This is a genomic window from Acidovorax sp. LjRoot74 (assembly GCF_964254355.1).
Taxonomy (GTDB): Bacteria; Pseudomonadota; Gammaproteobacteria; order Burkholderiales; family Burkholderiaceae_C; genus Acidovorax.
On sequence record NZ_CAXUTI020000001.1, the window covers coordinates 558,034 to 612,871 of the forward strand.

The following is a 54,838-nucleotide window of genomic DNA, read 5'->3' on the forward strand; positions in this document are numbered from 1 at the left end:
GTAGGCACGCGAGCCATTGAGCAGCACCCAGTGGCCCTGCGCCAGCGGCGCCAGTTGCGCATGTCTTACGCCGTAGCCCAGGCCATTGGCCTGCCAGTGCAGGGCAAAGGCGTGCTCATTGCAAAGCGCAGCAAATGCTTGGGGCGAAACGCCCTCATGCGCTTCCCCACCGGATGTGGCGGCACGGCTGATGGTGCGCTGCGCCCAGTGCACGGGGCAGGGCTGTGGCAGGTGCGCGCGCAGCCAGTCCAGCAGGCTGTCCTTACCCGCACCCGAGGGGCCCATGCAGTAGACCAGCCGACCGGTGGTCATGCGCCCATCTCCAGGTGGTCCAGCAGCACAAAGTCCGCGCCGGGCGTGGGCTCTGCGAACAAGGCGAGACTGTTGAACTTCAGGATGGGCAGGTCCGAGAAAAATTCCTGCGCAGCCTCGAACACCAGCGACTGCGTGGGTGCGTCCACCTGCGCCAGGCTGCCGGTGAGCGACATGTGAAAGCGAAACTCGTCCAGCACAAACGGGTAGCCCCATTGCTGCAGCAGCGCGTCCTGCCGGGCGGTGAGCCCCGCTGCACGGCGCCGGGCCAGGTCGGCGTCGGACAGGGGCGCGGCCAGGGGCTGCAGTGCCGTCACGCAGGTGGCGGCGGTCTCCTGGATCTGTGCATTGGCGGGGTGCAGCGCCGGGGGCACCAGCGCCAGAAAGTCGTCGATGCGCTGCACCTGCAGCGGCGGCAGCACAAAGGGTTGCAGCCCGCGCGCCACCTCCTGCACGGCCTGGTGCAGCGTGATCCAGTCGGTGCCGGGCGCCAGCGCAAACGGCGCCTTGAGCGTGGCGTGCCAGCCGTAGCGGCGGGGCGCTGCGGTCAGGCGGTGCAGTGCGTCTGGTGCCACACCGTCAATGGCGAGCTGCTGCAGCGGCTGCAGCAACGCAGCGCAGCGCCCCAGCCAGTGGCTGCCGGCCAGCCAGCCCAGGCTGCCCGGGTTGGGGGCGAAGTACACGGCATAGCGGTGGTGGGTGGGTGGCATGTCAGGTGTGTTCATCGTGGTCAATGGTCAGTTTCACGCGGTCGCCCGCAAACCAGGCGCGGGCCCATTCGATGGGCGTGCCTTCCAGATCCACGTTCAGGCTCTCTACCTGCAGCACGGGGCGTGACGTGGGCTGGCGCAGCTGGGCGGCTACTTCGACGCTGGGTAGCTCGGCGGTGATGCGGCTTTCGCGGCGCGTGTAGTCGGCCACGCCATGGGCGGTGAAGCCTGCAGTGATGGAGCCGGTCTCGCGCACCACGGCCGCCAGGTTTTCGAAGCGGGGCAGGGGAAAGTAGCGCTCGCTGATGTGCAGGGGCTGGCCTTCGGCGTCGCCCCGCACGCGCAACGCCAGCAGCGGGCTGCGCGCGGGCACTTGCAGCGCCTTGGCCAGCGCAGCTGTGGCGCGCGTGGTCTGCGCCTGCAGGACCACCAGGCTGCCGCGCAGCCCCGCCTGTGCCAGGCCCTGCTGGTGGCGCGTGCGCTTGCCCAGCACCAGGTCCACCGCAAAGTCTTCCACATAGGTGCCGCTGCCCTGCGTGATACGCACCAGCCCTTGGCTGCACAGGCTGGCGAGCGAGCGGCGGATGGTGTGGCGGTTCACGCCGAACTGCTCGGCCAGCGCGTGTTCCGAGGGCAGGCGCTGGCCCGGCGGGTAGACGCCGCTGCCAATGGCCTCGGCCAGCTCGGCGGCAATGCGCGTCCAGAAACTGTCGCGCGCGGGGCGCAACGGTGAGGCGTGCGGGCCCTGAAAAGGGGCCGGGAGAGAAGTGGTGCTGGCTGTCATGAAACCTACATGCGCGCTCTTTAAGCTGGCGCCAGTTGTTCAATTTGTCTATACAACTTTCAGGGTACCACTTCCATGTTTCAAGCCTTTGACAACCCGGGGCCGGACCGCCCCCTGGGCCGCGCGCAGTGGATGGCGCTGCTGGCCCGGGCACCGCTGGGGCTGCTCGAATCTGCCTTGCATGAGCATGCCACGCGCCCCGCGCGCTGGCTGCGTGCGCCCGAGACAGGTCTGATGATGGTGCAGGGCCGCGCCGGGGGCACGGGCGAGCGCTTCAACCTGGGCGAGGTCACCGTTACCCGCTGCGCCTTGCGCGTGGCCGACGCATCTAACGCTGCCGAGGCCACTGTGGGCGTGGCCTACGTGCTGGGCCGCTCGCACCGCCAGGTGCAGCTGGCGGCCTTGGCCGATGCGCTGCTGCAAGACCCTGTTCAGCAACCAGCGCTGGACGCACAACTGCTCGACCCCATCCGTGCCCACCTGCGCAACACCCAGGCCGAGCGCCAGGCGCGGGCTGCCAGCACCAAGGTGGACTTCTTTACCGTGGCGCGCGAGAGCGGCACCGACAACGACGAGGACACCGAATGAGCGCGACCCCGATGACCCCAGTGACCCCGTTGGCATCCCTGGGTGCCGGATTCTCGAACGAAGCCTTCGGCAGCCTGGCGGTGTTCCGCGCGGTGCTGCAGGCGCTGTCGCACCCCGGTCGCACGGTGGCCGTGGAACACGACGCGCAGACTTCCGCCGTAGGGCATGCCGCATCCGCCGCCGTGCTGCTGGCGCTGCTAGACAGCGACTGCACGCTGTGGCTTTCGCCGCGCCTGGCCGCCAGCGATGCGGGTGCGTGGCTGCGCTTTCACACGGGCTGCACCTTGGTGAGCGAGGCCGCTCAGGCTCGCTTTGTGTGGGTGGCGCAAGGCGACGTGGTACCGCCCCTCGACAGTCTCGCGCTGGGGTCCGACATCTACCCCGACCAGTCCGTGACCTGCGTGGTCGATGTCTTGCGCGCCACCGCCACCACGACAGGTTCCGAAGGTGCTTGGCACTTGCGCGGCCCCGGCATCCAGGAGGTGGCGGCCTTGCAGGTAGAGGGCCTGCCCGACGACTTCGAGGCCCAGTGGGCAGCCAACCAGGCAATGTTTCCGCGCGGTGTGGACCTGTTGTTGGCCACTGCGGACCACATCGTGGGCCTGCCACGCACCACGCGGGCGACGCGCAGCGCCGCAGCCCTTCAGGAGGCCTGAGCATGTACGTAGCCGTCAAAGGCGGAGAAGCCGCCATTCTCAACAGCTACCAGTTGCTGGCCCGCCAGCGCCGGGGCGATGCCTCGCAGCCCGAACTCTCGGTGCCGCAGATCCGCCAGCAGCTCAAGCTGGCCGTGGATCGGGTCATGACCGAGGGCTCGGTGTACGACCCCGAGCTCGCGGCCCTGGCCATCAAGCAGGCAGCGGGCGACCTGGTGGAAGCCATCTTTTTGCTGCGCGCCTACCGCGCCACGCTGCCTCGCCTGGGCACCACCTGCCCGCTGGACACCCACCGCATGGCGCTGGACCGGCGCATCTCCGCCACCTTCAAGGACCTGCCCGGTGGACAGGTGCTGGGCCCCACCTACGACTACACGCAGCGCTTGCTGGACTTCAAGCTGCTGACCGAAGGCTCGATTGCGCCGCCTGCCGCTGGGGCCGCCGCTGTGCCAACCGGCACCACACCCCGTGTGGTGGATTTGCTCAACCACGAGGGGCTGATCGAAACCCGCCCCGTGCCCCCGGGCGACCCCGCGCCCACGGACCTGACCCGCGAGCCATTGCGCTTCCCCGCCAACCGTGCCACGCGGCTGCAAAACCTGGCGCGTGGCGATGAGGGCTTCCTGCTCGCCATGGCGTACTCCACACAGCGCGGCTACTCGCACTCGCACCCGTTTGTGGGTGAGGTGCGCCTGGGCACGGTGGCCGTGGAGATCGTGCCAGAAGAGCTGGGCTTTGCCATCGACATCGGCGACATCGAGATCACCGAGTGCGAGATGGTGAACCAGTTCGCGGGCAGCAAGAGCCAGCCGCCGCAGTTCACGCGCGGCTACGGCCTGGCGTTCGGCCACAGCGAGCGCAAGGCCATGGCCATGAGCCTGGTGGACCGCGCCCTGCGTGCCGACGAGCTGGGCGAGCCGGTGGAGTCCCCAGCGCAGATGCAGGAGTTTGTGCTGGGCCACAGCGACAGCCTGGAGGCCTCGGGCTTCGTACAGCACTTGAAGCTGCCGCACTACGTGGACTTTCAGTCAGAACTGGAGCTGGTGCGCAAGATGCGCGCCGCTGCCGCCCAACCCACGACCCCCGCCGAGGAGGATGCCGCATGAACGCGCCCATGGAACCTGCCGTGATGGGCCTGCCTGCCGACGCCGCGCCGGTGGATGGCCACTTCAACTTTGCCTACCTGGACGAGCGCACCAAGCGCATGATCCGCCGCGCCATCCTCAAGGCGGTGGCGATCCCTGGCTACCAGGTACCCTTTGGCTCGCGCGAAATGCCACTGCCCTATGGCTGGGGCACGGGCGGCATCCAGGTCACCGCGTCCATCATCGGCCCAGAGGACTGCCTCAAGGTCATCGACCAGGGCTCGGACGACACAGTCAACGCCGTCAACATCCGCCGCTTCTTCGAACGCACCACGGCTGTGGCCACCACCACCCACACGCGCGAGGCCACGCTGATCCAGACGCGCCACCGCATCCCCGAAACACCGCTGGCCGAAGGCCAGGTCATCGTCTACCAGGTGCCGGTGCCCGAGCCCATGCAGCGCCTGGAGCCGCGCGAGACCGAAACGCGCACCCTGCACGGCCTGGCGGAGTACGGGCTCATGCACGTCAAGCTCTACGAAGACATTGCGCGCTACGGCCACATCGCCACCACCTACGACTACCCCGTGCTGGTCAATGGCCGCTATGTGATGGCACCGTCGCCCATCCCCAAGTTCGACAACCCCAAGATGCACATGAACCCCGCGCTGCAGCTGTTTGGCGCGGGCCGCGAAAAGCGCATCTACGCCGTGCCGCCCTACACGCCGGTGGAGAGCCTGGGTTTTGAGGACCACCCGTTCGAGGTGCAACGCTGGGACGCCGCCTGTGCTTTGTGCGGCGCCACCGACAGCTTTCTGGACGAGGTCATCACCGACGACCAGGGTGGGCGCATGCATGTGTGCTCCGACTCGGACTATTGTCAGGAGCGCCAGGCACAGCAGGCCGATGCAGCGCAGGTGGAAGGCGGCACGGCATGAGCGCCGTGCTGATTCGCGAAGCCCGGCAGGCTGACCTGGAGAGCGTGCTGGCGCTGTATGCCGCCATTGAAGAAAGCCCCGCCGACGTGCTGACGCTGGAAGAAGCCCAGGCCGTGTGGGCCCAGTTTGCGCGCTACCCCAGCTACCGCCTGTGGGTGGCCTGCGACCCCGCGCAGCATGGCGCGGTGGTGGGTACCTATGCGCTGCTCGTCATGCACAACCTGGCGCACCGGGGCGCGCCCTCGGCCATCGTCGAAGACGTGGTGGTGGCACAGCACCAGCAGGGCCGTGGCATTGGCCGCCAGATGATGGCCCATGCCATGCAGCAGGCGCGCGATGCGGGCTGCTACAAGCTCGTGCTCTCGTCCAACGCCCGCCGCAAGGGCGCGCATGCGTTTTATGAATCCCTGGGCTTTGCGCAGCATGGCCTGAGCTTTGTTGTCGAGAACCTCCCATGAACCACCCCGAACCTTCTGCGCCGCTGCTGAGCGTGCGCAACGTCAGCAAGCGCTATGGCGACCGCGTGGCGCTGCAAGGCGCATCCTTTGACCTGTGGCCCGGCGAGGTGCTGGCCGTGGTGGGCGAGTCGGGCTCCGGCAAGTCCACGCTGCTCAACGCCATCGCGGCGCGCAGCGCCCCGGATGAAGGCACCGTGCAGTTCCGCCAGCGCAGCGGCGAGCTGCAGGACATCTATGCCATGACCGAAGCGCAGCAGCGTCTGCTGGCCCGTACCGACTGGGGCTTTGTGCACCAGAACGCGGCGGATGGCCTGCGCATGGATGTATCGGCGGGCGCCAACGTGGGCGAGCGCCTGATGGGGCTGGGCGAGCGCCACTACGGCCGCCTGCGCGCCACGGCCATGGAATGGCTGCAGCGCGTGGAGATTGATGTCGCACGCATCGACGATGCACCGCGCACGTTTTCGGGCGGCATGCGCCAGCGCCTGCAGATTGCGCGCAACCTCGTCACGCAGCCCCGTTTGGTGTTCATGGACGAGCCCACCTCGGGCCTCGATGTGTCGGTGCAGGCGCGCCTATTGGACCTGCTGCGCCAGCTCACGCGGCAGATGCAACTGGCGGCCATTGTGGTGACGCACGACCTGGCCGTGGCGCGTCTGCTGGCGCACCGCATGGTGGTCATGCAGCGCGGCCGCGTGGTGGAGGCGGGCCTGACCGACCAGGTGCTCGACGACCCGCAACACCCCTACACCCAGCTCCTCGTTTCTTCGGTACTGCAGCCATGAACCAGCCTCCTTCCATTGCGCCCATCCTCCAGATGCAAGGGGTGGCCAAGCGTTTTACCCTGCACCACCAGAACGGAATCGAACTGCCCGTGCTCGCCCAGGTGGACCTGGCCGTGCAGCCGGGCGAGTGTGTAGTCCTTGATGGCTCCTCGGGCATGGGCAAGAGCACGCTGCTCAAGATGATCTACGCCAACTACCGCGCCAATGCGGGCCGCATCACCGTGCGCTCGGCCGATGGAACCATGGTGGATGTGACGCAGGCCACCCCGCGCGCGCTGGTGCAGCTGCGGCGCGACACCGTGGGCTATGTGAGCCAGTTCCTGCGGGTCATCCCGCGCGTGTCGGCCCTGGATGTGGTAGCCGAGCCGCTGGCCGAAGACGCGGGCGACGACCCTTCGGGCATCGAGGCTGCGCGCGAGGCAGCCCGCCAGTGGCTGACCCGCCTGCGCATCCCCGAGCGGCTGTGGCACCTGCCGCCCGCCACGTTCTCGGGCGGGGAGCAGCAGCGCATCAACATCGCCCGCAACATGATCAAGCCCAAGCCGCTGTTGCTGCTGGACGAGCCCACCGCATCGCTCGACGCGGCCAACACTGAGACCGTGATCACCATGATCCGCGAGGCCGTGGCGCGCGGCGCGGCCCTGGTGGGCATCTTTCACGACGCGCAGGTGGGTGCCGCCGTGGCTACGCGCCGCGTGAACGTGGGTGACTTTCGGGGGGCATCGGCATGACTGCGACCGTGTTCAAGAACGCCCGCATGGTGCTGCCGGGCGAAGTGGTGCAGGGCAGCCTGCAGGTGGAGGGCGGGCGCATCGCGTCGCTGGACAGCGGAGCCACTGCGGCACTACAAGGCATCGACCTGGGGGGCGACTACCTGCTGCCCGGGCTGGTCGAAATCCACACCGACAATTTCGAGCGCCACCTCATGCCGCGCCCCAAGGTGCAATGGGCCGAGATGCCTGCGCTGCTGGCGCACGACGCCGAGATTGCGGCGGCCGGCATCACCACGGTGCTCGATGCGCTGGGCGTGGGAGAGGCCGACGTGGACAGCCTGCGCGGCAGTGCCTGGAACCGTGTGCTCGACACCATCGACACCTGCACCGAACGCAACCTGCTGCGCGCCGATCACCACCTGCATGTGCGTTGCGAGCTGCCTGCGCCCAACACCATTGATCTGTTCGAGCCCTTCCACGGCCACCCGCGCCTGTCGCTGATCTCGCTGATGGACCACACCCCGGGCCAGCGCCAGTGGGAGAACATCGAGCAGGCGCGTACCTACTACACCGGCAAGAAGGGCTGGAGCGCCGAGAAGTTCGAGCGCCAAGTGGCGCACGCCGCCACGCTGCAGGCGCAGTACGCCGAGCCGCACCGCGCGTACTTCGTGGACTATTGCCGTACGCACCGTATCTCGCTGGCCAGCCACGACGACACCACGGTGGCGCACGTGGAGCAGGCCCATGCTGAAGGGGCTGCGATGTCGGAGTTCCCGACCACGCTGGCCGCAGCCCAGGCTGCGCACGAGCGCGGGCTGCTTACCGTGATGGGTGGGCCCAATGTGGTGCGCGGAGGCTCGCACTCGGGCAATGTGGCGGCGGTCGATCTGGCACGCCGGGGTCTGCTGGACATCCTCTCTTCAGACTACGTGCCCGGCAGCCTGCTGAGCGCGGTGATGCGGTTGGTGCAGGACGACATCCTGCCCCTGCCGCAGGCCGTGGCCACCGTCACCCGCAACCCCGCCAAGGCTGCGGGCATGGCGGACCGGGGTGCGCTCGCGCCTGGCCTGCGCGCCGACCTGGTGCAGGTGCACATGGCCGAGCTGCCCGATGGCGGCCGCCAGGCCGTGGTGCGTGGGGTGTGGCGCGAAGGCAGGCGCGTTTTGTAGTCGAGAGTGTGCTTCGACGCTGACATCCAAACTTCTCCCAACTGTCAAAGCACTGTCACGCCCACCAACCACACTCCGGTTGTCTAGACGACTTATTCCGTTTCCAAATCATCCGTGTCGTTGTTGCTTCGCCTTGCCGTGCTACAGCACTGTCTGCGGCTTTGCGCCTAGACACGAATGACTTGGAAACGGAATTAACCCCCAAAGGAGGCTGCCATGACTGCCGCACTGCACATCCACCAACTGAACAAGCATTTCGCCAACGGCAAACACGCCCTGCGCGACATCAACCTCACCGTGCAGCGCGGCGAGATGGTGGCGCTGATTGGTGCCTCGGGATCGGGCAAGTCCACCCTGCTGCGCCATGTGGCGGGCCTGGTGGTGGCCGATGCGTCCAGCGATTCGCTGATCGAGGTGGATGGCCGCTGCGTACAGCAGGCGGGGCGTATTCACAGCGACATTCGCAAGGTGCGTTCGCAGGTGGGCTTTGTGTTTCAGCAGTTCAACCTGGTGGACCGCTTGCCCGTGCTGATGAACGTGCTGGTAGGTCTGCTGCACCGCACGCCCTGGTGGCGTGGCTGGCTGCGCATGTTCAAGCCGCAGGAGCGTGCGCTGGCGCTCGAAGCGCTGCACCGCGTGGGCATTGCCGAGTGCCATGCGCAGCGCGCGTCCACCCTGTCGGGCGGCCAGCAGCAGCGCGCGGCCATTGCCCGTACGCTGGTGCAGGGCGCGAAGGTGGTGCTGGCCGACGAGCCCATCGCCTCGCTCGACCCCGAGTCCTCCCGCAAGGTCATGGACATCCTGGCCCGCATCAACCGCGAAGACCGTTGCACCGTCATCGTCTCGCTGCACCAGGTGGATGTGGCCATCAAATATTGCCCGCGCGTGGTGGCCTTGCACCATGGGCAGGTGGTCTACGACGGCCCCTCGGCCGCACTGACGCCCGCGTTGCTGCGGGGCCTGTATGGCGTACAGGCGGATGAAATCCTGTCGGATGCATCGGGGGCCCACCCTGCACCGGCGCATGCACCCATGCCTGCGCCGCAGTGGTCACCCGCCATGGTTCAGGCCGCCTGAGCAGCCTTTCGGTTCTCTTCATTTCCTTTCTCTGGAGCTTTCAACATGTTCAAAAAACTGTGTGCTGCCCTGACACTCGGGCTGGGATTGACCACGGGCGCGTTGGCCCAGGACATCAATTTCGGCATGATCTCGACCGAGGCCTCTCAGAACCTCAAGGCCGACTGGCAACCGCTGCTGGACGACATGGCCAAGCAGACGGGACTGAAGATCAACGCCTTCTTTGCGTCCGACTACGCGGGCCTGATCGAAGCCATGCGCTTCAACAAGATGCAGGTGGCCTGGCTGGGCAACAAGTCGGCCATGGAAGCCGTGGACCGCGCCAATGGCGAAGTCTTCGCGCAGATGGTCAATGCCGACGGTACCCAGGGCTACTACTCGCACCTCATCGTGCACAAAGACAGCCCCCTGGCCAGCCTCGACGACGTGCTCAAGAACGGCAAGTCGCTGAGCTTTGGCAATGGCTACCCCAACTCCACCTCGGGCTTCCTGGTGCCCGGCTACTACGCTTTTGCGCAGAACAAGATCGACGCGAAGACGCACTTCAAGATCACGCGCAGTGCCAACCACGAGACCAATGCGCTGGCCGTGGCCAACAAGCAGGTGGATGTGGCCACCAACAACAGCGAGAACCTGGAGAAGATCAAGGAACGCCAGCCCGAGAAGTTCAAGGACATCAAGATCGTCTGGACCTCGCCGCTGATCGCCCTGGACCCCCTGGTCATGCGCAAGGACCTGCCCGAGGCCACCAAGACCAAGATCCGCGACTTCTTCTACAACTACGCCAAGACCGATGCGCGCGAGAAGGAGATTGTGATGAAGATCTCCAAGCTGTCGGGCTTCAAGCCCTCGACCAACGCCCAGCTCACGCCCATTCGCCAGCTCGACCTGTTCGGCAAGCGCAACAAGATCGAGGCCGACGCGACGCTGGCCGATGCCGACAAGAAGACCCGCCTGGCCGAGATCGACCAGCAGCTGGCGTCCCTGAAGTAAGTCGGCAGCCAAGCAGCGCGTCCAGCCAGCCACCACCATGTCTTCTGCACTGACCCCATCGCTCGCAAACCTGGCGAGCACTGCAGCGCCCAAGCGCAGCCTCGCCTGGTATCTTTCCTGGGGCATCCTGCTCGTGGTGCTGGCCGCTTCGTGGAAGGGCGCCGACATGCGCCCGCTCGATCTCGTCCGCGACTCGGGCAACATGGCCCAGTACGCGGCCGAGTTCTTTCCGCCCAATTTCTCGCAGTGGCCGATCTACGTGCAGGAGATGCTGGTCACGCTGCAGATAGCCCTGTGGGGCACGGCGCTCGCGGTGGTCACGGCCATTCCGCTGGCGCTGCTGGCTTCGTCCAACATTGCGCCTTGGTGGGTAAACCAGCCGGTGCGCCGCGTGCTCGACGCATGTCGCGCCATCAACGAGATGGTGTTCGCCATGCTCTTCGTTGTGGCCGTAGGTCTGGGCCCTTTTGCCGGCGTGCTGGCACTGTGGATCCACACCACCGGCACGCTGGCCAAGCTGTTCTCCGAGGCGGTCGAGGCCATCGACCCTCAGCCCGTGGAGGGCATCCGCTCCACCGGCGCGAGTGCGCTGCACGAGATCATCTATGGCGTGATCCCGCAGGTGATGCCGCTGTGGATCTCGTACACGCTGTACCGCTTTGAGGCCAACGTGCGCTCGGCCTCGGTCGTGGGTATGGTCGGGGCAGGCGGCATTGGCGTGGTGCTGTGGGAAATCATTCGCGGCTTTCAATACGCCGAGACCTGCGCGGTGATGCTCATCATCGTGGTGACGGTGAGCGTGATTGACCTGGTCTCTGCGCGTATTCGCAAAGCCTTGGTCTGACAAGGAAAGACGATGGCATTGAGCCTGGAAGACATTGCCCACCTGCTAGCCACCAGGGGCGTGAATCAATATGGCCGCGAGGCGGTCAGCCAGCTGGAGCATGCCTTGCAGTGCGCGCAGTGGGCCGAAAAGTCGGGCGAGACCCCCTCGACGGTCGCAGCGGCTTTGCTGCACGACCTGGGCCATTTGCTGGCGCCCGGGGGCGACACGGCCGAGCAGGACGACCTGCACCAGTACATGGCCATCCCGTTCCTGCGGGGCCTGCTGCCCGACGCGGTGCTGGAGCCCATCCGCCTGCATGTGGATGCCAAACGCTACCTATGCACCATGGAGCCGGGGTATTGGGAAACGCTCTCGCCTGCATCGCAGCACAGCCTGGTTCTGCAGGGAGGGCCTTTCACGCCCAAAGAGGCGATGCAGTTTGCGGCCCAGCCCTTTGCGCAAGAGGCCATCCGCCTGCGCCGCTATGACGACCATGCCAAGGTGCCGGGCCTGGTCACGCCGCCGCTGGGCTACTACATGGCGCTGGTGCAGCGCCTGGCGCAGGTTCCGGCGGTTGGTGCCGCTGAGGCTGACCGTGCTCCGGTAGCCGCGTAAACAGCGGCGCGGCGGGGCCAGGGTGGCAGCCTCGCGTCAGCTGCCCTTGCCGCCATTGATCCACCCCAGGTCCAGCGGCCGGTCCTCGAACTCGGTGTTCAGGACCACGGTGCTCGTGGTGCGCGCCACGCCGGGAATCGCCTTGATCTGGTAGAGCACGTCCTCCAGCCCGCGCGCGTGCGTGGTGCGGATCTTGGCCAGGAAGTCGTGCTCGCCAGCCACGCTGTGCAACTCTTCCACCTGGGGGATAGCGCGCAGGCGCGGCGCAATGTCGCGGCAGTGCGCGCCGCCATCGTTGCGGATCGCCACAAACGCGGTGAAGTTCAGCCCGACGCGCTCCGGGTCCACGCTGATCGAGAAGCGGCGGATCACCCCCTTGTCCAGCAGCTTCTTCACGCGCTCGTGCACGGCGGCGGTGGACAGTCCCACCTCGGCGCCTACATCGGCGTACGAACGTCGGCCATCTGCGCCCAGTGCCGAAATAATTCTGGCGTCCATGTCATCTGTCTGAATATTTGCTTGCATAGCCGCTCAATTTTGGTAAAAATTCCGAAAACCTCGCGGTCTCCATAAATTATTCGGTCAGGTGAAGAATATGCTGGCAATTTTCAACGCGCAAGCCCAATCACAGCGCAGCTGGGCGGTGGCCCTGGCGCTGCTGCTGGTCTACATCGTCTGGGGCACCACCTATTTTGCGATTGGCATTGCGGTGCAAACCATGCCGCCCCTGCTCATGAACGCCATCCGCTTCCTGTGTGCGGGTGGTGTGATGCTGCTCATTGCACTGTGGCAAGGCCATGCATTGCCGACGTGGGTGCAATGGCGCAACTCGGCGGTGGTGGGGGGCTGCATGGTGTTCCTGGCCATGAACCTGATGGGCTTTGCGCAAAAGCTGGGCATTGGCTCGGGTCTGATGGCCACGGTGGTCACCACCATGCCCATGTGGCTGGCCCTGTGGTCGCGCTGGGGCGGCGAGCGTGTGCCATTCACCAGCTGGATCGGACTGGCACTGGGCGTGGCAGGCGCGCTGCTGCTGGCGCTGGAGGGCGACTTTTCTGCCACCTGGCTCGGCGCGCTGCTGGCCTTTGGTGCACCGCTGTGCTGGAGCATCGGCTCGTATGCATCGCGCAAGCTGTCGCTGCCCGCGCCCGCCATGGCCTCGGCCGCGCAGTGGTTTGCGGGGGGCGCCATGGGGCTGGTGGTGGCGCTGTGGTTCGAGCCTTTGAGCGCCTTGGGCCAGGTCAGCGCCAAGTCGTGGGCGGCGTGGGTGTATCTGCTGGTGTTTGGCACCTTGGTCGCGCTCAACGCGTACCTGTGGCTGCTGCAGAACACCTCAGCGGCGCTGGCGGGGAGTTACTCGTTTGTGAACCCTGCGGTGGCCCTGCTGGTGGGGGTGGCCCTGGGTGGGGAACTGCTCACGGGGTGGGTGTATGCGGCATTGCCGTTGATTGCTGCGGCGCTGGCGTTCATCCTGTACGGCAAAACACTGCAGGGGTGGTGGGTGGCGCGGCGAACGGCGGGGCTGGGCGTGCGGGCCGGGTAGTTGGGGCCGCGTGCTCTGCCCCAACGAGGTTCTCGGAATATTTAATCAAAAATGATAGCGCTCAGCGCAAGGTGGTCAGGCGCAAGGCAGTGATTTCCTTCTGATTCTCGTTGCGCAGATACTGCTCACTCCGCATCCGGCACCACTGCCGTCGCCTCGATCTCCACCTTCGCCCGTTCTTCCATCAACCCCGCCACCTGCACGCAGGCCATGGCCGGGAAGTTCTTGCCCAGCACCTCGCGGTAGACCGCGCCCAGTTCCTTCAGGCGGCTGTTGTACTCGTTGCGGTCGGTCACGTACCAAGTCAGCCGCACCAGGTGTTCGGGGCCTGCGCCGCCAGCCTCCAGCACCGCGCGCACGTTCAGCAGCGTTTGCTTGGTCTGGGCGATGAAATCGTCGCTCTCGAACTGCTGCTGCGCGTTCCAGCCGATCTGGCCGCCGGTAAAGACCATCGTGCCGCGTGCGGCCACGCCGTTGGCGTAGCCCTTGGGGGTGACCCAGCCTTCGGGCTGCAAAAGGGTGTTTTTCATCGTCATGTCGTTGTTTTTGTAGGGGAGGGCGATGGCGAGGCGCCCGCACCCTGGCGCAGCTTGAAGCGCTGCAGCTTGCCGGTTTCGGTGCGGGGCAGTGCCGCTACAAACTCCACTACGCGTGGGTATTTGAACGGGGCGATGGTGGCCTTCACATGGTCCTGCAGGGTCTTGACCATGGCGGCGTCGCCGGTGTGGCCGGGCTTCAAGACGCAGATGGCCTTGACCACCATGCCGCGCTCTTCGTCGGGCACGCCGATCACGCCGCACTCGGCCACGGCGGGGTGGCGCAGCAGGGCGTCTTCCACCTCGGGGCCGCCCACGTTGTAGCCGGCGGTGATGATCATGTCGTCATCGCGCGCCTGGTAGAAGAAGTAGCCGTCCGCGTCCTGCGTGAACGCGTCGCCGGGGTAGTTCCAGCCGCCCTTCACGTACGTGGCCTGGCGCGGGTCGTCGAGGTACTTGCAGCCCGTGGGGCCGATCACGGCCAGTTTGCCCACGGTGCCGCGCGGCACCTCGTGGCCGTCGTCGTCCACCACCTTGGCGGTGTAGCCGGGCACGACCTTGCCCACCGCCCCCGCGCGGCTCTCGCCGCCCGCTGACGAGATGAAGATGTGAAACATCTCGGTGGCGCCGATGCCGTCCGTCATGTCCAGGCCGGTGGCGTCCCGCCAGAGCTGGCGCGTGGCGTCGGGCAGGCCTTCGCCCGCACTCACGCTGGTGCGCAGCTGCGGCAGGCCGATCTGCTTGGCGAACGGCGCCATCTGCCGGTAGAACGTGGGTGCGGTGTAGCAGATGGTCACGCCCGCTTCGCGCATCAGGCGCACCATGGTTTCGGGCGTGTAGGGCTGATCGGGGAAGTACACGCTGGCGCCCGCCCACATCGGGAACACGAGCAAACCCCCAAGGCCAAAGGTGAACGCCAGCGGCGGCGAGCCCGCCACGATGTCGTCGGGCGTGGCGCGCAGCACATGGCGCGGCCAGGCCTCGCAAGCGGCCAGCACGTCGCGGTGGGTGTGCACCGCCGCCTTGGGGGCGCCCGTAGTACCCGACGTGAAGGCCATCAGCGCGATGTCGTCCGCCGACGTGGGGCTGGGCGGCGTGGTGCCGGGCTTGGCCTGCGCGCGCTGGAGCAGGTCGGCCGCATCCGGCGCGGTGTGGAAGGGCACGATGGTGGCCAGCACCGGGTGCCGGGTCTGCGCCGTCTGCAGCTCCGCCAGCAGGCGGCCGTCGCACAGCGCCAGCTTGGGCTGGGCGCGGTCGATGATGCTGCCCAGCTCCACCGCGCGCAGCAGCGGCATGGTGGCGACCGCCACCAGCCCGGCGTAGACCGTGCCCAGCCAGGCCAGCGCCATCTCCACCGTGTTGCCGCCGCGCAGCAGCACGCGGTTGCCGGGCACGAGACCGTGGTCCTGCGTCAGCACCTCGGCAATGCGCGCGGCCTCGGTGCGCGCGTCGCGGTAGGTATACGTGCGGTGCGGGCCGCGCAATAGGGGACGGTCGCTGTGGCCCGCGCGCTCGGCCTGATCGAAGAGGGCCTGCACCAGGTTCGCCTGGTTGGCGATCTGCAGCTCGGGCAGGTCGTAGCGCAGGGTGGGCCAGGCCTCGGGCGGCGGCAGGCGGTCGTGCACAAAGTGGTCGGGCTGTGCGGAGGGTTTGGAAGAGGCTTTCATGGCATCACTCCTGCAGAACGGCCTTGCCGATGATGAGCTGCTGCACCTCGGTCGCGCCTTCGTAAATGCGCAGCGAGCGGATGTCGCGGTACAGCGACTCGACCTTGCTGCCCACCTCCACGCCGCGCCCGCCGTGCAGCTGCAGCGCCATGTCGATCACGCGCTGGGCGTTTTCGGTCGCAGTCATCTTGGCCATCGCCGCCTCGGCCGTGACGCGCGCCTGGCCGGTGTCGCGCAGCCAGGCCGCGCGGTAGGTCAGCAGCGCGGCGCTGTCCACCAGTGCTGCCATCTCGCCGATCTTGGCCTGCGTGAGCTGGAAGTCTGCGAGCGTCTGCCCAAACATGCGGCGCTGGCGGGCGTGGTGCACCGCCTCGGCCAGCGCGCGGCGCGCCATGCCCAGGGCGGCGGCGGCGACCGACGCGCGGAAGATGTCCAGCGTGCGCATGGCCAGCTTGAAGCCGCCGTTCTCCTCGCCCAGCAGTGCCGTGGCGGGCACGGTGCAGTTGCTGAAATGCAGCGTGGCCAGAGGATGGGGCGCCATCACGTGGATGTGGTGCGAGGTGTCCAGCCCTGATGTGTTCGCATCGACGATGAAGGCGCTGATGCCGCGTGTGCCGCCGCTGGGGTCGGTCTTGGCGAACACGCAGTAGAAGTCGGCAATGCCACCGTTGCTGATCCAGGTCTTGGTACCTGTCAGGGAATATGAGCCTTTTTGGCCGCTACCGCCTGATGGATAAGCGCTACTAGCTATTGTTTGCATAGCGCCCACATCCGAACCCGCCTCAGGCTCGCTCAGCGCAAACGCCGCAATCAGCTCGCCGCGCGCCACGCCCTGCAGGTAGTGCGCCTGCTGCGCGGGGCTGCCCGCCAGTGTGATCGCACCGCTGCCCAGGCCCTGCATCGCAAACGCAAAGTCCGCCAGCGGCGAGTGGTAGGCCAGCGTCTCGCGCAGCAGCACCAGCGCGCGCGAGTCGAGCGCGGGCAGCGCACCGCCGTGGGCTGCAGGCACGCAGTAGCGCAGCCAGCCGCCCGCGCCCAGGCGTTTCACCCAGTCGCGGCAAGCGGCGCGGTCGTCGGTTTCATCGACTTCTTGCACGGCCGCCCAGGGCACCAGGCCCTCGGCCAGCGCGCGGTGGGCGTCGTCAAAAAAGGGCAGGGCGAGGTGCGCCGTGGAAGGTGGGCAAGGGGCGGGGGGCGTGGCGACGTGCATGTTCTTAGTCCCCCTGGAACACCGGTTTCTGCTTGGCTGCAAACGCCTCGTAGGCGCGCCGGAAGTCTTCGGTCTGCATGCAGATGGCCTGGGCCTGGGCCTCGGCCTCGATGGCCTGCTCGATGGTCATGCTCCACTCCTGGCTGAGCATGGTCTTGGTCATGCCATGGGCGAAGGTGGGGCCATCGGCCAGTGCACGCGCCGTGGCCTGCACGTTGGCCAGCAGGTCGGCGCTTTCATACAGGTCGTTGAAGAAGCCCCAGGCCAGGCCTTCGTGCGCGGTCATGGCGCGGCCGGTGAACAGCAGCTCGCTGGCGCGGCCCTGGCCGATCATGCGGGGCAGCAGCGCGCAGGCGCCCATGTCGGCCCCGGCCAGGCCCACGCGGGTGAACAAGAAGGCGGTCTTGGTGGCCTCGGTGCCGTAGCGCATGTCGCAGGCCAGCGCCATCATCGCGCCCGCACCGGCGCAGATGCCGTCGATGGCGCCCAGCACGGGCTGCGGGCATGCGCGCATGGCTTTCACCAAGTCACCCGTCATGCGCGTGAACTCCAGTAGCTCGGGCATGGTCATGGTGGTCAGCGGGCCGATGATCTCGTGTACATCGCCACCCGAGCAGAAGTTGCCGCCCGCGCCGGTGACGACGATGGCCTTCACGTCGGTGGCGAACCGCAGCGCGTAGAAGAAGTCGCGCAGCTCGGCATAGCTCTGGAAGGTCAGCGGGTTCTTGCGGTCCGGCCGGTTGAGCGCGACGGTGCCCACGCCATCGGCAAAGCTCCAGGCAAAGTGCTCAGCGACGTAGCTGGCCTGCGGGTTGAACTGTTCGCGCATGGGGTTGCTCGCCCCGATGTAGTGCTTCATTCGGTTGTCTCCAAAGAGTTGTTTTGTGTGTGTTCTTTGACCTTGCCCAGCAGGCGGTACAAGGTGGCGATGTCGCGCTCGCCCAGCGTGGCGAAGGCCTCGACGATCCACTGCTCGTGCTGGCGTGCCATGGTGTTGAACTGCTCGCGGCCTTGGGGCGTGAGGCGCACCAGGTACGCACGGCGGTCGCCTTCCACGTCCATGCGCTCCACCAGCCCTTCGGCCACCAACTGGTCGGTGATGCCGGTGATGTTGCCGCTCGTCACCATCATGCGGCGCGAGAGTTCTTTCATCTTCATGCCGTCGGGCGCGCGTTCGAGCTGCGCCATCAAATCGAAGCGCGGCAGCGTGGTGTCGAACTGCGCGCGCAGGTGGCTGCGCACCTGCTTTTCGATGAGCTGGGTGCAGGTGAGCAGGCGCAGCCACAGGCGCAGGGCCTCGGGGTGTTCGCTGGGGGCTGCGCCGTGCAGGCGGGCTTCGAGGTCCATGGTGCTTTACTCGATGGCTGCGGGTTTGCTGGATTCCTGCGCCGGGGCGGCCAGCGCGGCCATCTGCTTTTGCTTGGCGATCTCTCGCAGCATCTGGTCGCGGCCGCTGTGGTATTGCACAGGCCAGTCGGTGTGCGCTGCGGCCACTTGGCTCAATTGTGCGGAGGCGTGCAGCGTCCAGGCCGGATCGGCCAGATGGGGGCGGGCGATGGCGCACAGGTCCGCGCGCCCGGCCGCGACGATGCTGTTGGCGTGGTCGGCCTCGGTGATGGCACCCACGGCCATGGTGGCAATGCCCACTTCGTTGCGGATGCGGTCGGCAAACGGCGTCTGGTACATGCGGCCGTACACCGGGCGGGAGTTGCGCGTGGTCTGGCCGGACGACACATCGATCAGGTCCGCGCCCGCCGCCTTGAAAAGCCGTGCGATGGCAATCGCGTCGTCGGCCGTGTTGCCCTGGCCGTCTGGCAGCCAGTCGTGGGCCGAGATGCGCACGCTCAGCGGCTTGTCGGCGGGCCATACGGCGCGCAGCGCGGTGAACACTTCGAGCGGGTAGCGGCAGCGGTTGTCCAGGCTGCCGCCGTATTCGTCCGTGCGCTGGTTGGTGGCGGGGCTGATGAAGCTGGCCAGCAGGTAGCCGTGCGCGCAGTGCAGCTCCAGCCAGTCAAAGCCGCAGGCCACGGCGCGGCGGGCGCTGTCCACAAATGCGGCGGTCACGCGGTCCATATCGGCACGGTCCATGGCCGCAGGGGTCTGGTTCTGCGCGCCGTAGGCGATGGGGCTGGCAGCCAGCAGCGGCCAGTTACCCGTCTCCAGCGGTTCGTCCGTACCCTCCCAGCCGACGCGCGTGGAGCCCTTGGGCCCGCTGTGGCCCAGCTGCAGACCGACCTTGGCCGTGCTGCTGGCGTGCACGAAGTTGACGATGCGCGCGAAGGCGGCTTGCTGCGCATCGTTCCACAGGCCGGGGCAGGCGGGGGTGATGCGGCCCTCGGGCGTGGGGCTTGTCATCTCCACCATCACCAGGGCGGCGCCGCCCAGCGCGCGGGCGCCGAGGTGCACGAGGTGGAAGTCCTGTGGCACGCCTTCGACCGCGCTGTAGGTGGCCATGGGCGAGACGACGATGCGGTTCTTGAGCGTGAGGCCTTTCAGTGTGAAAGGCGTGAGCATGGGCGGTACGGCCGCCTTGCCGCCCGCCAGCCAGGCCTCATAGCCTTCGAGCCACGCCGCATCGCGAAGCCGCAGGTTCTCGTGGCTGATGCGCTGGCTGCGCGTGAGCAGCGAATACGCGAACTGCTCGATGGGCATGCCTGTATAGTGGCCCACGTTTTCGAACCACTCGGTGGAATTGCGTGCGGCGTTCTGGATCTTGAGCACCTCCACACTGCGGCGTGCCTCGTAGTGCTGCAGCACCTCGTCGATGGGCAGGCCGGTGGCGAATTCGTTGGCGAGATCGATGGCGTCTTCGAGCGCCAGCTTGGTGCCGCTGCCGATGGAGAAATGGGCCGTATGCGCGGCATCGCCCATCAGCACGATAGGCACCTGCTTGCCGCCAATCGCTTCGCGGTGCACCCAGGTGTTGCAGATCACACGCGGAAAGCGGATCCAGTTGGCCGAGCCGCGCAGGTGCGTGGCGTTGCTGATGAGCGCGTTGCCGTCCAGGTACTTGGCGAACAGCTTCTCGCAGAAGGCGATCGCCTCGGGCTGCTCCATCTGGTCCAGGCCGTGGGCTTTCCACACGGCCTCGGGCGTCTCGACGATGAAGGTGGAGGTGTCGGCGTCGAACTGGTAGGCGTGCGCCTGGAACCAGCCATGCTCGGTCTGTTCGAACGCGAAGGTGAAAGCGTCGAACTTCTTCTTGGTGCCCAGCCACACGAAGCGGCACTGGCGCAGGTCGATGTCGGGCTGGTAGGTGGCTGCGTAGCGGGTGCGGATGCGGCTGTTGAGACCGTCGCTGGCGATCACCAGTTCAGCACCGTACTGCGCGGCGAGCGCCTGGTCGTCGGCCACGTCGGTCTCGAACACCAGCTCCACGCCGACCGCCAGGCACCGGTCCTGCAGGATGTTGAGCAGCCGCTTGCGCCCGATGCCGCAAAAGCCGTGGCCGGTGGAGCGCACGCTGCGCCCCTTGAAGAACACTTCGATGTCGTCCCAGTGGTTGAACGCATCGCCGATGAGCGCTGCCGTGGGCGCGTCCGCGGCCTGCAGGTTGGCCAGCGTCTGGTCGGACAGCACCACGCCCCAGCCGAAGGTGTCGAATGGCCGGTTGCGTTCGACCACCGTGACGCGGTGCGCGGGGTTCTGCTGCTTCATCAGCAGGGCGAAATAGAGACCGGCGGGCCCGCCGCCAATGCAGAGGATGTTCATGTAAAAATAGTTTAGACCTAAACAAAATACTGTCAATGGGGGGTTCCCGTGCGGGGCTTTGGGCGCCATCCCCGGCCCGCCCGGCGCACAATCTGCCCATGGGGCGTGCCGTCGCGTGCCCTGCTGTGTTGACCTGACCCGAGAAGGCTTTTCAATCCCATGCTTTACAAATTCAAGTCCCGTGCCGCCGCCGATCTGATCATGCTGGAGCCCCAGGGGCGGCAGATCGTGACCATCATGGGCAAGACCCCAGGGGCGAGCGGCATCGTGACGGCGGCGCAGATCCCAGGTGCCATTGCCGCGCTGGAAGCTGCGGTGGCCGCCGAAGAAGCCCGACCACCGGTGAACGACGCAGACGATGAGGCAACAGAGCAGGAGCGCGCCGAGGCCGTGCGCCTGCGCCAGCGCGTGGCGCCCCTCATCGAGATGCTGCGCCGCAGCGCCGCCGAGCAGGTGGACGTGGTCTGGGGCGTGTAGCCGTGGCCTCGGTCTTGCCACCGCTTGCCGTGGTGCAGGCGCAGCTGGAGGCCTACAACGCCAAGGACATCGACGCGCTGCTGGCCACCTATGCCCCCGATGCCGAGCAGTATGTGCTGCACGGAGAGCGCCTGGCCCAGGGCCACGCGCAGATGCGCGAGCGGTTTCTGACCCGGTTTGCCGAGCCCGGCCTGCATGCGCGCCTGCTGTCGCGCACCGTGGTGGGCGCCATGGTGGTGGATTGCGAGCTGATCACCCGCAACTTCCCCGAGGGCCTGGGCACGCTGGAAATGTTGTGTGTCTATGAGGTGGTGGATGGGCACATCCAGCGGGCGTCGTTTGCCACGGGTGCAAAGCGCCTGGGGCCGCCATCACCTGCAGACTGAGGGGGATGGGGCTGCGGCCCCGCCAGCGCTTGGGCGCTGGCCAAAACAGGCAGCGGGCCTCAGTCCACCTTGGCGCCCGAGGTTTTCACCACCTGCGCCCATTTCCTGTGTTCGTTGTCGATGTGCTTGGCAAAGTCAGCCGGGGTGTTGCCGCCGGGGATAGCGCCCTGGGCCAGCAGCCGCTCCTTCATCGCTGGTGTGGCCAGGGACTTGGCAACCTCTTGCTGGATGCGGTTCACGATGTCAGAGGGCGTGCCTGCCGGGGCCAGCAGGCCGAACCAGGAGCTGGCCTCGTAGCCCTTGAGTGTGGGCCCGCCCGCTTGCTCGACCGTGGGCACATCTGGCAAGGCACCTGAGCGCTCGGCGCTGGTCACGGCCAGCGCAACCAGCTTGCCCGCCTTGATCTGTGCCATGGACGAGGGCAGGTTGTCGAACATCACGTCCGCATTGCCCGCCACCATGTCCATCAGGGCCGGGCCCGAGCCCCGGTAGGGAAGGTGCAGCATGAAGGTGCCCGTCATGCTCTTGAACAGCTCGCCCGCCAGGTGGATCGACGTGCCGTTGCCGCTCGACGCCATGTTCATCTTGCCGGGGCTGGCCTTGGCCACGCGGATGAAGTCCTGCACGTTGTGAATGCCCTGGGCCTTGGCCTTGTCGGTGTTCATCACCATCACGTTGGGCACGGCGGCCACCAGGGTGATGGGCACAAAGTCCTTGATGGGGTCGTAGGGCAGCTTGGCGTACAGCGCGCGGTTGATGCCGTGGGTGCCCACGGTGCCCATGAGCAGCGTGTAGCCGTCGCCGGGCGACTTGGCCACCATCTCGGCGCCCACGTTGCCACCGGCGCCTGCGCGGTTGTCCACGATGAACTGCTGGCCAAACGCTTTGGACAGCTCAGGCGCCATAGCGCGCGCGAGGATGTCGGTGGTGCCACCGGGCGCAAACGGCACGACGATGCGCACGGGCTTGGTGGGCCAGCCTGCGCCCGCTGGCGCTGCCGCCTGGGCATGGGCCGTGCCCGGGGCCAACAATGCACCGGCTGCGGCCACGGCCAGTGCGCCCAGCGCACTCAGGGTGAAGGCCAGTGCCATGGCCTTGCGGCGGCTGCGTGCCTGGGCGCGGGCCTGGATCTGCGCGCTGGAGCGCGCGGGGATGCGGAAGTCATGCGGTTGTGCCATGGAAGCCATTCCTCGTTGAAACCAATAGAAGCTTGCGCCGCCGCCTGGGCTTGTTCGGCGCGTCTGCCCTCTGTTCTACGCGGGTGTGTGCGGCCCGGGCAGATGGGATTACCCGAAGGTGGCACGGTTCTCCCGACGTGCCGCTGTGTGCGGGGCCGTCGAGTTGCCGCCAGGGGATCCGGAAAAGCAAAAAAGCCACCGGGCCGGGCGGCGCGGTGGCTTGGTGGTGGGGTGATGCAATGCCGCACCGCCCTTCCTGGCAGCGATGCTGCCGGATCAGTCGGCGTAGGTGCCTGCGGCCTTGATAACGGCACCCCATTTGTCGATTTCGGCGGCCACAAACTTCTTGTGCTCGGCGCCGTCCACGCGCTTGTCGGTCACCACCACGGCGCCCAGGGCTTCCTGCTTCTTGATGAACTCGGGGTCCTTCAGCGCAGTCTTGAGGGCTTCATTGATCTTCTTGGTGACATCGGCAGGCGTGCCCTTGGGCGCGTACAGGCCGTGCCAGATGCTCACGTTGAAGTCCTTCAGGCCCGACTCTGCCAGCGTGGGCAGGTCCTTCAGGGCGGGCGTGGTCAGGCGCTTGGACGTGGTCACGGCGTAGGCCTTGACCTTCTTGCCTTCAATCTGCGAGGTGGTGTTGGTGGTCTGGTCGCACAGCAGGTCGATCTGGCCGCCGATCAGGTCGGTGATGGCGGGGGCGGTGCCCTTGTAAGGCACGGCGGTCATGTCCACCTGCATGGCGCTCTGGAACATCAGGCCGCACAGGTGCGACGCGGCGCCCAAGCCAGCGTTGCCCAGGTTGATCTTGCCCTTGTTCTGCTGGATCCAGGCCGTCAGCTCCTTGAAGTTGTTGGCGGGCATGCTGGGGCGCGCGATCAGCGTCATGGGCACTTCGTTGACCATGCCCAGGTATTCAAAGTCGTTGGGCACGCTGAACGACAGCTTGCGGTACAGCGCGGGCATGGTGGACATGCCGATGTGGTTGAGCAGCAGCGTGTAGCCGTCGGGGGTGGCGCGGGCCACGCGGGCGGCGCCGATGGAGCTGCCTGCACCGGCGGTGTTGTCTACCACCACAGTGGCGCCCAGGGGCTTGCGCAGGGCTTCGGCCAGGTCACGGGCCACGCGGTCGGTGGGGCCGCCAGCGGCGAAGGGCACCACGATGGTGACGGTCTTGTCCTTGGCGGGGAACTCTTGGGCACCGGCGCCAAAGGCGGCAGCTGCGGCGGCAGCGATCAGTGCGAGTTTCAGCATCTTTTTCATGGTCTCTCCTGTAAATGACGGGCCATGATAGCGAGGGGTATTTACGGAAACATTGCGGATAGTACGTAGCACACTGGCGACATGGTTTTTAAGCGCAATGGGCCTGTTGCGCCTACCTGTATTGCCTTGTTTGCTATCAATAACGTAGCGATTGTTAGGGTAAACACTGCGGTTCCCCGGTGCGCCAAATGGGCATGTCTTGCGCTGGCGCAAGCCCGCCTTCCCCGGCGCGTAAACCCACAGCGGGCCCTTGAAACCGGCGCCCACCAACACCAGAGCCACCGTGGAACTGGCCTGGCCAGGCCACAGGCGACTCAGGGGGTTACCGATAGCTCCGTGCGTCCTCAATCACTTTGCCGTCGTTGGGCAGCGTGCCCGGCGCCACCATCTGCACATCGCCACGCAGCTTGGTCACTTCGCGGATGGCGTCGCCGAGCTGGTGGGCCAGGCCTTCGGCGGTCTCGGTGGTCTCGACCTGCAGCACCATCTGGTCGTTGGCCATCTCGCCGCTGACCACCAGCCGGGCGCGCAGCACCTGCGGAAAGCGCCTGGCAATGGTGGCGATCTGCCCGGGGTGCACAAACATGCCGCGCACCTTGGTGGTCTGGTCGGCCCGTCCCATCCAGCCCTTGATGCGGGTGTTGGTGCGGCCCGTGGGGCAGGGGCCTGGCAGCACGGCCGACAGGTCGCCCGTGCCAAAGCGGATGAGCGGGTAGTCGGGGTTGAGCGTGGTCACCACCAGCTCGCCCACCTCGCCCTCGGGCACCGGGTCGCCGGTGCCGGGTCGCACGATCTCGACGATCACGCCTTCGTCCAGCACCAGGCCCTCGCGCGCTGAGGTTTCGTAGGCAATCAGGCCCAGGTCGGCCGTGGCGTAGCACTGGTAGCCCGCGATGCCGCGCTCTGCAAACCAGTCACGCAGGCTGGGCGGAAAGGCCTCGCCCGACACCAGGGCCTTGGTGACGGTGGGCAGGGGCACGCCCAGCTCAGCGGCCTTTTCGACAATGATTTTCAGAAAGCTGGGCGTGCCGATGTAGCCCGCCGGTTTCAGCTCGGACATAGCCTGCACCTGCTGCTCGGTCTGGCCCGTGCCGCCGGGGAACACGGTGCAGCCCAGCGCGTGGGCGCCGGTTTCCATCATTGAGCCTGCGGGCACAAAGTGGTAGCTGAAGCTGTTGTGGATCAGCTCGCCGCTGCGAAAGCCCGCCGCGTGGATGGCGCGCGCCATGCGCCAGTAGTCGGGCCGCGTGCCCTCGGGCTCGTAGATGGTGCCGGGGCTGGCAAACACGCGCGTCATGCCGGGGCCAAAGCCCAGCGCGCTGAAGCCGCCAAACACATTGGTGGCGCGGCCTGCCTGCTGGCGCTCCAGAAGTTCGTACTTGCGGGTGACGGGCAACTGCGCCAGCGCGGCGCGGCTGGTGACGGCCGATGCGTCCACCCCGGCCAGGATGCCGGCAAATGCGGGGGATGCCTTCTGGGCATGTGCCACCTGGGCGGGCAGCGCGGCCAGCAGGGCGGCCTCGCGCTCGGACGGATTGCGGGTTTCCAGGGCGTCGTAAAACGTGCTCATGCCATGGGTTCCTATGCGGTGGTTATGAATGAAATAAGCCCTTTGCGCCTGTCCATCAAACGCGAGTAGCTATCAAAATAGGAGTGATCTTGTATTTGTAGGTATCTGGGTAGCGCTATCGCCAAAACCGCCACAGCCCCGTCTCAGCGCACCCGTGGAACTGGCTCTGCCAGGCCACCGGGTGCGTCCCCCTGAGGGGGAAGGCGCGCCAGCGCCTCAGGGGGCACCTCAAGCCAACCAGCGCTTGCGCCGCTTGTAGCTCTTCACATCCTTGAAGCTCTTGCGCTCGCCGCCGCCCACGCCCAGGTAGAACTCCTTCACGTCCTCGTTGTTGGCCAGGTCGCTGGCGGCGCCGTCCATCACCACGCGGCCGCTTTCCATGATGTAGCCGTAGTCCGAATACTTCAGCGCCATGTTGGTGTTCTGCTCGGCCAGCAAGAAGGTGACCTTTTCCTTGGTGTTCAGGTCCTTCACGATGTTGAACACTTCTTCCACGATCTGTGGCGCCAGGCCCATGGAGGGTTCATCGAGCAGCACCATGCTCGGGTTGGCCATGAGCGCGCGGCCAATGGCGCACATCTGCTGCTCGCCGCCCGATGTGTAGGCGGCCTGCGAGGTGCGGCGCGTCTTGAGGCGTGGGAAGTAGTTGTAGACCTTCTCCAGATTGGCCGCGATCTCGGCCTTGCTGGTGCGGGTGTAGCTGCCCGTCATCAGGTTCTCTTCGATGGTCAGGTGGGCAAAGCAATGCCGCCCCTCCATCACCTGCACCACGCCGCGCTGCACCAGGTCGGCGGGCGAGAGATTCTCGATGCGTTCGCCGCGCAGCTCGATGCTGCCCTTGGTCACCTCGCCCCGCTCGCCCTGCAGCAGGTTGGAGATGGCGCGCAAGGTCGTCGTCTTGCCCGCCCCGTTGCCCCCCAGGATGGCCACGATGCTGCCCTCGCGCACCTGCAGCGAGACGCCCTTGAGCACCAGGATCACGTGGTTGTAGATGACTTCGATGCCGTTGACGTTGAGAACGATGTTGCTGTTGGAGTCCATGGTCTTCCTTCGCTGTGCCAATCGGAAGGGCTGCAGTACATCGCAATCCTTTCGATTGGCGGCTGCTACAAAGGCAGCCGCTAACTCACTGGCCCTGGAGACTGTCGCGGCCCAGACCAGTGCCACTGCGCAAGGGCCGCCCCGCCGCGCTGGTGGCGTCCCCCTTCCCGAATCGCGCAGCGATTCGAGAGAAGGGGGAAGGCGCGTCAGCGCCTCAGGGGGATGGTCCGAATCAAGACTGGCAATCCGCTGCGTCGCGGCGCGTCATCTTCTTGTCGGCCAGGTACTTGTCCGCACCGGCCTTGACCATGGGCTTCAGGATCTGCTCATCGGCCTGGTACCAGTCGGACGAGAAGTTCCACTTGCCGCCGTCCCAGGTGTGCACGCGCGCCCAGGTGGAGCCCATGTGGTCGGCGCAGCTGGTGGACAGCGGACGCATCACGCCGCCAAAGCCCAGCGCGTCCAGCTTCTTCTGGTCCAGGGCCAGGTTTTCCATGCCCCAGCGCACTTGTTCGCCGGTCATGACCTTGCCCTTGCCAAAACGCTCCTGTGCGCGGCGCACCGACTCGACGGCCAGCATCTGGATGATCACGCCGCGCGTGTACAGCACCGAGCCCACTTCGTCCTTGGGACCCGTGCCCTGGCCCTTGTCGTGCACGTTCTTCAGGATGTCCTGGATCACCTTGGGCTGCTGGCCCGAGGTGTTCAGTGCCAGCGCGTTGTAGCCCTTGGCGCCTTCGCCCACGTCGCGCACATCGGGTTCGGCACCGGCCCACCACACACCGTACATCTTGTCGCGGGGGTAGCCCGTGGCCTGGGCTTCCTTCAGCGCGGTGGAGTTCATCACGCCCCAGCCCCACAGCAGCACGTAGTCGGGGCGGCTTTGGCGTACTTGCAGCCAGGTGGCCTTTTGTTCCACGCCGGGCGCGGTCACGGGCAGCATCTGCAGCTCAAAGCCGTGCATCTTGGCGCGCTCCTGCAGCAGCGGGATGGGCTCCTTGCCGAACGGGCTGTCGTGGTACACCAGCGCGATCTTCTTGCCCTTGAGCTTGTCCAGGCCGCCATTGGCCTTGCCGATGTGCTGGATCAGGATGTCGGCACCGGTCCAGTAGCTGCCCATGAAGGGGAAGTTCCACTTGAACGCCTGGCCGTCCTGCGCCACCGACAGGCCATAGCCCAGCGTCATCAGCGGGATCTTGTCCACGGGGGCCTTCTCGGTCAGCGCAAAGGTGATGCCGGTGGCCTGGGGGTCGAACAGCGAGACACCGGGGCGGCTCTTCAGGCGTTCGTAGCATTCCACGCCCCGGTCGGTGGCGTAGCCCGTTTCGCATTCTTCAAAGGTCAGCTTCACACCATTGATGCCGCCGTCGCGGGCGTTGATCATCTTGATGTAGTCCTGCTTGCCGTTGGCCCATGGCACACCGTTGGGTGCGTACGGACCCGTGCGGTACGACAGCAGCGGGAAGAACTGCTCCTTGGCTTGTGCGAAGGCGTTCGTCGCGACGGACGAGGCACCGGCAGCAACCACCGCAGCGGCGATCACGATTTTCGAAAGCTTCATGGATGTCTCCTTTGAATGAATGTGTTGAAGCACGGGGAAAACAGGACGGATGGACAGTTAACGCGGCAATGCGACGGTGGCGAATCGGGAATTGCGAGTAAGGGGTTTCCTGCAGCGCCGCCCGGTCAATGGGGGAAGGGCCACAGGCGCAGCTTCTGCTTGGCGGTGGACCAGAGCTTGGCCAAGCCATGGGGCTCGACGATCAGGAACCACACGATCAGCGCGCCGAAGATCATCAGCTCGGCGTGCGACACGCCCGCCGTGGACACCTCGACGCCAAAGATCCCCATGAAGGCCGGCAGGAACTGGTTGAGCACGATGGGCAGCACCACGATGAAGGCCGCGCCGAAGAAGCCGCCCATGATCGAGCCCAGCCCGCCGATGATCACCATGAACAGCAGGCGGAACGAAATCTCCACCGAGAAGGCCGCAGGCTCCCACGCGCCCAGGTGCACAAAGGCCCACAGTGCACCGGCCATGCCCACGATGAAGGAGCTGACGGCAAACGCGCTGAGCTTGGCGTACATCGGGCGGATGCCGATCACGGCGGCGGCCACGTCCATGTCGCGGATGGCCATCCACTCGCGGCCAATGGCGCCGCGCACCAGGTTCTTGGCCAGCAGGGCCACGATGACCAGCAACGCCAGGCAGAACAGGTATTTGCTGGTGGCGCTTTCGATGGGCATGCCCAGCACCTGCAGGTTGTTGACCGACACCGAGCCCGAGTCGGAGTTGTTGGTGAACCACTTGATGCGCAGGAACATCCAGTCGCTGAAGAACTGCGCAGCCAGCGTGGCCACCGCCAGGTACAGCCCCTTGACGCGCAGGCTGGGCAGCCCGAACAGGATGCCGAAGAACGTGGCGCACAACCCGCCCAGGATCAAAGCCGGAATCAGCGGCATGCCCGGAAAGCGCACGAAGAAGTTGTAGGCCCCGTAGGCCCCCACGGCCATGAAGGCGCCCGAGCCCAGCGAGATCTGCCCGCAATAGCCCACCAGGATGTTCACCCCCAGTGCCGCCAACGCCATGATGACGAACGGAATCAGGATGGCGCGGAAGATGTAGTCGCTGGCCAGCATGGGCACGGCGATGAAGGCGATGGCCAGGATGATGCCGATGGCAAGGCGGTCCTGCGCAATCGGGAAGATCTGCTGGTCGGCGCGGTAGCTCGTCTTGAACTGGCCGTTTTCGCGGTAGAGCATGGAAGTCTCCTGTTGTTCTTATGGGTTACACGCGATCGATGATCTTCTCCCCGAACAAACCTTGCGGTCTGAACAAGAGAAAAACCAACGCCAGCACATACGCAAACCAGATCTCTATGCCCCCACCCACGAACGGGCCCAGGTACACCTCGGAGAGCTTTTCACCCACGCCGATGATCAGCCCGCCGATGATGGCGCCGGGCACCGAGGTGAGGCCGCCCAGAATCACCACGGGCAGGGCGCGCAGCGCCACGGTGGTCAGCGAGAACTGCACGCCCAGCTTGCTGCCCCAGATCATCCCGGCCACCAGGGCCACGACACCCGCCACGCACCACACGATCACCCAGATGCGGTTGAGCGGGATGCCGATGGATTGCGCTGCCTGGTGGTCGTCGGCCACGGCGCGCAGGGCGCGGCCGGTGGAGGTCTTCTGGAAGAACACCGACAACAGGGCCACCAGTGCGGCGGCGATGGCGGCGGCGATCACGTCTTCCTTGTTGATCAGGATGCCGCCCTGGAACATGGACTCCAGCGCGAAGATGGGCTCCTTGGGCATGCCCACGTCGATCTTGTAGATATCGCTGCCAAACAGCGTCTGGCCCAGGCCTTCCATGAAGTAGGTGATGCCCAGCGTGGCCATGAGCAGCGTGGCGCCCTCCTGGTTCACGAGGTGGCGCAGCACCAGTTTTTCAATCAGCCAGGCCACCACGAACATGATGGCGCCTGCAATCACAAAGGCCGCCAGGTTGGCCACGATGGGGCTGCTGATGCCCGTCCACTTGGGGATCCACTCGGCAAAGCGGGCCATCGCCAGCGCTGCGAACAGCACCATCGCGCCCTGCGCAAAGTTGAACACGCCCGAGGCCTTGTAGATCAGCACAAAGCCCAGTGCCACCAGTGAATACAGCATGCCGGCCATGAGGCCGCCGATCAGTGTTTCGAGAAAGAATGCCATGTTGTCGTCTCCTGATCAGTGCGAGGTGCCGAGGTAGGCACTGATCACGTCTTCGTTGCTGCGCACTTCGTCGGGGCTGCCGTCGCCGATCTTCTTGCCGTAGTCCAGCACCACCACGCGGTCGCTGATGTCCATCACCACGCCCATGTCATGCTCGATGAGCACGATGGTCGTGCCGAACTCGTCATTCACGTCCAGGATGAAGCGGCACATGTCCTGCTTCTCTTCCACGTTCATGCCAGCCATCGGCTCGTCGAGCAGCAGCACCTGCGGCTCCATGGCCAATGCGCGGCCCAGGTCCACCCGCTTTTGCAGGCCGTAGGGCAGCTGGCCCACGGGGGTCTTGCGGTAGGCCTGGATTTCGAGGAAGTCGATGATGTGCTCGACGTATTCGCGGTGGCGGATCTCCTCGCGCTCGGCCGGGCCGATGCGCAGCGCCTGCATCAGCAGGTTGCTTTTGATCTTGAGGTTGCGGCCGGTCATGATGTTGTCGATCACGCTCATGCCCTTGAACAGCGCCAGGTTCTGGAACGTGCGGGCCACTCCCATCTCGGCCACCTGGCGCGAGTTCATGTGGTCAAAGGTCTTGCCCCGGAAGGTGATGGAGCCTTCGGACGGCGTGTACACGCCGTTGATGCAGTTGAGCATGGAGCTCTTGCCTGCGCCGTTGGGGCCGATGATGGCGCGGATCTCGTGCTCTTTCACATTGAAAGAGATATCGGTGAGTGCCTTCACCCCGCCAAACCGGAGGCTGATGTTCTTGACGTCGAGGATGACGTCGCCGATCTTCTTGGTGGTCATGGTGGGGGGCTTCTCCAGCGGGTAGAGCGCGGGCTTCATGCGGCTGCCTTCACGGGCGCGTAGGTCTTGGTGTCCGACAGCTTCAGGGTGGCGCTCACGCTGCCCGTGCGGCCGTCTTCGAACTTCACCTGGGTTTCGATGTACTGCTCGGTGCGGCCCGCATACAGCGCGTCCACCAGCACGCCGTACTTGTCGGCGATGAAACCCCGGCGGACCTTGTTGGTGCGGGTGAGTTCGCCGTCGTCGGCGTCCAGTTCCTTGTGTAGCACCAGGAAGCGGCTGACCTGGCTGCCCGCGAGCATGGTGTCGGTGGCCAGGTCGGCGTTCACCTTCTCGATGCACTCGCGGATCAGCTCATACACCTCGGGCTTTTGCGCCAGGTCGGTGTAGCCCGCGTAGGGCAGGTTGCGGCGCTCGGCCCAGTTGCCCACAGCGTCGAAGTCGATGTTGACCATCACGCAGACCTTTTCGCGCTTGTCGCCCAGGGCCACGACTTCCTTGATGTGCGGGAAGAACTTGAGTTTGTTCTCCACGTACTTGGGCGCAAACATGGCGCCGTCGTTGGCGCCGCCCAGGATGCGGCCCACGTCCTTGACGCGGTCGATGATCTTGAGGTGGCCGTGCGCGTCCAGAAAGCCCGCATCACTGGTGTGGTACCAGCCATCGGCCGTCAGCACCTCGGCCGTGGCAGCCGGGTTCTTGTAATACTCTTTGAGCAGCCCGGCCGACTTGACCAGGATCTCGCCGTTGTCGGCCACCTTGATCTGCACGCCGCGAATCGGCACGCCCACCGTGTCGGCGCGGGCCTGGTTGTCGGGCTGCAGGCAGACGAACACGGCGGTCTCGGTGGAGCCGTACAGCTGCTTGAGGTTGATGCCGATGGAGCGGTAGAAGGTGAACAGGTCGGGGCCGATGGCCTCGCCCGCCGTGTAGGCCACGCGCACGCGGCTGAACCCCAGGTTGTTGCGCAGCGGGCCGTACACCAGCAGGTTGCCCAGCGCGTACTTGATGCGGTCCAGTGTGCCCACAGGCTCGCCGTCCATCAGGGCCGGGCCCACGCGCTTGGCCACTGCCATGCAGGCCTCGAACATCTTGCGCTTGATGGCACCTGCGTCTTCCATGCGGATCATCACGCTGGTGAGCAGGCCTTCAAAAATGCGCGGCGGCGCAAAGTAGTAGGTGGGGCCCACTTCCTTGAGGTCGATGGTCACGGTGCTGGCCGACTCGGGGCAGTTGACCACGTACCCGCAGGCCAGCCACTGCGCGTAGCTGAAGATGTTCTGCCCGATCCAGGCGGGTGGCAGGTAGGCCAGCACTTCTTCGCTGCTGGTGAGCTTGTCGAACTCTGCCCCCGCGCTGGCGCGGTCCAGCAGCGTGCTGTGCGTGTGCACCACGCCCTTGGGGTTGCCCGTAGTGCCCGAGGTGAAGAACATCGCGGCCACGTCGCCGGGTTGGGCCTTGGCCACTTCGGCCTTGAACCACTGCGGGTGCTTGGCGACATAGGCGGCACCAGCCTCGATCAGCGAATCCAGCGATGCCAGGCCCTGCTCCTGGTAGTTGCGCAGGCCCCGCGGGTCATCAAAGAAGATGTTGGAGATCTGCGGGCATTGCTCGCGGATTTCGAGCATCTTGTCCACCTGCTCCTGGTCTTCCACCAGGCAAAAGCGCACCTCGGCGTTGTTGAGCGGGAAGATGCATTCGGCCGCCACCGCGTCCTGGTACAGCGGCACGGGGATGGCGCCCAGCGACTGGGCGGCCAGCATGGTGGCGTACAGGCGGGGGCGGTTGGCGCCAATCACCACCATGTGCTCGCCGCGCTGCAATCCGGCCTGGTGCAGCCCGGCAGCCACCTGCTCCACCAGGCGCACCAGGTCGGCCCAGCTGTGGGTTTGCCAGATGCCATATTCTTTTTCGCGCAGGGCCGGGGCCGTGGGGCGCTCGGCGGCGTGCTTGAGCAGCAGTTGCGGGAACGTGGTCAACATTGCAGCTTCCTGAAAGTGAGAAGGTGTCGGCCCGGTGACAGCCGGGGGCGCAGGCTTGTGTTTGCGCGATGGGGGAATGCTAGGACCCACTTTGACGCCGTCTTGTCTTGCCGACGACAATTTAGGGGTAACTCCTTGGTGGGTAAAACCCTGCCTGCGGGCGGGCGGTATCCTCCGGGGCATGTACGCCCCGTTTTTCGGTCTCCAGCATCCCCCGTTTTCCATCGCCCCGGACCCCCGCTACCTGTTCATGAGCGAGCGCCACCGCGAGGCCCTGGCGCACCTGCTGTACGGGCTGGATGCAGGCGGCGGTTTTGTGCTGCTGACGGGCGAGGTCGGCGCGGGCAAGACCACGGTGTGCCGCTGCTTTCTGGAGCAGATCCCGGCGCACTGCAACGTGGCCTACATCTTCAACCCCAAGCTCACCGTGCGGGAGCTGCTGCGCTCCATCTGCGACGAATTCGGCGTGCCGCACCAGCCCATGGTGCCGGGCGGTGTGGAGACGGTGAAGGACTACATCGACCCGCTCAATGCCTCGCTGCTGGCTGCGCATGGGGCCGGGCGCAACACCGTGCTGATCATCGACGAGGCGCAGAACCTCTCGGCCAATGTGCTGGAGCAACTGCGCCTGCTCACCAACCTGGAGACCAGCGAGCGCAAGCTGCTGCAGATCATCCTCATCGGCCAGCCCGAGCTGCGCACCATGGTGGCCAGCCCCGCGCTGGAGCAGCTCGCGCAGCGCGTGATTGCGCGTTTTCACCTCGATGCGCTGAGCGTGCGCGAGACCCAGCAATACATCGCCCACCGCCTGGCCGTGGCGGGCCTGCAGGGGCCGATGCCTTTCAGCCAGCGCGCCATGGCACGCGTGCATGCGCTGTCGCGCGGCGTGCCCCGGCGCATCAACCTGCTGTGCGACCGGGCGCTGCTGGGCGCCTACGCTGCCGGGGTGCGCGAGGTGAGCGCCTCCATCGTCAACCGGGCCGCGCGCGAGGTGTTCGATGCCCCGGCATCGGCCGCAGCGGCACGCCAGGCGCGCCCCTTGCTGCCCCGCTGGGCCGTGGCGGGCCTGGGCGCTGTGGCGGGTGCTGCCCTGGTGGCGGCTGGGGGTTGGGCGCTGGGGGGCTGGCCTCTGCTGGCGGCCCGCAGCGCGGGCGCCCCGGTGGCGGCCACGGCACCCCTATCGCCTGCCAGCTTGGCCGGGGTAGCGGGTGCGCGTGCACAGCCCCCGATGGCAGCAGCCAGCGCCGCCTCGGCGCCTGGCATGGCGACGGCCGCTGCATCGGCCGCGTCTGCCCCGTTGGCAGCGCCGGTGGGGGCAGCGCCCCTGTCCGACCTGCAGCAGTTCCTGGCGGCGTTGCCCGCGAGTGATGGCCCGGCCTGGCAGGCCCTGGCCACCCGCTGGGGCGCCAGCGTGCCCGAGGGCACCGACGCCTGCGCCACGCTGCCGCGCGAGGGGCTGCGCTGCTACCGCAACCGTCGCGCTGGCCTGAATCTGGTGCGCCAGATTGACCGGCCAGTGCTGCTCACGCTGTTCCCCTCGGACGATGGCGACAGCGCCGTGTCGGCCGTGCTGCGCAGCCTGGACGGCGACACCGCCACGCTCGAAGGCGCGGGCCGCACGCTGCAGGTGCCGGTGGCCGAGCTGGCCCAGGTGTGGCGCGGCGACATCGCCACCCTGTGGCGCGCCCCGATCGGCATGCCCGACAAGGGCGACATTGCCGAGAGCACGGCCGGAGCCGCCTGGCTCGACAAACAACTGGCCACGCCCGTCGCCGGTGGCCCGGGCGCAAGCGCGCGCACACGGGCCGCCACACCTGCGGCGCGCCAGGCGCGTATCCAGCGCTTTCAGCTGGCCCAGGGCGTCACGCCCGACGGACGCGCCGGTCCGCTGACCCTCATGCTGCTCAACCGCGTCAACGGCGTGAGCGAACCCCGCTTGCGCACAGGAGCCTGATCCCCATGTCCTACATCCTTGATGCGCTGCGGCGCGCGGAAGCCGAACGGGGGCGGGGCGGAGTGCCCGGGCTGCATTCACAAGCGGTGCCGGTGCCCGGCGCGGCGCCTGTGGCCGAGCGGCCCACCGCGTCGCCCTGGCTCATGGCCAGCACCGGTGTGGCGGTGGCTGCCGTGGCCGTGGCGGGCACCTGGTGGGTGATGCAGCGCCCGGCCCCGGCGCCCGCCGTGGTGGTGGCCGCTGCCCCAGCGCCCACCCCTGCACCGGTGCCTGCAGCGCCCCAGCCCGCTCCGGCGGCCCCAGCCGCACCCTCAACCCCCGCGCCCGCGCCCGCAGCGGTGCCAGCCCCCGCACCTGCGGCGGTGGCCCCTGCACCCGAACCCCGCGCAGCCGAAAAACGCAGCGCAGCCCCTTCGCCGCGCGAGAAAGCAGCGCCGCCCGCGCCTGCCCCCCGGGGCGCCGAGCCGTCTGCGCGCTCTCGGTCCGAGCCCTCCCGTGACCCTGCGCGGGACTTTGCTCGTGACGCCGCCCCGGCGCGGTTGCCCGAACCGGCGGCCGCTGCACCCGCGCCCGCCACGGCCACCGGCACAGTGTTCGCCCAGGGCGACCTGCCCGAGGCCGTGCGCGCACAGCTGCCGTCACTCAAGATTTCGGGCGTCACCTACTCGGGCAACCCGGCGTACCGCATGGCCATCGTCAACGGCCAGGTGCTGCACGAGGGCGACCCGGCTGGCCCGGGGCTGTTGCTGGAGAAGATCGAGCCCGGGCGCACCATCTGGTCGTTCAAGGGCTACCGCTACGGACTGGCCTCCCAGTAGCCCGCTGGGGCTTTGGTGGGGTCAGGATTTTGAAGAAAAAACGGCCTCTCCGCCCGCTGGGTAAGTCTTTTAAGCTATTTATTTGATAGCATTCGTTTCGTGCGCCGTGCAGCCACTGCGCCCGCGCTCGCCAGGTCAGCGGATAAAGCGCCCATCGCGTCCCACCAGCGTCAGTTCCACAAAACGCGAGGCATTGCGCTCCGGGGCGCTGGCGTTGATCTCGAAGCCGCCCAGGTCCCATTTCTTGAGGTTCCAGGTCGCGTCGATGAAGGCCGCGCGGGTGGGGTTGCGGCCTGCGCGCTGCAGGGCCTCGGCAAACACGCGGGCGTTGATGTAACCCTCCAGCGCCAGGTGCGAGGGCTCGGCTGTTGCGCCCGAGGCCTTCCAGGCCGTCTGGAACTCGCGCACCACGGGCATCACCACGTTGGAGGGCAGGGGCACCACCTGCGAGATCGCCATGCCCGTGGCATCTGCACCCAGCGCCTTCACGGTGGCCGATGTGCCCATGACCGACAGCGCATACAGCGTCACACCGCGCTGGATGGTGCGGAAGGCCTTGACGAATTCCAGTGTGGGTTTGCCTGCGAGGCCGATCACGATGGCCTCCAGGTTGCCGCCCGCCAGCTTGGTGGCGGCGCTGCCTGCGTCCGAGGCGTTGTTCTCGACCGTCACGGCAAGCGCCTGCGGCAGCTTGAGTCGGTCCATGGACTGCTTGGCCGCGTTGAACACCTCTTTGCCGAAGGCGTTGTTCTGGTAGACGATGCCGATGCGCTGGATGCCAATGGTGGACAGGTGCTGCACCAGCTTCTCGGCCTCGTCGGCATAGCTGGCGCGGATGTTGAACACACTGCGCGCCTTGGTGCGGCTGAGCTGGGCGCCGGTGAAGGGCGCAAAAAACGGAATACCGCTGTCGATCACCTTGGGCAGCATGGCGTCGATCATGGGCGTGCCCATGCAGTTGAACAGCGCAAAGGTGGACGGGTCGGCCAGGAACTGCTCCACATTCGCCAGCGCTTTGGGCACGTCGTAGCCATCGTCCAGTGTGGTCAGTTCAATCGCCTTGCCGTGGATGCCGCCGCGCGCATTGATGGCGGCAAACGCCGCCTTGGCGCCCTGGTGCATGGCCGAGCCCAGGTCGCCCAGCGGGCCGGTGAGGGCGGTGGACTGCGCAATCTTGAGCGCGCCATCCTGCGCATGGGCGCGGCCCGCCAGTCCCGCCCAGGGCAGTGCGGCCATGGCGGCCAGGGCCTGGCGTCGCCCCAGGCCACGGACTGGGGTGGCATGCAGGGGCTCTGCGGCGGGCGCTCCGGTGGATCGGTGTTGGTTCATGCTTATGTCTCCTCAATGGACCCGGCCGAGACCTTGGGCAGGTTCCAGGGCGCGGGGAGGCGCCATCATCCGGTGGAGATTGGCATTTTTTTGTCTTTCTGACGACAATTCAGATCAGGATTTCCCGTACCCATCCCCACCTTCATCCCAATGGCCTGCCTCCATGGACTCCCGCACCAACCAGGACCTGTCGCTGCACCAGCGGCGCCGCCCCCCCACCGCCGATGAACTGGACGGTATCCCCTGGCTGGACCAGCTCCAGCCCGCCGAGCGCGAACGCGCCGTGGCCTCGCTGCTGGTGGGCGATGCCAATGCGGGCGACTACGTGTGCCGCATCGGCCGGCCGGTGACCTACTGGTTCGGCGTGGTCGAGGGCCTGCTCAAGATGAGCAGCGACAACGCCCAGGGCCAGACCATGACCTTCACCGGCGTGCCGCCCGGCGGCTGGTTTGGCGAGGGCACGGCGCTCAAGCGCGAGCCCTACCGCTACAACATCCAGGCGCTGCGCAAGAGCGTGGTGGCGGGCCTGCCGATCGACACCTTCCACTGGCTGCTGGACCATTCCATCGGCTTCAACCGCTTCGTGATGAACCAGCTCAACGAGCGCCTGGGCCAGTTCATCGCCGCGCGCGAGATCGACCGGCTGAACAACCCCGATGTGCGTGTGGCGCGCAGCCTGGCGTCGCTGTTCAACCCCGTGCTGTACCCGGGTGTGGGCGAGGTGCTGCGCATCACGCAGCAGGAACTGGCCTACCTGGTGGGGCTGTCGCGCCAGCGCGTGAACGAGGCGCTTGCTGCGCTGGAGGGGCAGGGCGCGATCCGCATCGAATACGGCGGCCTGCGGGTGTTGGACCTGGCGGCGCTGCGCTCCAGCATCTTCCAGCTTAAAGGGGGCTGACCCCTGCGGCGCTCAGCGCGGCAACGACGGCAGCTTGCTGCGGGGCTTCAGGGCCGGTGCGCGCGGTGGTGCGCTGCGCAAGGCCGGGGCGGGCATGGGGGCGGGGGCGGCCACCGGGGCGCCGGTGCCCCAGCTGTCCTCGCTTCCGCCATCGTTGCGCGAGAGGCGGAAGGTGCCCACCATCTGCGTGAGGCGGCCTGCCTGGTCCTTGAGGCTGTCGGCGGCGGCCGCGCCTTCTTCCACCAGCGCGGCGTTCTGCTGCGTCATTTCTTCCAGCGCGCCCACCGACTGGCTCACATGCCCGATGCGCTGGCTCTGCTCCTGCGTGGCGGCGGTGATCTCGCCCATGATGTCGGACACGCGGCGCACCGACAGCACCAGCTCCTCGATGGTCTTGCCCGCGTGGTTCACCAGGGTGCTGCCCTCCTGCACCTGATCGACGCTGGCGCCGATCAGCGCCTTGATCTCGCGCGCGGCCTGGGCCGAGCGGCCGGCGAGGTTGCGCACCTCACCTGCCACCACCGCAAAACCCCGGCCCTGCTCGCCTGCGCGGGCGGCCTCGACGGCGGCGTTGAGCGCGAGGATGTTGGTCTGGAAGGCGATGCCGTCGATCACGCTGATGATGTCTGCGATCTTGCGCGAGCTGGCACTGATGGTGTCCATGGTGCTCACCACCTGCGATACCACCTCGCCGCCGCGTGTGGCGGCGTCGGATGCAGTGGATGCGAGCTGGTTGGCCTGGCGGGCCGAGTCGGCGCTTTGCGACACCGTGCCGGTCAGGTCCACCAGCGAGCTGGCAGCGCTTTGCAGGTTGTGCGAAGTCTGCTCGGTGCGCTGGCTCAGGTCCAGATTGCCCGAGGCGACCTCGGAGCTGGCCACCAGGATGGAGTCGGCCGTCTGGCCGATCTCGCCCACCAGGGTGCGCAGGCGCTCCTGCATGGCGGCAATGGCTTCGAGCAGGCGCCCGGTTTCGTCTTGGATGCGCACCTCGACCTGCGAGGTGAGGTCGCCGCGCGCGATGCGCTCGGCCACCACCACCGCACGGCCGATGGGCGCCGTGATGCTGGTGGTGATGCGCCACGCAATCAGCGCACCCAGCCCAATGGCCAGCGCCACCAGCAGGCCGCCTACCAGGCGGGCGTGGCCCTGGGTCTGTGCGCTAGAGGCTGTGGCCTCGGCGTTCAGGGCGTTCTGCAACTCGATCAGCTCGCGCAGCTTGGCGCGCCAGGCGGTCTCGCCCGGGGCCACGCGGGTCATCAGCGCCAGCGTGGCGCTCACGGTGTCACCGTCGTCGGCGGCCTTGATGGCATTGGCGAGTTCGGGGCGCGCCTTGCGGCCCAGCTCCTGCACCTCGGCCAGCAGCTTGGTCTCTGCCGGGGTGGCGCTGTCGGGGAGCAGCAGCGCGGCCAGGGCGGTCTCCTGGGTGGCGTATTCCTTGAGGGTCTTGCCCACGGCTTCGATCTGCGCGTGGGCCTGCTTGGGGTCGATGTCGTTGAGCATGGCGGCCGAGCGGCTCTGGATGCCGATGGCACTCACGCTCTCCAGCATGCCGTTGACCAGCTTGGCCTTGTTGGCCCCGACGCCGGTGATCTGGTGCATCTGTTCGTTGACCTGGCTGACCGACAGCTGGCCCAGGGCCGCCACTGCAATGATAAGCACCAGCATGCAGCCAAAGCCCAGGCTGAGCCGGCTGGAGATCGACAAGGATTTGAGGGAGGCGGCGGCAGGCATGGAGGTCCTTGTGTCTCGGTGGGCGGCAGGAGGAAATCAGGTCGGTGCGAACAAAACCGGTGTGGCCGGACCGAAGCAATATCGGTGCCCACAGGGGCCTGGCAGGGCGGGCCGCACGTTCGACGCAGTGTAGGCAGAAATCTCCAAATGTGTCATGAGCGTTGCGGATGGGGGCATGCCCGAATTGCATGGCCTCGCTTGTTACAAATGTGCGGCACTGTTTTTGCGGGGCGGCTGCACCAAAGTGCAACAGGGCGTGGGGGCGTATTCTGATAAAAAATGGCGGTTTCCGCGCATTGGTATTGAATTGGTAGCTATTGTTTTTGATGTTATTGAAGAGCACCCCGGGTTTGCCCCGGGGGGGCGACGGCCCGGGGGCGATCAGGTATAAACCTGTAACAGTTGCGAGGTCTTTCATGCATCCCACTTTTTGCTCTTTGGCGTTGCGGGCCGTTCCGGCGGCCGTGGTTGTGGCATTGCTCGCGGGGTGCGCGGCCCCGCCCGCCGACCCCGGCCTGCGCGAGGCGGTGGTCGCCGTGACAAGCGCGCACGAACTCATCACCTTCCATGCGGGCCAGCCCGATCGCATCCTGGAGCGGCGTCCGGTCACCGGCCTGCCAGCGGGCGACCGGCTGGTGGGCATCGACTTCCGGGTGGCCAAGGGCGTGCTGTATGCGCTGTCGCAGGCGGGGCGGCTGTACACGCTCGACATCCCCACGGGGGCGCTGCGCCCGGTGGGGGCAGCGCCTGCGGTGCTGCCCCTGACCGGCACCGTGTTTGGCTTTGACTTCAATCCGGCGGCCGACCGCATCCGTGTGGTCTCCAACACCGGCCAGAACCTGCGCCTGCACCCCGACACCGGCGCCGCCGTGGATGGCGACCCGGCCGTGGACGGCGTGCAGCCCGACCCCGCCTTGCGCTACGCCTGGAGCGATGTGAACGCCCGCCGCAAACCCGACATTGCGGGCGCCGCCTACACCTACAACCCGAACGACAGCAAGATCACCACCAACTACGCCATCGACCGCGCGCTGGGCGTGCTGGTCATGCAGGGCTCGCGCGAAGGCACCACGCCTGTGGTCTCGCCCAACACCGGGCAGCTGCGCACCGTGGGGTCGCTGGGCCTGGGGCCGCTGACCGATGTGGCGTTTGACATTGCCGACGTGGGCAACACGGCCCTGATCGCGGTGCGCACGGCGGCCGACAGCCAGACCCGCCTGCACCAGGTGAACCTGGCCACCGGCGCCACCCGACCCTTGGGCACGGTGGGCGAGGGCACGCCGCTGCTGGGCATGGCGATCGAGCCATGACCCCTGGCGGCACGCCCTTTCTGCGCCGCGCCGGCCGCCTGCTGCTGTGTGCGTGGGGGCTGGCGGGCTGGGGCCTGGCGGCACAGGCGGGCTCCGTGCAGGTGGAAGTGGCCGACGCGGCGGGTAAGCCGCTAGCCGATGCCGTGGTGTTTCTGGACTCGGCCGACGCGCGCAAGCAGGCCAAGCCGCTGGCGGGCATGGAGATGGCGCAGGAGAAGCGGCAATTCGTGCCCGGCGTGCTGGTGGTGACCACCGGCACCGAGGTGCGCTTCCCCAACCGCGACACGGTGCGGCACCATGTGTATTCGTTCTCGCCCACCAAGAAGTTCGAACTCAAGCTCTACACCGGCACACCCTCCAACCCTGTGCTGTTCGACAAGGCTGGCGTGGTCACGCTGGGCTGCAACATCCATGACCAGATGGTGGGCTGGATCCTGGTGCTGGACACCCCGTACTACGCGCGCAGCGCGGCGGCCACGGGCAAGGCCCAGATCGATAACGTGCCGACCGGCGCCTACACGCTGCGCATCTGGCACACCCGCCTGCCCGTGGGGGCCCCCGCGCAGGAGCAGGCGCTGACAGTGCCCGCCACCGGCACTGCCACGGCCTCGGTGCGTTTGATGGGGTTGCAGCCTTGATGCGGCTGCGCCTGGCCCGGCGCAGCCTGATCCTGCGGCTGGTGGGACTGTCGCTGCTGCTGCTGCTCATCGTGCAGGCGGCTGGTTTCACCGTGGTGCGGGCCTCTATCGACCGCAATGCGCGGGCGCAGATTGCGCGGGCGCTGGACCTGGACGAAAACATCTGGCGCCGCCTGCTGGAGCAGAACGCCGAGCAGCTGCGCCAGGGCTCGGCGCTGCTGGCGGCCGACTACGGCTTTCGCTCGGCGGTCAACTCGGGGGACGAGGACACCATCCAGTCGGTGCTGGAAAACCACGGCAGTCGCATTGGCGCGGCCGTGACGGCCCTGCTGGGCACCGACCTGGAGTTGCGCGCCGTCAGCCTCACCGACGGCATGGATCAGTTCCCCGCCACGCTGCGGCAGGTGGTGCCGCGGCTGGCCAGCCAGCCCCAGGGCAGCCAGACCGTGGTGATGGACGGCGTGCCCTACCAGTTTGTGATGGTGCCCATGCGCGCGCCTGTGGTGATTGGTTGGGTGCTGATGGGTTTTCGCATCGACCAGTCGCGTGCCGATGAGGTTCGGCAGCTGCTGGCGGTGCATGTGGCGCTGGTGGTGAAGGGCGCCGACGGGGTGGTGAAAGTGCCCGTGGCCACGCTGTCCCCCGATGCCCGGGCCCAGTTGCTGCGCGAAGGCGCTGCTGTGGGCGAGCTGCAGACGGACGAGGGCACGCTGCTGGTGCGCGCCAGCAAGCTCGACAGCGTGGGCGGCGAGGTGCATTCGCTGCTGCTGCGGTCGGTGGACGAGGTGGTGGCCCCCTACCGCCAGCTGCAGGTGCTGCTGGCCATCATCACCGTGGCGGGCGTGCTGCTGTTTGCCGCAGGCACCGGGCTGGTGGCGCAGCGGCTGACCACGCCCCTGCGCTCGCTGCTGGCCGCCACACAGCGCCTGTCGCGCGGCGAATACGACACGCCGCTGGAGCACACCGGCCGTATGGACGAGATCGGCAACCTCGCGCGCTCGTTCGACCACATGCGCGTGGACATCGCGGCGCAGCAGACCGAAATTCGCCGCCTGGCCTACTGGGACCGCCTGACCGGGCTACCCAACCGGGAGCGTTTCCGCGAGGCGGTGGTGCGGGCCCTGGCGGGCCACCCCGAACATCCGGGCCGTGCAGGGCATGCCACCACACCCCAGCCCATGGCGGTGCTCACCCTCGACCTGGACCGCTTCAAGCATGTGAACGATGTGCTGGGCTATGCCTTTGGCGACCGCCTGCTGCAGGCTGTGGCTGGGCGACTGAGCCAGCTGGTGCGCTCCCCTGACGACATGGTGGCGCGCCTGGGGGGCAACACATTCGCCATCCTGCTGCTGAACGCAGATGCAGCCGCCGCGCACGAGATCGCCCAGCGCATCAACCGTTCGTTCGAGGAGCCGCTGGCCTTCGAGGACCAGACGGTGGACCTGAGCGCCGGCATCGGGTTTGCCTGCTGGCCGGGCGATGCGGACGATGCCGACACCCTGCTCAGCCGCTCGGAGATCGCCATGTATGCGGCCAAGCGCAAGCTCAGCGGCGCGCTGCAGTACGACGCCGCGTTCGACTCGACCAGCGCGCAGACCCTGTCGCTACTGACCGAGCTGCGCCATGCGGTGGAACACCATGAGCTGCGCCTGTACCTGCAGCCCAAGGTGCCGCTGCATGGCCAGACGGGCCTGGCGGCCGAGGCGCTGGTGCGCTGGCAGCACCCGCAGCGCGGGCTGGTGCCGCCCATGCAATTCATTCCGTTTGCCGAGCAGACGGGGTTTGTGCGCCAGCTCACGCTGTGGATGTTTGAGGAGGTGGCGCGGCTCTTGGCCGACCCGCGTACGCAGGGCCTGCCGCTCAGGGTCTCGGTCAACCTCTCGACCCGCGACCTGCTCGACCCGGAGCTGAGCAACCGGCTGGCCGACATCCTGGCGCGCCACCGGGTGGCTGCCAGCGCCTTCTGCCTGGAGATCACCGAAAGCGCGATCATGGACGACCCCCAGCGTGCAGAGGCCATGCTCAACCGGTTGTCGGAGCAGGGCTTCAAGCTGTCCATCGACGACTTTGGGACGGGCTACTCATCGCTGGCCTACCTTAAGCGCCTGCCGGTGGATGAGCTCAAGATCGACAAATCGTTTGTGATGGGCATGGAGACGGGCGAGGACGACGCGATGATCGTGCGCTCGACCATCGACCTGGCGCACAACCTGGGGCTCACCGTGGTGGCCGAGGGGGTGGAGACCGCTGGCATCCTGGAGCAGCTGCGCACCCTGGCGTGCGACGAGGCGCAGGGTTACCACATCACCCGGCCTCTGCCGGTCGATGATTTTCTGGCCTGGCAGGCGCGGCAAGGGGTGGGGTAGGCGACCGTTTTGGGGTTGCAGCAATGCCGCCTGTGCCGGGCCCGCTGAATTTCATTTGGGCCCCGGGCGGCCCGCAGGCGAAAATACGCGCAATGTCTTCTTCTGCTTCTCGCCCGCCTGCGGGCCCTGCCGCCCCGGCCACCGATGCCGGTGGCCCTTCTTCGCCTGCCGCGCCGCGCCCCGTGCTGCGCCGCCCCACGCTGGCGGCCAAGCCCGCGCCCGCCCGGCCTGCGCCGCCGCCCCGGGCGCCCCGGCCTGCGCGGTCGCCCGCCCCGTCCACCTACCGCGTCGCATCGGGCGCGTTTGTGGCGCCTGTGCGCCAGGTGCCTGCGCCCGCCACGGGCATGGTGGGCGGCCTGCCCACCTCGCGCCTGAACAAGCGCATGGCCGAGCTGGGCCTGTGTTCGCGGCGCGAGGCCGACGACTGGGTGGAGCAGGGCTGGGTCAAGGTCAACGGCGTGGTGGCCACCATGGGCCAGCAGGTCACGGCGGCCGACCGCATCGAGGTGGACAAGATCGCCCAGGGCTTCCAGGAGCAGCGCGTCACCATCCTGCTGAACAAGCCCATCGGCTATGTGAGCGGCCAGGCCGAAGACGGCCACACGCCAGCCGTGGCACTGATCAACCCCCGCACCCACTGGCGCGATGACCCCAGCCGCAACCGCTTCTCGCCGCCGCAGCTGCGGGGCCTGGCGCCTTGCGGGCGGCTCGATATCGACTCGGTGGGCCTCTTGGTGCTGACCCAGGACGGCCGCGTGGCCCGGCAGATCATTGGCGAGGACTCCGTGATGGAGAAGGAGTACCTGGTGCGCGTGGTCTACCAGGCTCCGGGCCAGGCAGCGCCACGCCATCCCAGCGAGCGCTCCGCGCCGCTGCAGGAAATCGATGAGCGTGACCCGGTCAGCACCAATGTGCAGGCGGTGTTTCCCAAAGAGCTGCTGGAGCGCCTGCGCCATGGCCTGAGCCTGGACGGCGAGCCGCTCAAGCCGGCCAAGGTCGATTGGCAAAACCCCGAGCAGCTGCGTTTTGTGCTGACCGAGGGCAAGAAGCGCCAGATCCGCCGCATGTGCGAACTGGTGGGGCTCAAGGTGGTGGGCCTCAAGCGCATCCGAATCGGCCGTGTGACCCTGGGCAACCTGCCCGTGGGGCAGTGGCGCTACCTGTCGCCCAACGAGCGCTTCTGAGAGCTGCCAGGCTCCGTACCACCCCTCTTTTTCTGGATCGGAGCCTTTCTCATGCCTTCTTCGCGGCCACCGCGCACGCGCAACAGCGCCCCGGCTTCTGGAACCAACCCGGTGCGGCAGCTGCGGGCTTCGGACCTGCGGGGCGTGGCCCGCCTGGCCACGCAGGCCACCACCAGCATCAGCCGCGTGGCAGAGGGCGTGCACCAGTCGGTGCGTGGCACGCTGGGCCTGCCGGGTGGGGCTGAGCCGGGCCGTGCCGGGGGGCTGACCGGTTTGGTGTACCAGAGCATCCGGGGGGTGACCCGGCTGGTGGACGCGGGCCTGCAGGCCGGACTGGCACGGCTGGAGCCCTTTTTTACCGCCAGCACGCCCTGCACCGAGGTGCTGTGGGAGCGCGAAGCGGTCATTGCCGCCCTCAATGGCGTGATGGGCGACCGGCTGCAGCAGGACAACAACCCGCTGTGCACGCAGATGGGCTGGTACCAGCAAGGCCTGCCACTGGATGTGCAGGCCTTGGGCGCCTCGGGCGTGGCCAGCGGCAAGTTGTTGGTGCTGGTGCATGGGCTGTGCATGAACGACCTGCAGTGGCAGCACGGCGGCCACGACCATGGCACCCACCTGGCCCAGGTGCTGGGCCACACGCCGGTGTATCTGCGCTACAACACCGGCCAGCACATCTCTACCAACGGCGCCGAGCTGTCGGCCCAGCTCGAATCCCTGGTGGCATCCTGGCCTGTGCCCGTGACGGAGCTGGCCGTGCTTGCCCACAGCATGGGCGGGCTGGTGGTGCGCAGCGCCTGCCACCATGCTGCTGCCACCCAGGCCACGGGCACCAGTGGCTGGCTGCCCCGGCTGCGCCAGGTGGTGTTTCTGGGCACGCCCCACCATGGCGCGCCGCTGGAGCGTGCGGGCAACTGGGTGGATGTGCTGCTGGGCAGCACCCCGTATTCGCGGCCGTTTGCGCGCCTGGCGCAGCTGCGCAGCGCGGGCATCACCGACCTGCGGTATGGCCATGTGCTGGATGCCGACTGGCAGGGGCGCGACCGCTTCCGGCGCCGCCCCGACCCGCGCACCCCATCGCCGCTGCCCGCCGGGGTGGCTTGCTACGCCGTTGCGGCCACACTTGCCACGCGGCGCAGCCCCGTGGCCGAGCGGCTGGTGGGGGACGGGTTGGTGCCCTTGCACAGTGCCCTGGGCATCCACGATGATGCAGGCCGGGGGCTGGGGTTTGCCAAGGACCGCCAGGCCGTCTTCTACCGCCTGGGCCACCTGGCGCTGCTGGGTGATGCCGGGGTGGCCCGGCAGCTGGTGAAGTGGATGGCGCCGGGATGAGGTTGGGGCGCCTGCGTACGGCTACGATGTGATCATGAAGCAATAGGTAACAAGGAGAAACTTGTGAGTGATGTGAAATACCGCCTGGTGACCCGCAGCGACTTTGACGGCCTGGTCTGCGCCGTGCTGCTCAACGAGCTGGACCTCATCGACGAAATCACCTTCGTCCATCCCAAGGACATGCAGGATGGCAAGATCGCCATCACCAGCCGCGACATCACCACCAACCTGCCCTATGTGCCGGGCGCCCACCTGGTGTTCGACCACCACGAGTCCGAAACGGTGCGCAACTCGGGCCGCCGGGCCGAGAACCACATCATCGAGGCGCATGCGCCCTCGGCCGCGCGCGTGGTCTACAACCACTACGGCGGCAAGGCGGCTTTCCCGCGCATCACCGACGACATGATGGCCGCCGTGGACCAGGCTGATTCAGCCCAGTATTCGCGCGAAGACATCCTCGACCCCCAGGGCTGGGTGCTGCTGAATTACATGATGGATTCGCGCACCGGGCTGGGCCGTTTCCGGGAGTTCCGCATCAGCAACTACGCGCTGATGATGGACCTGATCCAGTATTGCCGCGACCACACCATCGACGACATCCTGGCCCTGCCCGACGTGCAGGAGCGCGTGCAGCTCTACCGCGAACATGCGGCCAAGGCCAAGGAGCAGCTGCAGCGCTGTGCCATCCGCATCGGCAAGCTGGTGGTGCTGGACCTGCGCGAGGAAGAGACCATCTGGGCCACCAACCGCTTCATGATCTATGCGCTGTTCCCGGACTGCAACATCTCCATCCACGTGATGTGGGGGCTGCAGAAGCAGAACACGGTGTTTGCCACGGGCAAGTCCATCCTGGACCGCAGCAGCCATGTGCACATCGGCAACCTCATGCTGGAATTTGGCGGTGGTGGCCATGCGGCCGCAGGCACCTGCCAGGTGTCCAACGACAAGGCCGACGCCATCCTGCAGACCCTGGTGCAGCGCATCACGACCGAGAACTGAGCTGGCTTGCCGAGGGCACAGGCCGACCGGCCCCGGTGCCCTGCTGTGTCAGTCCTCGCCGAACAGCCCCCGGTAGATGGCGGCGCCCAGCAGCGCGCCTGCGATGGGCGCCGCCCAGAACACCCACAATTCCGACAACGCATAGCTGGGGCCAAACAACGCGGGGCCGGTGCTGCGCGCCGGGTTGACCGATGTGTTGGTCACCGGGATGGAAATCAGGTGGATGAGCGTGAGGCACAGGCCGATGGCCATGCCACCCACGCCTTCTGCGGCACGCCGCGAGGTCACGCCCAGGATCACGATCAGGAACACCGCAGTGAGCACGACCTCGGTCACCACGGCCGCCAGCAGCCCATAGCCACCGGGCGAATGCTCTCCGTAGCCGTTGGTGGCAAACCCGCCAATGTCGGCGCCCGGCTTGCCTGTGGCAATCAGGTACAGCACCCCGGCCGCAGCAATGGCGCCCAGCACCTGCGCAACCACATAGCCAGGCAGCTCGGACACCTTGAACCGGCCGCCCAGCGCCAGACCCACGGACACCGCCGGGTTGAAATGCCCGCCCGAGATGGGCCCCAGTGCGTAGGCGCCAGTCAGCACCGTCAGGCCAAAAGCCAGGGACACGCCCAGAAACCCGATGCCCAGTTGAGGAAACGCGGCCGCCAGCACGGCGCTGCCGCAACCGCCGAAGGTGAGCCAGAACGTGCCGAGGAACTCGGCGGACCATTTTTGCAAAGAGGTGGGCATAGGGCTTGTCCAAAAGTCTGAAGGGGCAGGCCGCCGACAGGGGCTGCAACCGATGCGGCATCTTAGGAGGCTAAAAATAGCGAAACAAGCGCTAATTGCGTGCAAATTGTCAACAATGCTCACCCTGGTGCGCTGGGTGGCGCATCGGCGCAGCCAGACCATGGCGGCGCAATCAGCCCCTGCCGTGCCCGCTGGTGTGCGGCTGGCCTTGAAATTGGCCAACCCGCCCCGAGGTGAACACGCGCGAACGTCTTTTGCACCGCAGGTGCGCCAAAGACATTTCTCCAGACCGTAAGAAGTAGCCCATTCCAAGACACCATGAGCACCAAACAAACCCTGTCGTTCCAGGCCGAAGTCGCCCAGCTGCTGCACCTGGTCACCCATTCGCTGTACTCCAACCAGGAAATCTTTCTGCGCGAGCTGGTCTCCAACGCATCGGACGCCTGCGACAAGCTGCGCTTTGAAGGCCTGAACAACAACGCCCTGTATGAAGACGCGCCCAACCTCGAAGTGCGCGTGAGCTTCGACAAGGCCGCCAAGACGCTGACCATCACCGACAACGGCATCGGCATGAGCCAACAGGAGGCCATCGACCACCTGGGCACCATCGCCAAGAGCGGCACCAAGGACTTCATGGGCAAGCTGTCGGGCGATCAGAAGGCCGACGCGCAGCTCATCGGCCAGTTCGGCGTGGGCTTCTACTCCGGCTTCATCGTGGCCGACAAGATCACCGTGGAATCGCGCCGCGCAGGCCTGAAGGCCGAAGAAGGCGTGCGCTGGATCAGCGGCGGCACGGGCGACTTTGAGGTCGAAACCATCACCCGCGCCCAGCGCGGCACCAGCATCATCCTGCACCTGCGCGACGATGCCGAGGAATACCTCAACGCCTGGAAACTCAAGCAGGTCATCGCCAAATACTCCGACCACATCAGCCTGCCCATCCTGATGGAAAAGGAAGAGTGGAAAGACGGCGAGCTGATCAACCCATCGGACGAAAACGGCGGCCGCCAGCCCGGTGGCATGGTCAAGACCGGCGAGTGGGAAACCATCAACAAGGCCAGCGCCCTGTGGACGCGCCCCAAGAAGGACATCACCGAAGAACAGTACGCCGAGTTCTACAAGACCATCAGCCACGACCATGAAGCTCCCCTGACCTGGGCGCATAACCGTGTGGAAGGCAACACCGAGTACACGCAGCTGCTGTACATCCCCGCCAAGGCACCGTTTGACCTGTGGAACCGCGACAAGAAGGCCGGCGTGAAGCTGTATGTGAAGCGCGTGTTCATCATGGACGATGCCGAAGCGCTGATGCCCACCTACCTGCGCTTCGTCAAGGGCGTGATCGACTCGGCCGACCTGCCGCTGAACGTGAGCCGCGAGCTGCTGCAGGAAAGCCGCGATGTGCGCGCCATCCGTGAAGGTTCGACCAAGCGCGTGCTGAGCATGCTCGAAGACCTGGCCAAACACGACAAGCACGACACCGCTGCGGGCGCCGATGGTGTGACCGATGTGGTGGACGCCGACGACAAGGCCAAGGAAGGCAAGTACACCGCGTTCTACGCCGAGTTTGGCGCGGTGCTCAAGGAAGGCCTGGGCGAAGACTTTGGCAACCGCGAGCGCCTGGCCAAGCTGCTGCGTTTTGCATCCACCACCAGCGACGCTGTGACCGTGGGCTTTGCCGACTACAAGGCCCGCATGAAGGAAGGCCAGGAGGCCATCTACTACATCACTGCCGACACGCTCGCCGCCGCCAAGAACAGCCCGCAGCTCGAAGTCTTCAAGAAGAAGGGCATTGAAGTGCTCTTGATGACCGACCGCGTGGACGAGTGGGCGCTGAACTACCTGCAGGACTTCGACGGCACCCCGCTGCAAAGCGTGGCAAAGGGTGCTGTGGACCTGGGCAAGCTGCAGGACGAAGCCGAGAAGAAGGCTGCCGAGGAAGCCGCCGAGGCCTTCAAGCCCGTGCTGGCCAAGCTGAAAGAAGCGCTCAAGGACAAGGCCGACGACGTGCGCGTGACCACGCGCCTCGTCGATTCGCCCGCCTGCCTGGTGGTGCAGGACGACGGCATGAGCACTCAGCTCGCCCGCCTGCTCAAGCAAGCGGGGCAAGAGGCGCCGCAGACCAAGCCTGTGCTGGAAGTGAATGCCGAACACGCGCTGGTCAAGAAGCTCGACGGCAGCGTGCACTTCCACGACCTGGCCCACATCCTGTTCGACCAGGCGCTGCTGGCCGAAGGCGGCCTGCCGGAAGACCCCGCTGCCTACGTCAAGCGGGTCAACGCGCTGCTGGCCTGAGGCCCGGCCGGTGACTGGCGTGCGCCCCTATGGGGCGAAATATGCCGTCACCGCGCGTGGGTAGGCGATTGATTGCTATCAAAAAGTGAAACCCCGGGTGCCATGCGGTGCCCGGGGTTTTTCTGTGGAGATTGCTCAGCCAGGGAGCTGGCGCGGGGCGCCTGTCACGCGTCTGGCAATGCCTGCTCCAGAAGCCGTGCATACACCTGGTTGCGCTCCTGCGGGTCCGCATCCACCAGGGTCTTGAGGGCCTCGCCAGGCAGCCGCATGCCCCGGCGCCGGTCGGTTTCCACCGGCAGGTTGCGCCAGCCAGAGAGCACCAGCCAGTCCCACAACTCTTCAGAGATCTGGTGGGTGACCGCCATCTTCAGCGCCCGCCGCTGGATGTCCGTGCCTACCGCAGGCACCCGCCCCACCGGCGCCGGGCGGCGGGTCTGGCGAATCGACAAAACGTTGCGTATCCAATCCTTCATGGGCAGGCCAGCTGGGTGAGAAGCAGGGGGCAGCATAGCCCACGACCTGGGCGCGGCTCAAGCGTTTGTCTGCCGCACCGTGCCGCCAGCGCCTTGATGAGGAGAGTGTGTGCCGCACCCCCGGTTCCCCTCGCTGTCAGGGGGCTGCCAGTGGCTCGGAGATGGGCTGGGGCAAAGGAGGGTGCGCGGCTGCAACCTCCGGTTTGGTGGGGGGGCGCGGGTGGCAAGGGTCCAGCCGATACCCCATCCCATAGATCGCCGAGATCGTGTAGCCGTTGTCCTCGGTCAGCTCCAGCTTGGTCCGCAGGCGCGACATGTGGGTGTCGAGCGAGCGTGAGGGGGTTTCGGCGCCGTCGCCCCAGACGGCTTCGCGCAGGTGGGTGCGGGACAGCAGGCGGCCGGCGTTGCGGAACATGAACAGGGCGAGTTCGTACTCGCGGTTCTTGAGTTCGATGGGCTGGCCGTGCACGCTCAGGGAGCGTTTGTCGGCGTCAAAACAATACGCCCCGAAGGCCATGCGGGCGCCCATGCTCTCGGGGTAGGCGCGGCGCAGCAGGGCGGTGGTGCGTGCCACCAGTTCGCCCATGCGCAGGGGCTTGCTCATGAAGTCGTCGGCTCCGCGCGAGAGGGCCTCGACCACGTCGCGTTCGTCGTTGCGGCGGGTGATGAACAGGATGGGCAGCTGCATGCCGCCCATCTCGCGCACGGTCTGCACGACCTCGGTGCCCTCCATGTCGGGCAGGTGCCAGTCCACGATCAGCAGGTCGAAGGTGTCACTGCGCAGGGCTTTGAGCAGGCTGGTGCCGTCGGCAAAGGTGTGGCACACATGGTGGTGGCATTCCAAGGTGCCCTTGATCTGCTCCAGCAGGAGAAGGTCGTCGTCAAGGACTGCGATGCGCATGGTGGTGGGCTCGGGGCCGGGGGCCGTGAAAATCAACTACAAAACACTCCCGTGGCGGGGAGTGCCTTGATGGTGCCCCACATCGGGCCGCTGTGCGCAGGGGTTGACAATCGTTTGCAATGGTCCGGACCTGCGCTGGCCGGGCTGCTCCGCGCGGTCTACACCCCGTCAGGCCACCAGCGGTTCTTCCTGCATCGCCTCGGTCTGCTCGATCAGCATGTCCACCTGCCCGCGCCAGTAGTCGCTGCTGCCAAACCACGGAAAGTTGGCGGGGAAGATCGGGTCTTGCCAGCGGCGCGCGAGCCAGGCGCTGTAGTGGATAAGGCGCAAGGTGCGCAGCGGCTCGATGAGTGCCAGCTCGCGGCGGTCGAAGCTGCGGAACTGCTCGTAGCCGTCGATCAACGCGCCGAGCTGGTGGGTGCGCTGGCGGCGGTCGCCCGACAGCAGCATCCACAAATCCTGCACGGCCGGGCCCATGCGCGCGTCGTCCAGGTCCACAAAGTGCGGGCCACCGCGGCCCCATTCATCCAGCGGGGTCCAGAGGATGTTGCCCGGGTGGCAGTCGCCGTGCAGGCGGATCTGGGTGGCATTATTCAAGCCAAATGTGTCTGTAGCGCTAGTGGAATATGCGCTGGTAGCTATTAAATCGAGAGCTCTGTCGCACTGGGTCTTCCAGGCGGATTGCATGTCGAGCGGGATGATCTCGTTCATCAGCAGCCAGTCGCGCGAGGCGGTGCCAAAGCTCAACAGGTCCAGCGTGGGCCGGTGTGCAAACGGCTGGGCGGTGCCCACGGTGTGGATGCGGGCCAGAAAGCGGCCGATCCATTCCAGCACCTCGAAGTCGTCCAGCTCGGGCTGGCGCCCGCCTCGCCAGGGGCTGACGGAAAAGGCAAAGCCATCGTGCTGGTGCAGGGTGGCGCCGTTCAGCACCATCGGGCCCACGGCGGGCACTTCGGCGGCCATCAGCTCGGCGGCAAAGGCGTGTTCTTCGAGGATCTGCGCTTCGCTCCAGCGGCCAGGGCGGTAGAACTTGGCCACCACGCGCTGGCCGTCTTCCAGCGTGGCCTGGTACACCCGGTTTTCGTAGGACGACAGGGCCATGAGGCGGCCGTCGCCATACAGGCCCACGCTGGCCAGCGCGTCCAGCACCTGGTCGGGGGTGAGGCGGGCGTAGGGGTGCTGGTCGTTCGAGGCGTTGGCAGCGGTATCGGGGGGCAATGGGGTCATGCCCCATTGTCGCCGCCGCGCCCTTGACGGCCCGGCATAGCGTTTCAGCCGGGCAGCATCGTCGCGATATGCCCCGCGCGTGGGTCGCCGCTGCCTGCCAGCACGCTGGCAAACAGCGCCTGCGTGGCCTGGGGCCCCACGTGGTGCTGCACCACCAGCCAGGGCTGCGGCCCCGACGACACGGCGGCGCTGAACTGGTTCCAGGCCGCCACCAGGCGGTCGTTCAGGCCCTGGGCGCCCCAGTCGGTATGGCGCTTCTTGACCTGGGCGGGGGCGAAGAACATCACTGGGCGCGGGCCGGGCAGCTGACCGGCGCCGCCCAGATCGCCCACATGGCTGGCACCCACCGAGCAGCTGTAGGCCAGGCCGGTGAAGTGGGCGTGGATGCGCTGGCGCAGGCCCACGCTGCCCGCAAAGTCGATGTAGACGCTGGGCGTGGTGCCGTCGAGGGTGTCCAGGGCGTCATAAGTGACCACACGGTGGTAGCAGCCCAGGCTCTCGCAAAACGCCACGTTGCCGGGCGAGGTGAGGCCAATGACCTCGATGCCTTCGCGCTGCGCGAGCTGGAAGGCCGTGCCGTAGGCGGTTTTGCTCGACGCGCTGGACAGCAGCATGCGCCGAGCGCCAAAGAACTGTTGGTCGGCCAGAAAGTCGTCGATGAGCCACGAGGTGATGAACAGCGGCCGCAGCAGCGCCTGCACGTCTTCGTTGTCGGCGCGGTACAGGCCGTCGGTGCGGGTGCGCAGGTAGTGGTTGTAGACCGCATGCAGACCCGCGCGGTGGGCGGCGCCGTCGCTGAAGCCTGCGGTGTTGACGCGCTGGGGTGACAGCACGGCCTGGTCGGCCATGGGCCAGTAGCCATAGAGGCGCTCGCCCACGGCCACTTCGGGGTGGTGCGATTCGGTCACCGTGCCGAAGCCCCATACGGGCACGATGCCCCAGCCCGCCTCGCTGGTGGGGAAGAACTGCCAGTAGTTCAGCATGTCGCCCAGCGCGGCATACGTGATGTTGTTGGCCGTGAGGGCGAAGGACTCGACCCGTACGCGGACCTGGCCCTCGGCCAGTGGGGTGTCGTCGGTGGTGGTCAGGCGGGTGGTGGCCAGCTGGTCCTGGCGCACGAGGAGGGTGGTGGTGCTCATGCCGCGACGCTAAACCAAAGCGTGCGCGCGCTCAAGCGGCGCGCGCCGCCTGGGTGACAGATGCGCGGCGTGGCGGTGCGCCGGAGTGCCAACGGGCTCAGCCCTCCGTGGGCTGGGCCAGTTGCTCGAAAGGCAGCGCCTGTTTGACCAGGATGACGGTGCAGGGCGCGTCGCGCGCCACGCGCATGGGCACGGTGGCAAAAAAGCGCTGGGTCTGCAATCCGTGCGTGGCCGCGCCCAGGATCATCATGCTCACGTGGTTGCTGGCCGCATAGCGCACCAGGGCCTGGGCCACGTCGCTGGCTTCGAGCACGTGGTAGCTCACGGCATGGCCGGTCAGGTCCAGCCCCTGGGCCCACTGGCGCAGGCGGGCCATGTGCTGGCGGTGCAGCGTGGTTTCGCTGCGCTCGCTGTCACTGGTGCTGCTGGCGCCGGGCGACACCACGGTCACGCAGGCCAGCCGCGCGCCGGGGCGGATGCCCAGGGAGCGCGCCACCGCCTGGCGCAGCGAATACAGCGTGGCGTCCGTCACGTCGGCGTGGGGAACGGCCACCATCAGGATGGGCGTGTCCTCGATCTGCTGCGAGGGCAGGGGGCTGGGCGTGTAGTGCATGCCCGCTGCGCGCAGCCAGCGGCGCAGGTGGGTGCGCAGCGGCGTGCGCTCGGTGCGTTCGCCGCGTTCGGTGATGAGCACCTGCTCGGGGTTGG

Annotated in this window: 53 protein-coding genes (2 of these 53 running past the window's edge); 26 read left to right on the plus strand and 27 right to left on the minus strand. The window is 67.0% G+C overall.

The window, feature by feature from the left end; all coding sequences use genetic code 11:
* The 3 genes in view from phnN to phnF are tightly spaced (each overlapping or abutting the next) and all read right to left on the minus strand, a layout consistent with a single transcriptional unit that may run on beyond the window.
* Positions 1–312, minus strand: partial view of a phosphonate metabolism protein/1,5-bisphosphokinase (PRPP-forming) PhnN gene (phnN, locus tag ACSQ3O_RS02595; RefSeq protein WP_436137743.1) — the 5' portion only. The gene continues 303 nt to the left of window position 1, outside the view; 312 of the gene's 615 nt are visible here — the first part of the coding sequence; the start codon lies at positions 310–312; its stop codon lies beyond the left edge, outside the window.
* Entirely contained in the window at positions 309–1,037 is a 729-nt protein-coding gene (locus tag ACSQ3O_RS02600) for a DUF1045 domain-containing protein (RefSeq protein WP_436137744.1), read from the minus strand. The genes phnN and ACSQ3O_RS02600 overlap by 4 nt, the downstream gene beginning before the upstream one ends.
* Positions 1,024–1,806: a phosphonate metabolism transcriptional regulator PhnF gene (gene phnF / locus ACSQ3O_RS02605; protein WP_436137745.1), complete on the minus strand. Its 783-nt coding sequence runs from the start codon at positions 1,804–1,806 to the stop codon at positions 1,024–1,026. Before phnF ends, ACSQ3O_RS02600 begins: the two co-directional genes overlap by 14 nt.
* Positions 1,807–1,881: 75 nt before the next feature.
* Between phnF and phnG the strand changes: the two genes are divergently transcribed.
* The 12 genes from phnG to ACSQ3O_RS02665 all read left to right on the plus strand — a co-directional run bounded on the left by phnG (position 1,882) and on the right by ACSQ3O_RS02665 (position 11,709).
* Complete coding sequence (gene phnG, locus ACSQ3O_RS02610) at positions 1,882–2,394, plus strand: phosphonate C-P lyase system protein PhnG (RefSeq protein WP_137748795.1); 513 nt, start codon at positions 1,882–1,884, stop codon at positions 2,392–2,394.
* Entirely contained in the window at positions 2,391–3,050 is a 660-nt protein-coding gene (gene phnH, locus ACSQ3O_RS02615; protein ID WP_436137746.1) for a phosphonate C-P lyase system protein PhnH, read from the plus strand. The genes phnG and phnH overlap by 4 nt, the downstream gene beginning before the upstream one ends.
* 2 nt (positions 3,051–3,052) lie before the next feature.
* A complete protein-coding gene (locus tag ACSQ3O_RS02620; RefSeq protein WP_436137747.1) occupies positions 3,053–4,156 on the plus strand; it encodes a carbon-phosphorus lyase complex subunit PhnI in 1,104 nt (367 codons plus the stop codon).
* Positions 4,153–5,073, plus strand: coding sequence for an alpha-D-ribose 1-methylphosphonate 5-phosphate C-P-lyase PhnJ (locus ACSQ3O_RS02625; protein WP_436137748.1), 921 nt, complete (start codon positions 4,153–4,155; stop codon positions 5,071–5,073). The genes ACSQ3O_RS02620 and ACSQ3O_RS02625 overlap by 4 nt, the downstream gene beginning before the upstream one ends.
* Positions 5,070–5,531, plus strand: coding sequence for an N-acetyltransferase family protein (locus ACSQ3O_RS02630; protein ID WP_436137749.1), 462 nt, complete (start codon positions 5,070–5,072; stop codon positions 5,529–5,531). Before ACSQ3O_RS02625 ends, ACSQ3O_RS02630 begins: the two co-directional genes overlap by 4 nt.
* Complete coding sequence (gene phnK, locus ACSQ3O_RS02635) at positions 5,528–6,316, plus strand: phosphonate C-P lyase system protein PhnK (protein ID WP_436137750.1); 789 nt, start codon at positions 5,528–5,530, stop codon at positions 6,314–6,316. The genes ACSQ3O_RS02630 and phnK overlap by 4 nt, the downstream gene beginning before the upstream one ends.
* Entirely contained in the window at positions 6,313–7,047 is a 735-nt protein-coding gene (phnL, locus tag ACSQ3O_RS02640; RefSeq protein ID WP_436137751.1) for a phosphonate C-P lyase system protein PhnL, read from the plus strand. Before phnK ends, phnL begins: the two co-directional genes overlap by 4 nt.
* A complete protein-coding gene (locus ACSQ3O_RS02645; RefSeq protein WP_436137752.1) occupies positions 7,044–8,198 on the plus strand; it encodes an alpha-D-ribose 1-methylphosphonate 5-triphosphate diphosphatase in 1,155 nt (384 codons plus the stop codon). Before phnL ends, ACSQ3O_RS02645 begins: the two co-directional genes overlap by 4 nt.
* A gap of 216 nt (positions 8,199–8,414) precedes the next feature.
* Positions 8,415–9,275 carry a phosphonate ABC transporter ATP-binding protein gene (gene phnC / locus ACSQ3O_RS02650; RefSeq protein WP_436137753.1) on the plus strand — a complete coding sequence of 287 codons (861 nt, stop codon included), beginning with the start codon at positions 8,415–8,417 and terminating at the stop codon, positions 9,273–9,275.
* 45 nt (positions 9,276–9,320) lie between these two features.
* On the plus strand, positions 9,321–10,268 hold the full coding sequence (gene phnD, locus ACSQ3O_RS02655; protein ID WP_436137754.1) for a phosphonate ABC transporter substrate-binding protein: 948 nt from the start codon (positions 9,321–9,323) through the stop codon (positions 10,266–10,268).
* A 37-nt stretch (positions 10,269–10,305) separates the two neighbouring features.
* A complete protein-coding gene (gene phnE / locus ACSQ3O_RS02660) occupies positions 10,306–11,112 on the plus strand; it encodes a phosphonate ABC transporter, permease protein PhnE (RefSeq protein WP_298452810.1) in 807 nt (268 codons plus the stop codon).
* A 12-nt stretch (positions 11,113–11,124) separates the two neighbouring features.
* Positions 11,125–11,709, plus strand: a complete 585-nt coding sequence (locus tag ACSQ3O_RS02665) for a phosphonate degradation HD-domain oxygenase (protein ID WP_298452808.1) — start codon at positions 11,125–11,127, stop codon at positions 11,707–11,709.
* Between the two features lie 36 nt (positions 11,710–11,745).
* On the opposite strand, the gene ACSQ3O_RS02670 is transcribed toward ACSQ3O_RS02665, so the two are convergent.
* On the minus strand, positions 11,746–12,207 hold the full coding sequence (locus tag ACSQ3O_RS02670) for an Lrp/AsnC family transcriptional regulator (protein WP_298452805.1): 462 nt from the start codon (positions 12,205–12,207) through the stop codon (positions 11,746–11,748).
* Between the two features lie 97 nt (positions 12,208–12,304).
* Here ACSQ3O_RS02670 and ACSQ3O_RS02675 point away from each other — a divergent pair, with 97 nt between their 5' ends.
* The gene (locus ACSQ3O_RS02675; RefSeq protein WP_436137755.1) at positions 12,305–13,252 is read left to right on the plus strand and encodes an EamA family transporter; all 948 of its coding nucleotides are present in this window, start codon (positions 12,305–12,307) and stop codon (positions 13,250–13,252) included.
* Positions 13,253–13,377: 125 nt separating this feature from the next.
* Here the strand turns inward: ACSQ3O_RS02675 and ACSQ3O_RS02680 are convergent, their stop codons facing one another.
* From ACSQ3O_RS02680 to ACSQ3O_RS02705, 6 genes are read right to left on the minus strand one after another with little or no spacing between them, the layout of a single operon-like run.
* Positions 13,378–13,782 carry a RidA family protein gene (locus ACSQ3O_RS02680; RefSeq protein WP_137748885.1) on the minus strand — a complete coding sequence of 135 codons (405 nt, stop codon included), beginning with the start codon at positions 13,780–13,782 and terminating at the stop codon, positions 13,378–13,380.
* A gap of 2 nt (positions 13,783–13,784) precedes the next feature.
* Positions 13,785–15,455, minus strand: coding sequence for an AMP-binding protein (locus ACSQ3O_RS02685; protein ID WP_436137756.1), 1,671 nt, complete (start codon positions 15,453–15,455; stop codon positions 13,785–13,787).
* 4 nt (positions 15,456–15,459) lie between these two features.
* A complete protein-coding gene (locus ACSQ3O_RS02690) occupies positions 15,460–16,665 on the minus strand; it encodes an acyl-CoA dehydrogenase family protein (RefSeq protein ID WP_436137757.1) in 1,206 nt (401 codons plus the stop codon).
* A gap of 4 nt (positions 16,666–16,669) precedes the next feature.
* Positions 16,670–17,524: an enoyl-CoA hydratase family protein gene (locus ACSQ3O_RS02695; protein ID WP_436137758.1), complete on the minus strand. Its 855-nt coding sequence runs from the start codon at positions 17,522–17,524 to the stop codon at positions 16,670–16,672.
* Positions 17,521–18,012, minus strand: a complete 492-nt coding sequence (locus ACSQ3O_RS02700; RefSeq protein ID WP_228897525.1) for a MarR family winged helix-turn-helix transcriptional regulator — start codon at positions 18,010–18,012, stop codon at positions 17,521–17,523. Before ACSQ3O_RS02700 ends, ACSQ3O_RS02695 begins: the two co-directional genes overlap by 4 nt.
* Positions 18,013–18,018: 6 nt before the next feature.
* Positions 18,019–20,376 (minus strand): bifunctional salicylyl-CoA 5-hydroxylase/oxidoreductase, encoded by a 2,358-nt coding sequence (locus tag ACSQ3O_RS02705; protein WP_436137759.1) that lies wholly within the window; start codon positions 20,374–20,376, stop codon positions 18,019–18,021.
* Between the two features lie 159 nt (positions 20,377–20,535).
* On the opposite strand from ACSQ3O_RS02705, the gene ACSQ3O_RS02710 reads away from it, so the two are divergent.
* Positions 20,536–20,853: a DUF1840 domain-containing protein gene (locus ACSQ3O_RS02710; protein ID WP_436137760.1), complete on the plus strand. Its 318-nt coding sequence runs from the start codon at positions 20,536–20,538 to the stop codon at positions 20,851–20,853.
* A gap of 2 nt (positions 20,854–20,855) precedes the next feature.
* Complete coding sequence (locus tag ACSQ3O_RS02715) at positions 20,856–21,239, plus strand: nuclear transport factor 2 family protein (RefSeq protein WP_436137761.1); 384 nt, start codon at positions 20,856–20,858, stop codon at positions 21,237–21,239.
* 59 nt (positions 21,240–21,298) lie between these two features.
* On the opposite strand, the gene ACSQ3O_RS02720 is transcribed toward ACSQ3O_RS02715, so the two are convergent.
* From ACSQ3O_RS02720 to ACSQ3O_RS02760, 9 genes are all read right to left on the minus strand, one after another.
* Positions 21,299–22,330, minus strand: a complete 1,032-nt coding sequence (locus ACSQ3O_RS02720) for a tripartite tricarboxylate transporter substrate binding protein (RefSeq protein WP_436141061.1) — start codon at positions 22,328–22,330, stop codon at positions 21,299–21,301.
* Between the two features lie 363 nt (positions 22,331–22,693).
* Complete coding sequence (locus ACSQ3O_RS02725) at positions 22,694–23,680, minus strand: tripartite tricarboxylate transporter substrate-binding protein (RefSeq protein WP_436137762.1); 987 nt, start codon at positions 23,678–23,680, stop codon at positions 22,694–22,696.
* Positions 23,681–24,002: 322 nt separating this feature from the next.
* Positions 24,003–25,250, minus strand: a complete 1,248-nt coding sequence (locus ACSQ3O_RS02730) for a phenylacetate--CoA ligase family protein (protein WP_137748774.1) — start codon at positions 25,248–25,250, stop codon at positions 24,003–24,005.
* A 228-nt stretch (positions 25,251–25,478) separates the two neighbouring features.
* Entirely contained in the window at positions 25,479–26,291 is an 813-nt protein-coding gene (locus ACSQ3O_RS02735) for an ABC transporter ATP-binding protein (protein WP_015012347.1), read from the minus strand.
* A 232-nt stretch (positions 26,292–26,523) separates the two neighbouring features.
* Complete coding sequence (locus ACSQ3O_RS02740) at positions 26,524–27,852, minus strand: ABC transporter substrate-binding protein (protein ID WP_436137763.1); 1,329 nt, start codon at positions 27,850–27,852, stop codon at positions 26,524–26,526.
* Positions 27,853–27,977: 125 nt separating this feature from the next.
* Positions 27,978–29,054, minus strand: a complete 1,077-nt coding sequence (locus tag ACSQ3O_RS02745) for a branched-chain amino acid ABC transporter permease (protein ID WP_436137764.1) — start codon at positions 29,052–29,054, stop codon at positions 27,978–27,980.
* A gap of 25 nt (positions 29,055–29,079) precedes the next feature.
* Positions 29,080–30,009, minus strand: a complete 930-nt coding sequence (locus ACSQ3O_RS02750; protein ID WP_056647436.1) for a branched-chain amino acid ABC transporter permease — start codon at positions 30,007–30,009, stop codon at positions 29,080–29,082.
* Positions 30,010–30,024: 15 nt separating this feature from the next.
* Complete coding sequence (locus tag ACSQ3O_RS02755) at positions 30,025–30,810, minus strand: ABC transporter ATP-binding protein (protein WP_056060064.1); 786 nt, start codon at positions 30,808–30,810, stop codon at positions 30,025–30,027.
* Between the two features lie 35 nt (positions 30,811–30,845).
* Positions 30,846–32,792: an AMP-dependent synthetase/ligase gene (locus ACSQ3O_RS02760; protein ID WP_137748772.1), complete on the minus strand. Its 1,947-nt coding sequence runs from the start codon at positions 32,790–32,792 to the stop codon at positions 30,846–30,848.
* A 181-nt stretch (positions 32,793–32,973) separates the two neighbouring features.
* Between ACSQ3O_RS02760 and ACSQ3O_RS02765 the strand changes: the two genes are divergently transcribed.
* Together ACSQ3O_RS02765 and ACSQ3O_RS02770 are read left to right on the plus strand one after the other, a co-directional pair.
* Positions 32,974–34,746 carry an ExeA family protein gene (locus ACSQ3O_RS02765; protein WP_436137765.1) on the plus strand — a complete coding sequence of 591 codons (1,773 nt, stop codon included), beginning with the start codon at positions 32,974–32,976 and terminating at the stop codon, positions 34,744–34,746.
* A 5-nt stretch (positions 34,747–34,751) separates the two neighbouring features.
* The gene (locus tag ACSQ3O_RS02770; RefSeq protein WP_436137766.1) at positions 34,752–35,564 is read left to right on the plus strand and encodes a general secretion pathway protein GspB; all 813 of its coding nucleotides are present in this window, start codon (positions 34,752–34,754) and stop codon (positions 35,562–35,564) included.
* 135 nt (positions 35,565–35,699) lie between these two features.
* Here ACSQ3O_RS02770 and ACSQ3O_RS02775 read toward each other — a convergent pair whose 3' ends face one another.
* Complete coding sequence (locus ACSQ3O_RS02775; protein WP_436137767.1) at positions 35,700–36,893, minus strand: ABC transporter substrate-binding protein; 1,194 nt, start codon at positions 36,891–36,893, stop codon at positions 35,700–35,702.
* A 163-nt stretch (positions 36,894–37,056) separates the two neighbouring features.
* Here ACSQ3O_RS02775 and ACSQ3O_RS02780 point away from each other — a divergent pair, with 163 nt between their 5' ends.
* Complete coding sequence (locus ACSQ3O_RS02780; protein ID WP_137748769.1) at positions 37,057–37,791, plus strand: Crp/Fnr family transcriptional regulator; 735 nt, start codon at positions 37,057–37,059, stop codon at positions 37,789–37,791.
* A gap of 12 nt (positions 37,792–37,803) precedes the next feature.
* Here ACSQ3O_RS02780 and ACSQ3O_RS02785 read toward each other — a convergent pair whose 3' ends face one another.
* On the minus strand, positions 37,804–39,522 hold the full coding sequence (locus ACSQ3O_RS02785) for a methyl-accepting chemotaxis protein (protein WP_436137768.1): 1,719 nt from the start codon (positions 39,520–39,522) through the stop codon (positions 37,804–37,806).
* A 175-nt stretch (positions 39,523–39,697) separates the two neighbouring features.
* Between ACSQ3O_RS02785 and ACSQ3O_RS02790 the strand changes: the two genes are divergently transcribed.
* From ACSQ3O_RS02790 to ACSQ3O_RS02820, 7 genes are all read left to right on the plus strand, one after another.
* Positions 39,698–39,913 (plus strand): hypothetical protein, encoded by a 216-nt coding sequence (locus ACSQ3O_RS02790; RefSeq protein WP_436137769.1) that lies wholly within the window; start codon positions 39,698–39,700, stop codon positions 39,911–39,913.
* Positions 39,914–39,938: 25 nt separating this feature from the next.
* A complete protein-coding gene (locus ACSQ3O_RS02795) occupies positions 39,939–40,832 on the plus strand; it encodes a DUF4394 domain-containing protein (RefSeq protein WP_436137770.1) in 894 nt (297 codons plus the stop codon).
* Positions 40,829–41,470, plus strand: coding sequence for a methylamine utilization protein (locus ACSQ3O_RS02800; RefSeq protein ID WP_137748765.1), 642 nt, complete (start codon positions 40,829–40,831; stop codon positions 41,468–41,470). The genes ACSQ3O_RS02795 and ACSQ3O_RS02800 overlap by 4 nt, the downstream gene beginning before the upstream one ends.
* Positions 41,470–43,836, plus strand: a complete 2,367-nt coding sequence (locus tag ACSQ3O_RS02805; RefSeq protein WP_436137771.1) for a putative bifunctional diguanylate cyclase/phosphodiesterase — start codon at positions 41,470–41,472, stop codon at positions 43,834–43,836. The genes ACSQ3O_RS02800 and ACSQ3O_RS02805 overlap by 1 nt, the downstream gene beginning before the upstream one ends.
* Before the next feature lie 344 nt (positions 43,837–44,180).
* Positions 44,181–45,020: a pseudouridine synthase gene (locus ACSQ3O_RS02810; RefSeq protein WP_366523376.1), complete on the plus strand. Its 840-nt coding sequence runs from the start codon at positions 44,181–44,183 to the stop codon at positions 45,018–45,020.
* A gap of 51 nt (positions 45,021–45,071) precedes the next feature.
* Complete coding sequence (locus ACSQ3O_RS02815; RefSeq protein WP_436137772.1) at positions 45,072–46,352, plus strand: esterase/lipase family protein; 1,281 nt, start codon at positions 45,072–45,074, stop codon at positions 46,350–46,352.
* Positions 46,353–46,415: 63 nt separating this feature from the next.
* Positions 46,416–47,351 (plus strand): exopolyphosphatase, encoded by a 936-nt coding sequence (locus ACSQ3O_RS02820; protein WP_436137773.1) that lies wholly within the window; start codon positions 46,416–46,418, stop codon positions 47,349–47,351.
* A 48-nt stretch (positions 47,352–47,399) separates the two neighbouring features.
* On the opposite strand, the gene aqpZ is transcribed toward ACSQ3O_RS02820, so the two are convergent.
* Complete coding sequence (gene aqpZ / locus ACSQ3O_RS02825) at positions 47,400–48,095, minus strand: aquaporin Z (protein ID WP_436137774.1); 696 nt, start codon at positions 48,093–48,095, stop codon at positions 47,400–47,402.
* A 318-nt stretch (positions 48,096–48,413) separates the two neighbouring features.
* Between aqpZ and htpG the strand changes: the two genes are divergently transcribed.
* Entirely contained in the window at positions 48,414–50,390 is a 1,977-nt protein-coding gene (gene htpG, locus ACSQ3O_RS02830) for a molecular chaperone HtpG (protein ID WP_436137775.1), read from the plus strand.
* Positions 50,391–50,554: 164 nt separating this feature from the next.
* Here the strand turns inward: htpG and ACSQ3O_RS02835 are convergent, their stop codons facing one another.
* The 5 genes from ACSQ3O_RS02835 to ACSQ3O_RS02855 form a co-directional block, all read right to left on the minus strand.
* Positions 50,555–50,863 carry a hypothetical protein gene (locus tag ACSQ3O_RS02835; protein ID WP_436137776.1) on the minus strand — a complete coding sequence of 103 codons (309 nt, stop codon included), beginning with the start codon at positions 50,861–50,863 and terminating at the stop codon, positions 50,555–50,557.
* Positions 50,864–50,999: 136 nt separating this feature from the next.
* Positions 51,000–51,764 (minus strand): response regulator transcription factor, encoded by a 765-nt coding sequence (locus tag ACSQ3O_RS02840; RefSeq protein WP_436137777.1) that lies wholly within the window; start codon positions 51,762–51,764, stop codon positions 51,000–51,002.
* 168 nt (positions 51,765–51,932) lie between these two features.
* Positions 51,933–52,991, minus strand: a complete 1,059-nt coding sequence (locus ACSQ3O_RS02845; protein ID WP_436137778.1) for a serine/threonine protein kinase — start codon at positions 52,989–52,991, stop codon at positions 51,933–51,935.
* Between the two features lie 44 nt (positions 52,992–53,035).
* Entirely contained in the window at positions 53,036–54,130 is a 1,095-nt protein-coding gene (locus ACSQ3O_RS02850) for a DUF2855 family protein (protein WP_436137779.1), read from the minus strand.
* A gap of 97 nt (positions 54,131–54,227) precedes the next feature.
* On the minus strand, positions 54,228–54,838 hold the final stretch of the coding sequence (locus ACSQ3O_RS02855) for a protein kinase domain-containing protein (protein ID WP_436137780.1). It continues 826 nt past the right edge of the window; 611 of the gene's 1,437 nt are visible here — the last part of the coding sequence; its start codon lies off the right edge, out of view; it ends in the stop codon at positions 54,228–54,230.

Excerpts from the sequence above, each read along its gene's own strand:
- ACSQ3O_RS02600 (WP_436137744.1), bottom strand. The coding sequence starts at position 1,037 with ATGAACACACCTGACATGCCACCCACCCACCACCGCTATGCCGTGTAC.
- phnF (WP_436137745.1), bottom strand. The coding sequence starts at position 1,806 with ATGACAGCCAGCACCACTTCTCTCCCGGCCCCTTTTCAGGGCCCGCAC.
- phnG (WP_137748795.1), top strand. The coding sequence starts at position 1,882 with ATGTTTCAAGCCTTTGACAACCCGGGGCCGGACCGCCCCCTGGGCCGC.
- phnH (WP_436137746.1), top strand. The coding sequence starts at position 2,391 with ATGAGCGCGACCCCGATGACCCCAGTGACCCCGTTGGCATCCCTGGGT.
- ACSQ3O_RS02620 (WP_436137747.1), top strand. The coding sequence starts at position 3,053 with ATGTACGTAGCCGTCAAAGGCGGAGAAGCCGCCATTCTCAACAGCTAC.
- ACSQ3O_RS02625 (WP_436137748.1), top strand. The coding sequence starts at position 4,153 with ATGAACGCGCCCATGGAACCTGCCGTGATGGGCCTGCCTGCCGACGCC.
- ACSQ3O_RS02630 (WP_436137749.1), top strand. The coding sequence starts at position 5,070 with ATGAGCGCCGTGCTGATTCGCGAAGCCCGGCAGGCTGACCTGGAGAGC.
- phnK (WP_436137750.1), top strand. The coding sequence starts at position 5,528 with ATGAACCACCCCGAACCTTCTGCGCCGCTGCTGAGCGTGCGCAACGTC.
- phnL (WP_436137751.1), top strand. The coding sequence starts at position 6,313 with ATGAACCAGCCTCCTTCCATTGCGCCCATCCTCCAGATGCAAGGGGTG.
- ACSQ3O_RS02645 (WP_436137752.1), top strand. The coding sequence starts at position 7,044 with ATGACTGCGACCGTGTTCAAGAACGCCCGCATGGTGCTGCCGGGCGAA.
- phnC (WP_436137753.1), top strand. The coding sequence starts at position 8,415 with ATGACTGCCGCACTGCACATCCACCAACTGAACAAGCATTTCGCCAAC.
- phnD (WP_436137754.1), top strand. The coding sequence starts at position 9,321 with ATGTTCAAAAAACTGTGTGCTGCCCTGACACTCGGGCTGGGATTGACC.
- phnE (WP_298452810.1), top strand. The coding sequence starts at position 10,306 with ATGTCTTCTGCACTGACCCCATCGCTCGCAAACCTGGCGAGCACTGCA.
- ACSQ3O_RS02665 (WP_298452808.1), top strand. The coding sequence starts at position 11,125 with ATGGCATTGAGCCTGGAAGACATTGCCCACCTGCTAGCCACCAGGGGC.
- ACSQ3O_RS02670 (WP_298452805.1), bottom strand. The coding sequence starts at position 12,207 with ATGGACGCCAGAATTATTTCGGCACTGGGCGCAGATGGCCGACGTTCG.
- ACSQ3O_RS02675 (WP_436137755.1), top strand. The coding sequence starts at position 12,305 with ATGCTGGCAATTTTCAACGCGCAAGCCCAATCACAGCGCAGCTGGGCG.
- ACSQ3O_RS02680 (WP_137748885.1), bottom strand. The coding sequence starts at position 13,782 with ATGAAAAACACCCTTTTGCAGCCCGAAGGCTGGGTCACCCCCAAGGGC.
- ACSQ3O_RS02685 (WP_436137756.1), bottom strand. The coding sequence starts at position 15,455 with ATGAAAGCCTCTTCCAAACCCTCCGCACAGCCCGACCACTTTGTGCAC.
- ACSQ3O_RS02690 (WP_436137757.1), bottom strand. The coding sequence starts at position 16,665 with ATGCACGTCGCCACGCCCCCCGCCCCTTGCCCACCTTCCACGGCGCAC.
- ACSQ3O_RS02695 (WP_436137758.1), bottom strand. The coding sequence starts at position 17,524 with ATGAAGCACTACATCGGGGCGAGCAACCCCATGCGCGAACAGTTCAAC.
- ACSQ3O_RS02700 (WP_228897525.1), bottom strand. The coding sequence starts at position 18,012 with ATGGACCTCGAAGCCCGCCTGCACGGCGCAGCCCCCAGCGAACACCCC.
- ACSQ3O_RS02705 (WP_436137759.1), bottom strand. The coding sequence starts at position 20,376 with ATGAACATCCTCTGCATTGGCGGCGGGCCCGCCGGTCTCTATTTCGCC.
- ACSQ3O_RS02710 (WP_436137760.1), top strand. The coding sequence starts at position 20,536 with ATGCTTTACAAATTCAAGTCCCGTGCCGCCGCCGATCTGATCATGCTG.
- ACSQ3O_RS02720 (WP_436141061.1), bottom strand. The coding sequence starts at position 22,330 with ATGGCACTGGCCTTCACCCTGAGTGCGCTGGGCGCACTGGCCGTGGCC.
- ACSQ3O_RS02725 (WP_436137762.1), bottom strand. The coding sequence starts at position 23,680 with ATGAAAAAGATGCTGAAACTCGCACTGATCGCTGCCGCCGCAGCTGCC.
- ACSQ3O_RS02730 (WP_137748774.1), bottom strand. The coding sequence starts at position 25,250 with ATGAGCACGTTTTACGACGCCCTGGAAACCCGCAATCCGTCCGAGCGC.
- ACSQ3O_RS02735 (WP_015012347.1), bottom strand. The coding sequence starts at position 26,291 with ATGGACTCCAACAGCAACATCGTTCTCAACGTCAACGGCATCGAAGTC.
- ACSQ3O_RS02740 (WP_436137763.1), bottom strand. The coding sequence starts at position 27,852 with ATGAAGCTTTCGAAAATCGTGATCGCCGCTGCGGTGGTTGCTGCCGGT.
- ACSQ3O_RS02745 (WP_436137764.1), bottom strand. The coding sequence starts at position 29,054 with ATGCTCTACCGCGAAAACGGCCAGTTCAAGACGAGCTACCGCGCCGAC.
- ACSQ3O_RS02750 (WP_056647436.1), bottom strand. The coding sequence starts at position 30,009 with ATGGCATTCTTTCTCGAAACACTGATCGGCGGCCTCATGGCCGGCATG.
- ACSQ3O_RS02755 (WP_056060064.1), bottom strand. The coding sequence starts at position 30,810 with ATGACCACCAAGAAGATCGGCGACGTCATCCTCGACGTCAAGAACATC.
- ACSQ3O_RS02760 (WP_137748772.1), bottom strand. The coding sequence starts at position 32,792 with ATGTTGACCACGTTCCCGCAACTGCTGCTCAAGCACGCCGCCGAGCGC.
- ACSQ3O_RS02765 (WP_436137765.1), top strand. The coding sequence starts at position 32,974 with ATGTACGCCCCGTTTTTCGGTCTCCAGCATCCCCCGTTTTCCATCGCC.
- ACSQ3O_RS02770 (WP_436137766.1), top strand. The coding sequence starts at position 34,752 with ATGTCCTACATCCTTGATGCGCTGCGGCGCGCGGAAGCCGAACGGGGG.
- ACSQ3O_RS02775 (WP_436137767.1), bottom strand. The coding sequence starts at position 36,893 with ATGAACCAACACCGATCCACCGGAGCGCCCGCCGCAGAGCCCCTGCAT.
- ACSQ3O_RS02780 (WP_137748769.1), top strand. The coding sequence starts at position 37,057 with ATGGACTCCCGCACCAACCAGGACCTGTCGCTGCACCAGCGGCGCCGC.
- ACSQ3O_RS02785 (WP_436137768.1), bottom strand. The coding sequence starts at position 39,522 with ATGCCTGCCGCCGCCTCCCTCAAATCCTTGTCGATCTCCAGCCGGCTC.
- ACSQ3O_RS02790 (WP_436137769.1), top strand. The coding sequence starts at position 39,698 with ATGCCCGAATTGCATGGCCTCGCTTGTTACAAATGTGCGGCACTGTTT.
- ACSQ3O_RS02795 (WP_436137770.1), top strand. The coding sequence starts at position 39,939 with ATGCATCCCACTTTTTGCTCTTTGGCGTTGCGGGCCGTTCCGGCGGCC.
- ACSQ3O_RS02800 (WP_137748765.1), top strand. The coding sequence starts at position 40,829 with ATGACCCCTGGCGGCACGCCCTTTCTGCGCCGCGCCGGCCGCCTGCTG.
- ACSQ3O_RS02805 (WP_436137771.1), top strand. The coding sequence starts at position 41,470 with ATGCGGCTGCGCCTGGCCCGGCGCAGCCTGATCCTGCGGCTGGTGGGA.
- ACSQ3O_RS02810 (WP_366523376.1), top strand. The coding sequence starts at position 44,181 with ATGGTGGGCGGCCTGCCCACCTCGCGCCTGAACAAGCGCATGGCCGAG.
- ACSQ3O_RS02815 (WP_436137772.1), top strand. The coding sequence starts at position 45,072 with ATGCCTTCTTCGCGGCCACCGCGCACGCGCAACAGCGCCCCGGCTTCT.
- aqpZ (WP_436137774.1), bottom strand. The coding sequence starts at position 48,095 with ATGCCCACCTCTTTGCAAAAATGGTCCGCCGAGTTCCTCGGCACGTTC.
- htpG (WP_436137775.1), top strand. The coding sequence starts at position 48,414 with ATGAGCACCAAACAAACCCTGTCGTTCCAGGCCGAAGTCGCCCAGCTG.
- ACSQ3O_RS02835 (WP_436137776.1), bottom strand. The coding sequence starts at position 50,863 with ATGAAGGATTGGATACGCAACGTTTTGTCGATTCGCCAGACCCGCCGC.
- ACSQ3O_RS02840 (WP_436137777.1), bottom strand. The coding sequence starts at position 51,764 with ATGCGCATCGCAGTCCTTGACGACGACCTTCTCCTGCTGGAGCAGATC.
- ACSQ3O_RS02845 (WP_436137778.1), bottom strand. The coding sequence starts at position 52,991 with ATGACCCCATTGCCCCCCGATACCGCTGCCAACGCCTCGAACGACCAG.
- ACSQ3O_RS02850 (WP_436137779.1), bottom strand. The coding sequence starts at position 54,130 with ATGAGCACCACCACCCTCCTCGTGCGCCAGGACCAGCTGGCCACCACC.